Here is a 56540-nt window from a genome sequence, read left to right on the forward strand (position 1 = left end):
CCAAAACTTCCACCCCTCCACCCCTCACCCCTCCGTCCTCATCATCGGCGGCGGAGCCGCCGGAATGACAGCCGCAATACAAGCATCCCAGTCCGGTGCGCAGGTCACTGTTATAGAACACAAAGACCGAATCGGTAAAAAGATACTCTCCACCGGCAACGGTAAATGTAACTTCACCAATGCCCGCATGGAAGCCGCATGCTACCGAAGCTTAGACCCGGCCTTTCCCATGGAGGTAATCAACCGTTTCGGAGTCAGAGAGACACTGGATTTTTTCCGTTCCCTGGGCATCTATCCGCGTGAACGTTCCGGTTATTATTATCCTGCCTCCAACCAGGCGAGTTCCGTCCTGGACGTCCTGCGCCTTGCGCTTGCTGAGCATAACGTAAATGTCATCTGTGAAGAAGCCCCTGCGCATATTGAGAAAACCTCTAAGGGTTCCTTCCGTATCCGCACGGCCGCACACAGCTATACCGCCGATGCGCTCATACTGGCGACCGGAGGCAGGGCTGCGCCAAAGACCGGCTCGGACGGGAGCGGCTACGTGCTGGCCAAAGCCTTCGGGCACCGAATCATCCGGCCGCTGCCTGCGCTGGTACAGTTAAAATGTGCCGAGCCCTATTTCAAACAGCTGGCGGGCATCCGGACCGAAGCGAACGTGGAGCTTCTGGCAGACAATTCCCCTGTGGCCAGCGATCAGGGAGAGCTTCAGCTGACCGCCTATGGCATATCCGGCATACCGGTATTTCAGGTGAGCCGTTACGCCTCCGAATACCTGGAACGGGGAGCGAAGGTGACGGCCCGCCTGGATCTCCTGCCGGGCATCTCCTCCGGGGATCTGCGCAGCTACCTGGAAGCGCATACGCCTGACCGCTACATAGGCCTCTGCAATAAAAATCTGATGCAGCTTCTCTGGAAGCTGTCCGGCGGTTCGAAAGAGGAATTCGCCCGTCTTTTAAAAGATTTCCGTGTCCGCGTTACAGGAACCAACGGGTTTGACAGCGCCCAGGTAACGGCCGGGGGCGTGGATGTGCGGGAAATCGATCCCGCCACCATGATGTCGCGCCTGGTGGACGGCCTGTATTTTGCCGGAGAACTCATGGATGTGGACGGCATCTGCGGAGGATATAACCTGCAGTGGGCGTGGAGCAGCGGCGCCATAGCCGGCAGATCCGCAGCATCCGTGATATGCAGCCGGCCGCAGACAGAAAAAACGCGAGCAAACGAAAATAAAAAGCCAACGTTTAAATCAAAATCCAACGAAATGGAGCAGACATGTTACAGATACAGCAGTTAAAACTCCCCATAGACCACAGTCCGGAGGACCTTCTGAAAAAGGTGGCCAAAAAGCTGTCCCTTCAGCCAAAGGATCTGCAGCAGTTTACAGTCACAAAGAAATCCCTGGATGCCAGAAAAAAGCCTGAGCTCTGCTACAGCTATACCGTTGCGTTTCAGGTCCCGGATGAATCCGCGCTTCTGCGCAGAAAAAAAGACGGAAATATATCCGCCGTACAGCCCGTTCAATACCGTTTCCCATGCCCCGGCTCCGTACCCATGGGTTTTCGCCCGGTCATCATCGGAACGGGTCCCGCAGGGCTTTTCTGCGGGCTTATGCTGGCCGCACACGGTTACGCCCCGATCCTTTTGGAGCGTGGAAAACGGGTGGAAGAGCGCGTATTGGACGTGGAGAGATATTGGAAAGGCGGCCCTTTAAATGAGAGCTCCAATGTGCAGTTTGGAGAGGGCGGGGCGGGTACTTTTTCCGACGGCAAATTAAATACGCTGGTGAAGGACAAATACGGCCGTAACCGGAAGGTGTTAGAGCTTTTTGTGGAATGCGGGGCGGACCCGGAGATCCTGTATCTGAACAGGCCGCACATCGGCACGGATGTGCTTCGCACCGTTCTGGTCAATATCCGCCGCCGCATTGAGGAGGCGGGCGGGGAATTCCGTTTTCAGAGTGAAGTTACGGATCTGATCACCGAGCGGGGCCGGTTAACCGGAGTGGAGATCAACCGTGAAGAGATCTTGGAGACCGGCATCGCCGTGTTAGCCATCGGGCACAGCGCCAGAAATACCTTTGCCATGCTGCGGGACTGTGGCGTCTTAATGGAACAGAAATCCTTCGCCGTGGGACTTCGAATTGAACATCCTCAGAGCATGATCAATCTGTCGCAGTACGGTGTGGAAGCGTCCGCACATCTTCCTGCCGCCGATTATAAGCTGACACATCAGTGTGTCAATCACAGGGGAATCTATACCTTCTGCATGTGTCCGGGAGGATATGTCGTTAACGCATCGTCTGAGCGGGGCATGCTGGCAGTAAACGGCATGAGCAATCATAAGCGGGATGGCCGCAATGCCAACTCCGCCCTGATCGTGACGGTCACGCCTGACGATTTCGGCGAAAAAGGCGTGCTGGCGGGTGTGGAGTTTCAGCGCAGGCTGGAATCGGCCGCGTACAGGCTGGGAGACGGGAAGATACCGATCCAGATGCTGGGAGACTTTGCCGCCGGCAAAGCGAGCACAACGCTTGGCGATATCTGCCCGGATACCAGGGGCGAAACCTGTCTGACCAATGTAAGGGAACTGCTGCCTGAGCCGATATCCGCCGCCATTTTGGAAGGAACAGAGGCCTTTGAGAAGCGCATACACGGTTTTGCCAGGCCTGATGCGGTGCTATCCGGTGTGGAAAGCCGCACATCATCGCCGGTGCGCATCCTAAGAAATGAACGGTTTGAAAGCGAAACCGCCGGACTTTATCCATGCGGCGAGGGCGCCGGATATGCGGGCGGCATCATGTCGGCCGCGATGGACGGTATGAAAGTCGCAGAACAAATTGCAAAAAAATTCAAAATGTTGTAGGATATAAATATTCAACAGCAGAAAGACACATGAGGGAGGACGGGACAGACAGGCCATGCATCGCGCTGCATCGGAGCCGCCCGTACATAAAAAGAAATGAAAAAGAGAAGAATTGTTATAAAGATCGGATCATCGTCGCTGACCCACAGCGAAACCGGCAATCTGAATCTGCAGAAGGTAGAAAAACTGGTGCGGGCGCTGACGGATCTGCACCATATGGGGCACGATGTGGTTTTGGTATCCTCCGGGGCCATCGCGGTGGGCAGGAAAGCGCTGGGAATCCAGGAAAGGCCCAGAAGCACTTCCGTAAAACAGGCCCTGGCCGCTGTGGGGCAGGCAAGGCTAATGATGACCTATCAGCGCCTGTTCAGCGAATATGACCAGTTCACGGCACAGGTGCTGATCACAAAGGATACGATGATCAATAACCTAAGCCGTTTTAATGCGAGAAATACCTTTGAGGAACTTTTTAGCATGGGCGTGATCCCCATCGTTAATGAAAATGATACAGTGGCCACCCATGAGATCGAATTTGGCGATAATGACCGGCTTTCCGCCATTGTTACAGCGCTGGTGGGAGGGGATCTCTTAATACTGCTTTCGGATATAGACGGCCTGTATACCGATGACCCGAGGAGCAACGTTAATGCAGAGCTGATCCGCGTGGTTCCGGAGATAACGGAGGAACTTTTGTCCATGGGAAAGGATACCAGCAGCAGTGATGTGGGCACGGGAGGCATGTCCGCCAAACTCACAGCCGCCAGGATCGCGACGGATTCCGGGGCGGATATGATCATCGCCAACGGAAATGACATCGACAATATCTACCGCATCATGGAAGGCCGGGAGTGCGGCACCCTGTTTCAGGCGCACAAGAATAAGAATTTTGATCTGCTGGATTATCTGGCGAAGTATTGAATCGGCAAAAGCATGACATAACATTTGCAGGCTTGCAGGAAAGGAGTGGCTGATGAAAGCAGCGGAAACAGCCCTTGTGTTGGAGGGCGGAGCGACGAGAGGAATCTTTACGGCCGGCGTGCTGGACTATATGATGGAACAGGAACTTGAGTTTCCTTACGTGGTGGGGGTATCGGCCGGAGCCTGCAATGCCGTGGATTATGTGTCCGGCCAGATCGGCCGGACCAGGATGTGTATGGTGCAGCAGAAGGAAAAATCTGCCCGCAAAAACATCGAGCGCGTGGTTAAAAAAAGGTGCCTCTATGATATGGACCGGATTTTTGACCGATTTCCTAACGAACTGATTCCCTTTGACTATGACGCGTATTTTGCATCCCCTATCCGCTGTGCGATGGTGGTGACCAACTGTATCACCGGCAGGGCGGAGTATCTGGAGGAACGGTCCGAACGGGAACGGCTGATGAAGATCTGCCGCGCTTCCAGCAGCCTGCCCCTTTTGTCCTCCATGACCTATGTGGACTCAGTGCCTTATCTGGACGGAGGGCTGTCCGATTCCATCCCGATCCGCCGGGCGTTAAAGAGCGGCTGCCGCCGGGCGGTGGTGATACTGACCAGAAATCCGGGTTACCGCAAGCGTCCGTCAATGCTTCAGTATGACCTGTGCTCCAGATTTTACGGAGAATATCCGCAGCTTTTGGAGGCGGTTCGCCGCAGGCCGGCGCACTATAACCGTACCCTGGATCTGATTGAAAAGCTGGAAGAAGAGGGCCGCATCTTTGTGCTGCGCCCTGTCATCCCCCCGGTGAAAAAGACTGAAGGGCACGGGGAGAAGCTTCTGGAATTTTATGAGCACGGATATGAGCTGATGAAAAAGGAATGGCAGAATCTGACGGATTTTCTTGTTCAATAGGGTGTGCCCAAAATGCGTCCTATTGAATAAATAACGCTTTGTGAGCAGATGGTATGCATAACAGAGCGAACTGAAATAAAAAGGTAAAAGAAAGGAACAGGCAAGACATGGATCAAAAGGATATAGACAGGATCAATGAGCTGTACCATAAAGCAAAAAAGGAAGGGCTCACGCCGGAGGAAACCAGAGAGCAGGCAGAGCTTAGAGGCGCGTATATCCGGGCCTTTCGTGAGAATTTAAGAGGGCAGCTGGAAACGATCAAGATACAGAATCCGGATGGCTCAATCATAGATGTAAAAGCGGAGCACGACAAGAAATACAAAAACCGGTATCCGTCATAAATATGGCTGTAAGCTTCCGATAACGGTTGTCCGGCCCGTGTCTGGCAGAAAGTAAAGGGATATGAAAACAAAACAGGAGATCAGAAAAGAAATCAAACTGCTAAGAAGCCGTATGACGGAAACAGAACGGAAGGAAAAGAGCGGCAGGATTGTGAAGCAGATTCGGGAAACGGCCGTATATGCGGGCGCGGACTGCATACTCTGCTATGTTTCCCTCCCCGAAGAGGTACGTACTGAAGTACTGATCCGACAGGCGCTGTCGGACGGAAAACGTGTGGCGGTACCGCGTGTGCTGGGAAGTGAAATGGCGTTTTATTATATAAATGGCAGGGAAGATTTAAGACCGGGCTGTATGGGGATTTTGGAGCCGGCATCTTATTGTGAGCCTGTGCGCGTCAGGTATGGCGCGGCCGGCAGCCGGCCGGTTCCGGTAATTGTTCCGGGGCTTGCATTTACCCGGGACGGCGGCCGCATCGGATACGGAGGTGGCTATTATGACCGGTATTTTGCTGCTAAAGAGGGATTTTATATGATAGGGGCGGCATATGATTTTCAGATATTGGATCAGCTGCCCATAGGTCAACATGACGTCCGTATGGACTGCGTCATAACGGATATGGAAGCGGTCATCAACCTGGCGGTTGGTGACAGTAAAGCGGAAGCACACTGAAGTGTGCGCAGGTCATCAACCTAACGGTTGGTGACAGTAAAGAGGAGGTCTTATATGAGCTGTGATCTGACTGCGATGGGAGAACGGGCAAGAGCCGCCGCAGCGGTGATGAATGTGCTTCGGGCGCCTGAAAAGAACAGGGGTCTTGAGGCGGTGGCGGACGCGCTGCTGAAACGGGAAGCGTTTCTCATGGAGGAAAATGCGAAGGATATGGAGGCCGGCAGGAAGAACGGCATGAAGCAGGGGCTGTTAGACCGGCTCATGCTCACTCATGAGCGGATTGCCAGCATGGCGGAAGGAATCCGCCAGATCGTCGCATTGGAGGACCCGGTCGGTGAGGTGCTGTCCATGAAGGAACGGCCCAACGGCCTTTTGATCGGGCAGAAGAGAGTGCCGCTCGGTGTGATCGGTATCATCTATGAATCCAGGCCTAATGTGACCGCAGATGCCTTTGCGCTCTGCTTTAAAGCCGGAAACGCCGTGATATTAAAGGGCGGCAGCGATGCGCTGGCATCCAATATGGCAATCACCCGGGTGATCCGGGAGGCGTTAAAGGGTGCGGGGCTCCCGGAGGACAGCATCCAGCTGGTGGAGAGCACCGACCGGGAGACCACTGCAAGACTGATGAAAATGAACGGCTACATAGATGTGCTGATTCCCAGGGGCGGCGCGGGACTGATCCGGGCGGTTGTGAACAACAGCACCATACCTGTCATAGAGACCGGCACCGGCAACTGCCATATCTATGTGGATGAAACAGCGGATCTTACGATGGCGGCGGACATCATCTACAATGCAAAGACACAGCGGATCGGTGTCTGCAATGCCTGTGAATCCCTGGTGGTTCATGAGGCGGTGGCAGAACAGTTTCTGCCCTTGCTTCATGAGCGCCTAAAGGAGAAGCAGGTGGAGATGCGCGGGGACGAGCGCGTCTTACAGATCCTAAAGGATGCTGTCAAAGCCACAGAAGAGGACTGGGGAACGGAATATCTGGATTACATCCTCTCCGTCAAAACAGTATCTTCCATAGAAGAGGCCATCGCGCATATCAACCGATACAATACAAAGCATTCGGAAGCGATCGTCACAAAGGATTATGCCAATGCCCAGAAATTCCTCAATGAAATCGATGCGGCGGCGGTGTATGTCAATGCTTCGACCCGCTTTACCGACGGCTTTGAATTCGGCTTTGGCGCGGAAATCGGCATCAGCACGCAGAAGCTGCATGCGAGAGGGCCTATGGGGCTGCTCGCGCTGACCACGACAAAGTATATCATATACGGAAACGGCCAGGTCCGGTGACACGGAAGTGATCACTTCTCAACACGCCTGCCGGACTGCGCCGCCTGCCGGTACCGTCCCGGCGATATGCCGGTCAGACGCGTAAAGGTGCGGATAAAATTAGCATAATCACAGAAACCGGAGAGATCACAGGCCTCCTGCACGTTTCTGCCTTCTGCCAGATGGGATTTGGCCAGGGAGACGCGTTTGAGCAGGATGAAGTTCTGGATCGTGCTTCCGGTTTCTTTTTTAAATTTGCGGCTCAAATAGCTGCTGTTAACGGAAAGCTGTCCGGCCAGGATGGGAAGGGACAGATTTTCGGTGAGATGGGTGTTGATATAGTGAATGGTATTGAGCACCAGGCTGGGCATGAGATTGGGCAGCATCCGGCTGGAATCGCAGAAGATATTATTGATCATGACCAGGATCTGCAGGATATAGGAAAACGCCATCACATCGCTGCCGTATCCGGGGCGGTTTAAAACCTCATGCAGACAGTCAGTGAGGCCAATATAACGGCCCAGTTGTTCTTCACTCATATGTGCGGCATTGTTCCTCCCCGGAGGTCTGTTTTCAAAGCAGGCTAAAAGATCAGTTTCCTGTGTACAGGCGTACTGCACCAGCACCGGATTGAAATGGGTGGTAATTCTCTCATAAGGGGCATCGTCCAGACAGCTGTATCCGTGGGCCTCCCGGTCATTGATCACAAAGATGCTGCCGCGGTCCGGCCGGTAGCAGGTCTGCTCCATATAATAATTGATATTTCCGGACAGCAGCACGTGCACCTCATAGCTGTTGTGCATGTGATAGGTATGGGCCGTCTGACTGGCGGTGATCCGCCGGCTGCTGATGATATTGCGGTTCATTTGTTCGAAAATAAGGGTTCGATCCATGTTGTCTCCTTTTTCACTTCAGGTAAAACAAAGCAATAATTCGGTAAAAAAATGCAAAGAAATTGCATGATATTCATTATATAATAGCTTTTAAAAGAACACAAGGCTGATTATGGAAAGGAAAGGGGATCATATGAAGATGGAAGAACGGCAGGCGTGGCTTGAAGATACTTATCGGAAACTGTGTGTGAAGCTGTCGGCGGAATGCGACAGGATTGGAAGCCGCATACCCATGGAGCCGGATGACGGCGTCTACCGGATGGATATGTCGGAGGGAGACAATATATTTGGCTGGACCAACGGCTTCTGGCCGGGGATACTCTGGCAGATGTACCACGCAAAAGGGGAGGAGAAATATCTTGCGGCCGCCAGGGGTGTGGAAGAAAAGCTGGACCGGGCGCTTCACGGTTTTACGCGGCTGGATCACGACATGGGGTTTATCTGGATGCACAGCGCGGTGGCGGATTACCGGCTGACCGGCAGCGAACAGAGCAGAACCAGGGGACTGATGGCGGCAAATCTGCTGGCCGGCAGATATAACCCGGAGGGCAGATTTATCCGTGTGTGGAATAAGACCAGATTCGCGGAAAACAGCGCCGGACTGATCATCGTGGACTGCCTGATGAATCTGCCGTTACTGTATTGGGCAAGCGGTGTGACCGAGGATCCAAGGTTTGCCTACATTGCGAAACATCATGCCGATACGGCCTTAAGGACGATTCTCCGGGCGGACGGCTCTTGCAACCACATCGCTATGCTGGACCCAGGGACGGGAGAGCTTCTCGATACGCCCGGAGGCCAGGGCTATGAGAGCGGTTCCTCCTGGTCCAGAGGCCAGGCCTGGGCGGTATACGGCATGGCGCTTAGCTACCGCCACACAGGAAACTATGAGTATCTGGACGCGGCAAAGCGCGCGGCCCATTATTTTATCGCAAACGCATCACTTAGCGGCTGGGTGCCTCTCTGCGATTTCCGATCCCCTATGGAACCGGTCTACTGGGATACCTCGGCGGGAACGATTGCGGCCTGCGGCCTGCTGGAGCTGGCTGAACACGTGCCCTCTTATGAGAAAAACCTCTATGAGGAAGGCGCCTGGAACCTTTTGACCCATATAGAGAGCGCCTGGAATAACTGGGATCCGGAGACAGACGCGGTGGTTTACGGCGGTAAGCGCTCTTACCATGATAATCTGGGGCAGCGAGCGTTAATTTATGCCGATTATTTCTTCCTGGAAGGCGTGCTGCGTCTGCTGGGCAGGGAATTCATGATCTGGTAGCCGCCAAACATACGTGAGACTGCAGTTTGAAATGATGAGAGGGGAAGAAGATATATGAAAATATCAATGGAAGAACTGAAGACGAAACAGGATTATCAGCGGCTGTTATTTAGCCTGCTGGACCCTTTGAAGCCTTTTTACAGCGAGGGCAGAGCACAGCTTAATATAGGCCATACAAGCGCCGCCTATGAGAATGCGACCATACCCATGGAGGCCTTTGCCCGGCCCCTATGGGGGCTGGTTCCGTTTTGGGCCGGCGGAGGTGAAAATGCAAAATTCGAGGAGATCTACCGCAGCGGCCTGATCCATGGAACCGATGAATCAGACCCGGAATATTGGGGCAAATGGCGGGATTATGACCAGAAGTTTGTGGAGATGGCGGCAATCGCCTATGGCATGCTGATGGTGCCGGAAAAGTTATGGGATCCTCTTACGGAAAAGGAAAAAGAGAATCTGGTAAACTGGCTGTCCGGAATCAATCAATACGAATGCAATATCAGCAACTGGCAGTATTTCTGCATTCTGGTCAATGTGGCGCTGAAGGTGAGGGGCTGCGCTTACAGCGAAGAGCGGATGCAGCGGGGTCTTAGCCGCATTGAATCCATGTATCAGGATGACGGATGGTATACCGATAAAGTGGGGGGCCATAAGGATTATTATATTGGATTTGCAATTCATTTTTACAGCCTGATCTATGCCATGTTTATGGAAGAATACGATCCTAAGAGGTGCCGGATTTTCAGGGAACGCGCAAAAGCCTTTGGCAAAGAATTCGTATACTGGTTTGCAAAGGATGGCAGCGCACTGCCTTACGGCAGGTCACAGACCTATCGGTTTGCGCAGGTCTCTTTCTTTTCCGTCTGTGCGATGGCGAAGATAGACATATTTTCTGTGGATGTGCTGAAAGGAATTATCACCAGAAACCTGGTGCAGTGGCTGAACCGGCCGATTTTTGACAACGCCGGAATACTGACCATCGGATACGGTTATCCCAACCTGCAGATGTCGGAGGACTATAACGCGCCAGGCTCTCCTTACTGGGGAATGAAAGCCTTCGCCTTTCTGGCGCTGCCGGATGAGGATGAGTTCTGGCGGGTGAACGCTGCGCCGCTGCCCGAACTTGAGCAGTTGAAGACCATCTGCTGCGGCGACATGGTGATTCAGAGGGATGGCGACGGCCAGGTGACCGCGCTTATACCGGGGCGGAGCTTTGTAAGCGGCAGCAATCATGTGGCGGAGAAATACGGCAAGTTTGCCTATTCCACCAGATTTGGATTCAGCATAGCACGTGCGCTTACCTCCATGAGGGAAGCGGCTCCTGACAGCATGCTGGCATTTGAGGCTGCCGGCCATGTATTTGTGAAAGAAAAAATCCAAAATTATGAGATTAAGGACAGTCAGATACGGATCGAGTGGTCTCCGATTCCGGGCATTCAGGTCATTACATGGCTGATACCGACAGACACCGGCCATGTGCGCCGCCACAGAATAATCAGCGGCTATGCATGCACCGCTTATGACTGCGGCTTTGCGGTATCGGTGGATGACCGGAGATATTCCGATCGGGGTGAAAACGGGCAGGAAGCCTATGTGAAAAATGAGGATGGCAGCTGCCGTGTGCTCTCGCTTCTGGGAGAGGGCAGCGGCCAGGTACTGATCACCGCGCCGAACACCAATGTGCTGGCATCTAAAACGGCCATCCCCATGATCCGTTATGAAATCGCTCCGGGGACATCTGAGATTTCTACGGAGGTGTTTTACAGAACCATGTAGTTACTAATCACAGTTGCCACAAACTTTCCACGCATGTCGGCAGCCATGGACAGTAACACTCCAGTTATTCATAATGATAAAAAATCCGAAAAGTAGTATCGAAAAAAGGCGGTTTGTAGTATAGTGTTTATATGGGCCTGCGGGGCGGACATATATAGGTCCGGTCTGCGGCCAGAGTCTATTTTAAGGAGCGTAAAAGGTTATGGATAAGGAGCAATTAAAAAATCCGCCCGGAAAATATCGTCCGATTCCCTTCTGGTCCTGGAACGATAAACTGGAAGAGGGGGAGCTAAGGCGTCAGGTCCGGCTGATGGGGGATGCCGGCATGGGAGGCTTTTTTATGCATGCCAGAGGCGGGCTTTCCACAGAGTATATGAGCGAAGAGTGGTTTCACTGTGTGGATGCCAGCGTAGAGGAAGCGGACAGCTGTGGGATGAAGGCATGGGCCTATGATGAAAACGGCTGGCCCAGCGGCTTCGGCAATGGTCTCGTGAACGGGAAAGGACTGAAATACCAGCAGAAATACCTGCGCATGGAGCAGGGGGAGAGGCAGACGGAGCATACGATCTGCAATAAGGGAGGATGGCATTTTTATTACGAGGTGAATCCCTTTTATGTGGATACGCTGGACGCGGAAGTGATCGCAGATTTTTTAAAAGAGATCTACCAGCCTTATTATGAGAGATTCGGCAGCAGGATTGCGGGCTTTTTTACGGATGAACCGCAGATATCCAGAAACGGCATTCCATGGAGCCTGACAATGCCCGGCAAATACGAGGAAGAATATGGTGAGAACCTGCTGGATCATCTGGAGGAGCTGTTTCATCCCCTGCCAGGCTATGAAAAGACCAGACTGCAGTTCTGGCGCCTGGTAACGAAGCTGTTTAACCGGAATTTTGCAAAGCAGATCTATGATTGGTGTGATGAGAGAGGCTTAAGGCTGACCGGACACTATGTGCTGGAAGAGACCCTGGAGTCACAGCTTACCTGCAACGGTGCGGTGATGCCTCATTATGAATATCTGCACATACCGGGAATGGACTGGCTGGGCAGAAATATATTCCCCTGTCTCACCATGCATCAGCTGGCAAGCGCATGCAGACAGACCGGGAAGAAACAGATACTGACGGAGTCCTTTGCGCTGTGCGGTCACAATGTGAGCTTTTCGGAACTCAAAGGGATCGCAGAGTGGCAGATGGTCAGAGGCATTACAACGCTCTGCCAGCATCTGCAGGGATATACGCTGCGGGGGATCCGCAAAAGAGATTATCCGCCTGCGGTCTATTATCAGCAGCCCTGGTGGAAGGATTACCGTGCATTTGTGGATGCGATGTCCAGAATCGGGATGATCCTGACAGAAGGGGAATGCCGGCCGGACATCCTGCTCATGCATCCTCAGACCTCCGCCTGGATCTGCTATGACGGTGGCAGCAATGAGGGGATGGAGGCTCTGGAAAAGGGCATCCTGGATGCGATCCGCCAGCTGGAGGAGAAGCATCTGCAGTTTGATCTGGGCGATGAGACGCTGATGGAAAAGCATGGAAAGGTGGAGGACGGCAGGCTTTATGTGGGGCAGCAGTCCTACAGCACTGTAATCCTTCCTCCCCATATCCGGTTCTTTGACAGCACGAACAAATTGCTGGAGGAGTTTGCCGCTTCCGGAGGGACAGTCATCGGTGCGGAGGAGATCTGTGATCTAAAGGCGGATACCTCTGCGGATAACCCCAACGTGACCTATACATACCGCAGGACGGAGGATGCCCTGTACCACTATGTGGTGAACAGCACCGATCAGGAACAGCGCGTGGTATTTAACCGGGGCGACAGGATACTGGACATACAGACCGGTGAGACATATGAGTTTACGCCTGTACACGATCTGCTGCCTTTTGAGAGTGTGATGGTGGTGGAAGACATTAAAAAGGAGAAGGAACCTATTTCCCTTGACGGCGGCTGGGAGATCGTATCCTTAAGTGAAAACGCCCTGACGCTGGATATCTGTGATTATTACTTTGACGGTGAACTGGAAGAGAAGGACGGCTATGTGCTGAATATCCAGAACCGGGCCTGCGAAAAGAAGCGCCCGATCAATATCCGTCAGGTTTACCGTGTGCAGATAAAGGACGTGCCGAAGAAGCTCACTCTGGTTATGGAAACGCCGGAGTTTTATGACATCCGCATCAACGGCCAGAATGTGCTAAAAAAGGATGAGGGCTATTATATGGATACGGCATTCCGCAGGCTGGATATCACACCGTATATCACCGCAGGCGTGAATGAAATTGAACTTGTGATGGATTATTTCCAGTCTCCGGAGGTTTACGATAATCTGGAGAAGTCGAAGCAGTTTGAAAGCGAGAAGAACAAGCTGTGCTATGACAGAGAGATGGAACCCATGTATCTGGTTGGGGATTTCTCGGTGGAGACGGACGGAGAATATACCGTTCTGGATAAGCATGCGGTCAGATATCAGGGCGGGTTTGCGATAGCACAAAGAAGAGCAGAGATTACCCTAAGCCATATGGAACAGCAGGGCCTGCCGTTTTTTGCCGGAGAGATCGTGCTTAAAAAGGAATTCGATCTGGAAGAGACAAATCTGCGCCTGAAGCAGGAGAATTACGGGTGGAATACGGTGCGCGTAAGCATAAACGGCCAGGAGCCGGTGCGTTTCCTGTGGGGGAGAAAGGATATGGATATCAGTTCTCTCTTAAAGCCCGGGAAGAATACGGTGGAACTGACACTGATCAATAATCTGCGCAACCTGATGGGGCCGCATCATCTGGAAGAAGGGGAGAGTTATCTGGTAAGCCCCGTGTCCTTCTACAAAGAGGAATGTATCTGGAAGCCTTTTGAGGGCGGGTGGAATGACGGATACTGTTTTGCGGAGATGACGGTTAAATAGCAGGCCGAAGCTGTTCACTCGGAGTAATCACAATATCATCTTGAGGGAGGATGGTATGTTATTAAAGCATCGGGCGCATGAATTAGTTTCGCTTGCAGAAAAGACAAAACGGGATTTTCAGCGGTGACTCAAATTTGTTCCCTTATTTCCTCGTATTGAAACAGCTGCATGCCAAGAAGATTGCATTACAATAAAGGTGTTCCTAAGAGGAGCACCTTTATTTTTTGATACACTGGAAAGGAGCAACCATACTGGATGACTGACAGCCGGGAGCGCCCGCAAATTGGTGATTACTATTCGGTTGATTTGTGGTATACTGTGAACAATATGGATTGAGGAAGGAGTGAACAGCTTGGATTATGCAGAATTATTGAAAAAGCGCGACAGATATCAGCAATGCAAGGCATCCATTCCGGAACTGACACTGCAAAGCTATGAGCAGGCGTTTGAAATAGAATACACTCACAACTCCACGGCTATTGAGGGGAATACCCTGACTCTCATAGAAACAAAGCTGGTGCTGGAGGACGGAATTTCGGTTGGAGGTAAAAATCTCCGTGAGATTTATGAATCCGTAAACCATAAAAAGGCATACCGTTATGTGAAGGAATGTATCGTAAAAGGATTGCCGCTTGATGAAAAAATCATCAAGAATATTCATGCAATTCTTATGGAGAATATTATAGTGGGCGGGGTGTACCGGAATGTTGATGTCTACATTTCCGGAGTGCAGCATACGCCGCCGTCACCGGGTGAGATGTATCGGCAGGTTAAGGATTTTTATGCGGATTTAACATGTAAAAGTCAAAGCCTTACTCTGGTGGAACTGGCTGCATGGACACACGCAGAGTTTGTTCGTATCCACCCATTCCCGGATGGGAATGGAAGGACATCCCGGCTGCTTATGAACTACCAGCTTATGATAGCTGGTTTTCCGGCCATTTCCATTGCAAAGGAAAACCGGCTGGAGTATTTTAATACACTGGAAGCCTATGCACTGGAAGGGAACCTTGCCCCGTTTACAGAGATGGTATCAGACCTTGTAGATCAGCAGCTTGACCTTTATATTGGTATGGCTGCAAAGAATCAGGGAATAAATCAGACGACAAGGGGAGAGGTATAACAATCGAATAAAAACTTTAGAAAAGCGTCAGGACAATCTATGTTCTGGCGCTTTTCTGATGGCTTCCGATATTTAATGAATGGCTGGAAGCTGTGGATGATATACAGTACAACGAAAACTAATAGACATTTTCCCCTTCAAAAACCGGGGAATTTCATTATCAGCCTCCGACTAATGAGCCAGGAGTTTTTAAGCTTTCATAGGAAAATACGACCTATGAAATAACCCTGATCGGGATTCTCTTTATATTAATTTTCCTCACGCAGAAGGAGCATAACTTCGTTGCTTCTGGATATGAAATCCGTCATTCTTTCCGGGCTTAGCGTTCCGTGGCTTAAAGCGGCCAGATCGTAGAGCTGTTTGCAGAATACCGGCACATGGCCGCCGTCCTTGTGATCCACAATGTATTTTACCAGAGGATGGTTTGCATTTAACACAAGGGTTTCTCCGGCGCCGCCGAACATGGAAGCGTCCATGCCGCCCATGCCGTACATCTTCATCATATCCTGCATACGTCTGCTTTCCTCTGAAAGAGTAATCATGGAAGCTACGCCTTCATCTTTTAACTTCTCTACCTTGATGTCCAGATGTTCATTGTCCAGTGCCTTTTTAAACACTTCGGTAAGGGAGTCGGAGAGTTCTTTAAAGGCTTCACTGTCTTCTTCGGCAACCTCTTCCTTAAAGGATGCGGTCAGATCCGCATCGATGCGCATGAAGTGCAGTCCCTCGTTTTTCTGTTCGGTATGAGTGATGAAAGGAGCATCGATATTATGGCTTAAGATCACCGCGTCGATTCCTTCCTTGCGGAACATATTGATATACTGGCTCTGCTCTTTTTCGTCCGTCACATAAAATACAGTATTTTCGTGTTTTTCCTTATTCTCTTCCAGACATTCCGGCAGAGTCAGGTATTTGCCGTCGATGTTTTTATAAAGGATGTAATCCTTCATCTTGTCATCGAATTTCTCATCCTTGAGGCAGCCGAATTTGATGAAGGGGCTGATGTCATCCCAGTATTTCTCATAGCTTTCCTTTTCTGTCTTGCACATGCCGCTTAATTTATCGGCAACCTTCTTGGAGATGTAATCTGAGATCTTTTTCACAAAGCCATCGTTCTGAAGGGCGCTTCTGGAAACGTTCAGCGGCAGGTCAGGGCAGTCGATCACACCCTTTAAGAGCATCAGGAACTCTGGAATTACTTCCTTAATATTATCGGCGATGAATACCTGGTTATTGTACAGCTTGATCGTGCCTTCGATGGAATCATATTCGGTGTTGATCTTCGGGAAATAGAGGATGCCCTTTAAATTAAACGGATAGTCCATGTTCAGATGGATCCAGAACAGAGGCTCCTTGTAATCCCTGAATACCTTGCGGTAGAAATCGCGGTACTCTTCATCGCTGCAGTCATTGGGATGCTTGGTCCAAAGCGGATGGATCTCATTGATCGGCACGGGGCGTTTGTTGATCTTAGCCTTTTCCGTCCGGGGTGAGATTTCGACGGTTTCCTTTTCCCCGTTTTCATTCTCTTTTTCTTCCGTCTTGGCCTCTTCCACAATATGTTCAACGACAACGTCATCTTCTCTAACTTCGTCTAAAGCTACGGTCTCGTATTCCTGCTCTTTGCCTTCTACCGTCACATAGATCTCGGTGGGCATGAAGGAGCAGTATTTCTCCAGCACTTCTTTCACTCTGTATTCGTTGCAGAATTCCGCGCTGTCCTCGTTAAAATACAGCGTTACGGTGGTGCCGTGGCCCGCCTTTGCGCCATCGCCCATTTCAAATTCTACACCGCCCTCGGATTCCCAGTGCACAGGAACCGCGTCTTCCTTATAGGAGAGGGTGTCGATGGTCACCTTGTCCGCTACCATGAATGCGGAATAGAAGCCCAGACCGAAATGACCGATGATCTGTTCCTCGTTGGTTTTGTCTTTGTATTTTTCAAGAAAAGCCTGTGCGCCGGAAAAAGCGATCTGATTGATGTATTCATCCACTTCTTCGAAAGTCATACCGATACCGTTGTCGGTGATGGAAGCTGTCTTGGCATTGGGATCTAAATGGATGATGATGGTGGGCTTATATCCTTCCTCGGGTGTAAATTCGCCCATGATTTCCAGCTTCTGCAGCTTTGTGATCGCATCGCAGCCGTTGGATACCAGCTCACGGTAGAAGATATCGTGATCGGAATACAGCCACTTCTTTATAATAGGAAAAATGTTTTCGCTGTTGATGGATAAATTGCCGGCTTTTGTGCTCATGTTTCAACACTCCTTTATTTTTTTCTTTATGAGGCGTCATGTCCTGCGCCGTGTTCTGAGTGATAGTTTAGTACGTTTAAGAAAAAATGTCAATAAAAAATTAGCACTCATTTTGATTGAGTGCTAGTAATTTATGAAAATTTAATAATTACAGATGTTCTGCACAGCGGTCAGGCTTCTTCAAAGATGATTGCATTATGCTTCAGCAGGCGTTTCACCATGCTGTCCCATTCCTGTTCCAGGGATTTATCCATAGTAAAGGTCTTCAGAGAAGTGCCGGTAACAAGGGTCAGCGCTCCCTTATCATAGCGTATGTTAAGAAACAGCCCGTCCACATCTGCCGGCGTAAAGGAGGTGGATGCTGCGGCCAGCATCTTCTCCACATTCTGTGAGGAAAGCCGGAATATGATTTTGAACGACAGCGGCAGCCTGCTTCCCTTTATCAGCTGATAGCACTGCGGCCTTAAGGTTTTCCAGTCCGTCCACACAGGGTCCCGAAGCTGCTCTTTTTCCTCGGAGGAATAGAAGTCGGCTTTGACATGCCCGTCAATCATAAAGGTACAATATGTAGTGAAAGAAGCTTCACTGACCAGAAAATAATCAAAAGCCTCGTGAACAAAAAGCTGTGAAGTCATCGTTTTCACATCCGGCAGCCGTAAAGCGATCATGGTTTTATGCCTCCTGAAGTATTTATATCGAATCTGTCTGATAACTATTCTACCATAGAAATACGGATAAAGCAGTAGTTTTATGGGAAGTTTCATGGTAGAATAACAGAGAATGTGTTACTGTTCAGGGTTGTCGTAAACCTACCGCGAATGACAGGGCAGAGTATGGTCCTCATAGGGACGCGCTCTCGCTCCGTGAAGCGCGCAGATCGTCACCAACCGCCAGGTTGATGACCTGCGCGCACATCAGTGCGCTTCCTTGTGCGGGCTTTGCGGGATCCCTATGAGGACCATACCCTGCCCTCTCATACGCTGCTTTATCGGCAGCCGTGAACAGTAACGGGAATGTTAAAGATAAAACCTGGAGGACATATATAATATGAATAGAGAAATAGAAAATCTGATGCATCTGATCCAAGCTTCCCCTTCCCCGTTTCACACGATTCTGGAGTGCGAAAAACAGCTGCAGGAAGTACATGCTGTGAAACTGGATAAGGCTGCGAAATGGAATTTAAGCTCCGGAAATATCTATTATACGAATCTCTATGACACCACGCTGATTGCATTCCGTGTCAATGCGGGTTATCAGGCGGGCGACGGCGTAAGGATTGCTGCGTCACATACGGACTGGCCCTGCCTGCGGATAAAGCCTTCAGCAGAAACTGTGACCGGCAGCTATGCTAAGCTGAACGTGGAAGTGTACGGCGGTCCGATCCTGAATACCTGGCTGGACCGTCCTCTGTCCGTTGCCGGTAAAGTGGTGCTTAAGGGAGAAAATCCGTTTCGGCCCAGGATTTGCTATGTTGATTTTGCACGTCCAATCCTCACCATTCCCAATCTGGCCATCCATATGAACCGTGAGGTGAATAAAGGGGTGGAGCTGAACCGGCAGACGGATATGCTGCCGCTGGCCGGCATGGTGCAGGAGACTCTGGAAAAAGATCAGTATTTTATGAATGCGCTTGCGGCAGAGCTGTCTGCTGATCCCTCTTCTATATTGGGGTATGATCTCTGTATTTATAATGCGGAGGCTCCCTGCCTTACCGGCTTGAAAGAGGAGTTTTTGTCAGGACCGCGGCTGGATAATCTGACCAGCGTGCAGGCGTGCCTTTCCGGACTGCTCCGCTCCGGGCGGGAGCGTGGGATCGATATCATAGCAATGTTTGATAACGAGGAAGTCGGCAATATGACAAAGCAGGGAGCTCCTGTGTTCAAGCATGTGCTGGAGAGGATCAGCCTGGGGCTTGGATTATCCAGGGAGGAACACCTGCAGGCTATGATGGACAGCTTTATGGTTTCGGCCGATGTGGGGCATGCCGTGCATCCGAATAAGCCGGAACTGAATGATATTACCAATAAGAACTATCTAAACGGCGGATTCCTGATTAAGATGGCATGTTCCCAGAGTTATGCTACTGACTGTGAGGCTGATGGCATTGTGGAAGGCCTGTGCCAAAAATATGAGATTCCTTACGGCAAATTTTTAAACCGCTCGGATCTTAGGGGCGGCAGCACCCTGGGCTCCTTCTCATCCTCTGATTTAAGCATGATGACGGCGGACGTGGGAGTACCTCTTCTGGCCATGCATTCTGCCAGAGAACTGATGGGGGTAAAAGATCAGGAAACGCTGACATGCATGATTGAAAAGGTCTTTTCGGAGTAAACGGCGCCTGGGTAAAATGATTTTTAAAAACTTGTTAAAAGAGGAGAAGGCGTGGAGAGAATATCTTTACGCCTTCTCTTTTGGAGAAATTTCATGTATAATAAATGAGTCAATTGAGAGGATAATCATAGAAATTGAGGTGGGTGTATGGATGAACTGTATTTGGAAGCTGTCAGGAACAGGACAATGGTGCTAATCCAAAAACGATAGCCACGGCTACCGATTTAAAAATGGAAAATCAGGTATTCAAAGCAGCCCTAGTAAATCGATTGCCAGCGGCTGGCGATTTTAAGCCGGACTTCTTTATGGAAATCAGCTTTACCCACCACATGGAGATTCTGCATAAAACAAAAGAGATAGAGGAAAGGCTGTTCTATATTCGGGAATGTGCCTTGGGACACTGGAGTAAATACATGCTACGCAGCCGACTGAAAGAGGATTTTTACCATCGGAAGGGCGCTCTGGTCAATAATTTTGAGGCAACTCTGCCAGATGACATACAGTATATGGAAGTAATCCAAACTTTTAAGGACGAATACTTTCTGGATTTTATCAACACGGAGGAACTGGATTTGACCGACCCTCAGGATATGGACGAGCGGGTTTTGGAAAATCAGATTATCAGCCATATTCGCAATTTTATTCAGTGTCTTGGTTCCGAATTCCGAAGTTGCTGGATAAAGCAATTACAGAAGAAAACGGTGTGGATATAGAGTAGATTTGGTAAAGGCGTCTTATACGATGCACGATGCAAGGCAGATCAGACCGGCCAATATCGGATCCGGAATTAGCTATCTGCTCAGGCGAAGCTGTGTGAATTTTTCTATTTTATTTCGGTAAACGGACGACAGTTGTTTATTGAAACCCACAGCGATCATATTTTTAACGGATTCAGGGCCGGAATTGCCGCAGATGAGATGGAAAAGGAAAAAATAAACATACAGTTTATAAGCCTGAATGAGCAATATGTATCTCAGGCAATGAAGGTACAGATTGGACGGATGGCAGGATAGAGAACCAGACAAAGGACTTATTTGATCAGTTTGATTTGGATTTGAATAAGATGATTGGGTTATGGGGGAAAAAGAATGGAGTTAATCCTGAATGAATTGTCTTTTGACGGACAATTTCAGACTCAAGACGAATTTGTGGATTACGTTTTGGATACTTTGATACCGGTATTAGATATTGTTATAGAAAACAGGATCCCATTACTGAAAAAGTCGGATATCTATAATTGCAAAATCACCAAAGAAGCAACTATGCAGGATTTACTGATGAAGGTAAATGAACCTTCTATGTCCCTGCTAAAAAGTTACATTGTAAATTTAGGTTATTGTGAGCCGTATGGGGATGTTTCTTCGTTAACGGATCCTGCGGCGGAGTATGAATATCCGGCATCGGCAGAGGAGCCTAATTGTTTTACAGAGGTGATTGAGAGGGGCATTGTCGCTACGGCACCGGCTCTATGGCTCTGAAGCATTTCTGTGCAGAAGAAACGGGAAAGAATTAGAAATTCAAAATATAAAAGAAGTAAAAAGATTATTAAGAGAAATTTTGCAGGAAGATAAGAGGAAAATCCGCTACATAATAGAAAAATATCCATATGAACGCTTGGTCGAATGCGTGGAACTAAACGGAAGATGCTTTACTGAAGAAGCATTACTAGAAAATAATCTGGAGATTAGCGATTTGCTGCATATTGTCGAGTTGATTCCACAGTTAATTGAAGATCTAGAGCAGGGAAGAAAAAGCAAATTATGGGATAAATTGCAGGAAGATGTTTTTGAACTTCTACTGCATGTAAGCGCAAATCGTATTTTCAGATTACTTTTTGTTCAATTTGGCGGGATTCAATTTCTAAACGGTTTTATAAAAAAGACTCCAAAAACGCCTGCCGCTGAGATTGCGAAAGCGGTGGAGATAAAAAAACAGTTGCTATAAGGTGTGAGGAACCAAAGCAGATGAAATTATTTATGGATGAGTTAAATTTGGAAATCTTTAAAGAACAGGCAATGAGGATACTAAATCACCGGCGTATAGAAGCTCCGCGCAGCACGCAGCGGTTCTAATGCTGCAAACTACGCAGCGAAAGAACGCCATACTCTGCCTCCGTCATACGCTGCTTTATCGTTAATTCTAATCAATAACCGCTTGATTTTCGTCTTTTCCTGCGGCCTTTTCCTGTGCGGGGGTTTGACTTGACTTGCCATATAAAATCTACTATAATTGAGCATGTCAGTAAACTGCCATGCCCTTCCAGGAGGATGCGCATGATTTTTTAGGGGAAATTGTCTGCTGCGCAGACAAAAAATCAGCGCGGTATAATGTCTTCGACATTATACCATGTCAGTAAACTGCCATGCCCTTCCAGGAGGATGCGCATGATTTTTAGAGGAAATTGCCTGCGGGGCAGACAAAAATCAGACGCATAAATACAGTAGCAGGCGGCTGAAATGCCGCTGTAGAGTGATGCAGAAATGAGGAACACATGTTGTTAAAGAGTATGACAGGCTTTGGCAGATGCGAAGCTGTGAACGAAGAGTGCAAGATCACTGTGGAAATGAAGTCCGTGAACCACAGGTATCTGGACTTAAGCATCAAAATGCCTAAAAAATTTAATGTGTACGAAGCAGGCATCCGCATGATCCTGAAGGAATATATTCAAAGAGGTAAAGTGGATATTTTCATCAGCTATGAGGATTATACGCAGGAGCGGGTCTGCCTTAAGTACAATGAAGCCCTTGCAAAAGAGTATATGGACATATTTGCCAGAATGCACAATCAGTTTGGTATCGCCAATGACATTTCCGTATCCGGTCTGTCCAGATTTCCGGAAGTGATTACAATGGAACAGGCCGAAGAGGATCAGGAGTCTTTGTATAAGCTTCTGGAAGAGGCCGTAAGAGGCGCTGCCGCCAATTTTGTGGAGACCAGGCTGAAGGAGGGCGAACAGCTCAAAGCCGACCTTTGCGCCAAGCTGGACGCCATGCTGGAATGGGTGAACTATATCGAGGAGCGTTCTCCGAGGATTCTTTCGGAATACAGGATGAGGCTGGAGGATAAGGTCAAAGAGCTGCTGGGTGACAGCAGCATTGAGGAAAGCCGGATCGCATCGGAAGTGATCCTCTATGCGGATAAAATCTGTGTGGATGAGGAGACCGTAAGGCTGCGCAGCCACATTGTAAGCATGAAGGACGCGCTGACGGCAGGGGGCGGCATCGGCCGCAAGCTGGATTTCATCGCTCAGGAGATGAACCGGGAGGCTAACACCATTCTGTCCAAGGCCAATGACCTGGAGATATCCTCCAAGGCCATTGAATTAAAGACGGAGATAGAGAAAGTCAGAGAACAGATCCAGAATATTGAGTAATGATTTGGAGAGGATTATGGGCAGACTGATAAATGTAGGATATGGAAACGTGGTGAATGTGGATAAAATCGTATCCATTGTCAGCCCGGATTCCGCACCGATCAAACGTATGGTGCAAAACGCCAAGGATGAGGGCACCGCGGTGGACGCGACGCAGGGAAGAAAAACTCAGGGCGTCATCGTCACGGACAGCGGTTACCTGATATTATCGGCGCTCCTGCCGGAGACCATTGCCGGCAGGTGCCAGAGCAGCGAGGATGAAAGCGATGTATAAAGAAGGGATACTGGTGGTGGTTTCCGGCTTTTCAGGAGCTGGAAAAGGCACGATCATGAAGCAGTTGATGAAAACTTATGATAATTACGCGCTGTCGGTTTCCGCGACGACCAGAAAGCCCCGCGAGGGCGAGGTCCATGGAAGAGAGTATTTCTTTGTGACTGTGGAAGAGTTCGAAAAGAAAATTGCAGAGGGCGAATTGATTGAATACGCAAAATATGTGGATAATTATTATGGGACCCCCACAGATTTTGTAATGGAACAGCGCCGTATGGGTAAAGATGTGATTCTGGAGATTGAGATCCAGGGCGCGTTAAAGGTAAAGGAAAAATATCCTGACACGCTGCTGCTGTTTGTGCTGCCTCCAAGCGCTGCCACCCTGAAAGAGCGGCTGATTGGCAGAGGCACCGAGGAGCTTTCCGTGATCGAGGCCAGATTAAAGCGGGCGGAAAAAGAGGCGGAGGGTGTGGAAGCCTATGATTATGTACTGGTCAATGACGACCTGGACAAATGCGTGCGTGAGATGCACGAAACGATCCAGGCTCAGCATAGAAAAACATCCAATTACCTGCCCTTAATCGAGCAGATCCGGGCAGAATTAAAAGAGCAGAAGGGAGAACTGTAATGTTACATCCGTCATACACAGATTTGATTAATGTGGTAAATAAAGAAGTAGAGGAAGGCGAGGAGCCTGTGGTTAACAGCCGTTATTCCATCGTGATCGCGACAGCCAAGCGGGCGAGACAGATCATCGGCGGAGAAGAGTCTCTGGTGGAGAGCGAGGGACGCAAACCGCTGTCCGTGGCGATTGATGAACTCTATCAGTCCAAGGTTAAGATTGTCAGCGAGGACGACATTTCAGAAGACGAAATTGATATTCAGTAAAGGTTGGGACAGATCCCTTGCGCCAGTCTGGCGCCTGCTGGGGCCTGTCCCTGTTTTCCAGTAGGCAAAAGGGTAATATTTGGAGGATACTTTATGAAATTAATGTTTGTCTCATTGGGCTGTGATAAAAATCTCGTGGACACCGAAGTGATGCTTGGTCTGCTGAAAGAAGGCGGGTTTGAATTCACAGACGATGAAACGGAAGCGGAGGTGATTGTGATCAACACCTGCTGTTTCATCGGCGACGCCAAGGAGGAGAGCATCAATACCATACTTGAGATGGCCCAGTTAAAAGAAAACGGCAAGTGCCGGGTGCTGCTGGCAGCCGGCTGTCTGGTACAGCGCTACAGAGAAGAGGTGCTTGAAGAGATACCGGAACTGGACGGGATTCTTGGCACCACTTCCTATGACGATATCGTTGCCGCAGTAAACGGAGCCCTCTCCGGCCAAAAAATCTGCGATCTCAAGGACTGCAACAAATCGCCGGAGGTACACAGCCGCAGAGTTGTGACCACGGGCGGACATTATGCTTTCTTAAAGATCGCGGAAGGCTGCGACAAACACTGCACTTACTGCGTCATTCCCAGCGTGCGGGGGAGCTACCGGAGCGTGCCTATGGAGATATTGCTGGAGGATGCGGCCAGCCTGGCAGAACAGGGCGTGAAGGAACTGATCCTGGTAGCTCAGGAGACCACACTCTACGGAATTGACTTGTATGGGGAGAAGCGCCTGCCCATGCTTCTTAGAAAATTGGCCGGGATTCCCGGCATATGCTGGATACGTCTGCAGTACTGCTATCCGGAGGAGATTACGGATGAATTGATCCGGGCTATCAAAGAGGAATCGAAGGTCTGTCATTATCTGGATATCCCGATACAGCACGGCAGCGATCCGATTTTAAAAGCGATGGGCCGCAGGACCAGCCAGGCCCAGTTAAGAGAGCTGATTGAGAAGCTTAGGAGAGAAATACCGGATATCGCGCTGCGCACAACACTGATAACCGGATTTCCCGGCGAGACACAGCAAGACCATGAGGAAAATATGAGGTTTGTGGACCAAATGGAATTCGAACGCCTCGGCGTATTTACCTACTCCATGGAAGAAGATACTCCGGCGGCCCGCATGGAGCACCAGATAGAGGAAGAGGTGAAGGAGCAGCGCAGAGATGAGATCATGGAGCTGCAGCAGGAGATATCAATTGAGAAATCGGCATCCATGGTCGGCAGAATACTGGATGTGATGATTGAGGGGAAAGTCGCGGATGAGAATGCATATGTGAGCCGTACCTATATGGACGCACCCAATGTGGACGGATATCTGTTCGTTCAGACAGCAGAACCGCTGATGACCGGCGATTTTGCCAGAGTCAGAGTTACAGGAGCACTGGAATATGATTTGATAGGAGAATTGTGCGATGAATACACCGAATAAACTTACAATTTTAAGAGTCATCCTGATCCCGTTTTTCGTTCTGTTTCTGTTGACCGATCTGGGCGGTGAATACAGCAATTATATTGCGCTTGCCATTTTCGCTGCGGCCAGCCTGACTGATCTTCTGGACGGCAAGATCGCGAGAAAATACCATCTGGTAACTAATTTCGGCAAGTTTATGGACCCATTGGCGGATAAGCTATTGGTGTGTTCGGCGCTGATCTGCTTTGTGGAGATGGGCGTGCTTCCCGCATGGATGGTGATTGTCATCATCAGCCGTGAATTCATTATCAGCGGATTTCGGCTTGTCGCTTCGGACAATGGCGTTGTGATCGCCGCGAGCTACTGGGGTAAGTTCAAGACTGTGTCACAGATGGCGATGACACTGCTTTTAATTGCAGATATACCGTACAGACCTTTTGAAATCCTGGAACAGGTGCTCATATGGCTGGCGCTGGCTCTGACTGTGATATCGCTGATCGATTACATGAGAAAAAATATTGATGTGCTGAAAGAGGGGAACAGATAATGGTTGTAGAGCTGATATCCGTAGGAACAGAGATTCTGCTTGGAAATATTGTGAATACAAACGCGCAGTACCTGTCGGAGAAATGTGCGCTTCTGGGACTTTCCGTTTATTATCAGACCGTTGTAGGGGACAACGAACAGCGGCTGACGGATGCGGTGACCACCGCATTCGGCCGCAGTGATGTGGTAATCCTGACCGGGGGACTTGGGCCTACCGAAGACGATCTGACAAAGGAAGTCTGTGCGAAAGTGATGGATCTGCCTCTTTCGGAGGATGCGCATACGCGCCGCCGCATTGAAACGTACTTAAACAACAGCGTCTATAAGGTGATTCCGGATAATAACTGGAAGCAGGCCATGGTCCCGGAAGGGGCGAAGGTGCTGGATAACGGCAACGGGACGGCGCCCGGCCTGATCATGGAGAAAAACGGTAAAATAGCAGTTCTGCTTTCCGGACCGCCAAACGAGCTGTATCCGCTGTTTGAAGAGCAGGTCGCGCCGTATTTAAACAGCCTGCAGCCGGAAACGATCTATTCGCAGATGGTCAAGATCTGCGGGATTGGCGAAAGCCAGGTGGAGACGATGATCAAAGATATGGTGGACGCACAGACCAATCCTACCATCGCGCCCTACGCCAAGACCGGCGAGGTACACCTTAGGATTACTGCAAAAGCGAAGGATGAGGAAGAAGCCGTAAAGCTCATGAAACCTGTGGTGAAAGAGCTGAAAAAGCGTTTTGGCATGAATATCTACACCACGAAAGCCGAGGATACTCTGGAGGATGTGGTGGTCCGCCTGCTTAAAAAATATGACCTGACCGTAGCCACTGCAGAGTCCTGTACCGGAGGGCTTCTTTCGGGCAGACTGATCAACGTGCCCGGGGCTTCCGATGTCTTTAAGGAAGGCTTTGTAACCTATTCCAATAAAGCAAAGAGAAAATATCTGGATGTGAGCAAACCGACGCTGAAGAAATATGGGGCTGTGAGCGAGGAAACAGCCAAAGAGATGGCCAAAGGCGGAGTATTCGCTTCCGACAGCGACGCATGCATCGCCGTTACCGGGATCGCAGGTCCTGACGGAGGCACGGAAGAAAAACCGGTGGGTACGGTATACATCGGCTGTTATATCAACAATACGGTTAAGGTTGAGAAATTCCGTTTTAAAGGCAATCGCGCCAAGGTGCGGGAACAGGCTGTAACAAAGGGACTGGATCTTCTGCGCCGCTGTATTCTGGAAAATTATAAATAGAACACAGAAGGGATAAATCAACATGGCAGATATCAACAAAACGATAAAAGAACTGGAACATAAAAAGGATGTGGACAGCAACCTGGCGTTTTACGGCAATTACATGATGTCCTTATCCAACCGGCTTGCTTATATCAAAGCCGCCATGAACGCGGGCACGCTGTTTGAAATGAATATGGATATCGGGGAAGACTGCCCGGAGCTTAACGCTATGCTGGAAGGCATATGGCAGTGTCTAAGCCAGGATGTTCTGGGAGAATTTTCAGGACAGCAGTTCGAGCAGGCGGTGGAACACGCGGATACGCTGCGTAAAAGTATGATCAGTGATGTGAAAAAGCTGACCGCCTATGCGGATCGCCTGCAGATCTACGAATATGTATTAAACAGGATGGAATACCGCTTTAAAGAAGATGCGCAGCAGGAAGTGAATACAGAGCTTTTCTCCAGAAGGCTGCTTACCCATGTGCTTGGGGATTCGGACAGACAGCTGGTTAACCTGCAGATTCAGGAGATGGTCGGCCAGCTTCCGCTTAGGATGACGAAGGCCAGATTTTACAACTATCTTCAGGATGCGCTGTCTCTGTACAACGGCGCGGATTCGGACAGCCTGGATGACTTTTTGTATATGCTGGAAAGCAAATGCATGCTGTCTGTGCCGGAAGGGTTCGGAGAGGGTTTTGAGGCATTAAACGGGATTCTGGATCAGCTTGAAAAGGCATCTTACAAAGAGCTGGATCAGCAGACTTTTGTAAGACTGCAGGGCATACTCAACAGAGGTGTGAGCACCGTCACCGATCTGATCAGCATCTATATGCTGGCGGCAGAGGTGATCAATCAGCTGTATGCGATCATCCTTTCCACCCCCTATGCGATGACCGATGTGGAGGAAAGGGATCTGTGCCGCAATATATTGAGCGGGATAGTAAAAGAGCGGACAGAAGGTGTTTATAAAAGCCTGCCGGATGAAATTACGGAGCTCTACTATGAGCTGGAAGGACGGCAGGAAAACCTCATGGAACGTTATGACCATGCGGAATACATGCTGGATGAGATCAGGAGCAGCTTTCAGGATCTCCTTTCAGGTCTGATGCTGGATAAGATTTATGAGTCACTGTACCGGATTCAAAAACTTCTGTCCACCAGCCTGTTTGTGGAGTTTTCAGAGGATGGAAATGAGTCTTTTCATGCCGGCCATGTGGATTCCGACCGTCTGGAGGAATGCTTTGTGAGGCTGACGGGACAGTTTGACAGCCTGTTTTCCAGCCTTGAAAAGCCGGTTATGCGAGCGGTTATGGCCTATGCCCTGTCCTCATTTCCGGTGTTTTTCCAGTCGGCCGATGAAATTGAGCAGTATATCAGGGACAGCCTGGACGGCTGCCGTGATTCGGCGGAGCGCGCCGCCTGTATGGAGATACTGAATCAGATGATGAATGAGGCCTGACAGTATACTCCCGGGTAGTGGCTGTGAAGCAGGGTTTAACAGAGGAAATAAATGTGAATAATATGACATGGTATGAAAATCTGTATATAGGTGAAAATGTAAAGAAGAGAGCGCCGCGCGTGATCAGGGCTCTGAAGCGGGGGAAATTTGCCGCGCGCGCCTATGTGATCGCGCTGGCATCCAATCCTGCAAATCTTCTGGATCTTTACCCGGCTTTTGTCTTAAGGCAGGAGCATTTTCAGACAGAACGCCTGTCGATTGTAGGGCTTGCCGCTGACAAGGAAGAGGCCATGGAGGTGGCGGCAGTCATTGTAGAGGAGACGCTTAGCCATACCGGCAGTACGGATGTGCGAAAGTATCTTAAAGTAGAAGAAGAGCGCTGAAATGCACATGGGTCATCGGCAGCTGACGATGAGCGTATTCGAGACATGAGGAAGGATGTGGTGCGTTGCTTGCTATTTTACTGGGAGTGCTGAAAGTCATCGGCATCCTGCTTCTGATTTTGCTTTGCCTGATCCTGCTCGTTGTCAGTACGGTATTAGTTGTACCTGTACGCTATGAGGGGAAGGCGTCCTGGCTTGGCAGACCGGAGGGCAGCCTTCGGATTTCCTGGCTTATGAGAGCGCTGTCGGTCCGGCTGACTTATGACGGAGATAAAAGCGGGACGGTGATCCGTGTCTTCGGTATCCGGCTTGGAAAGCGCCGGTCTTCTAAAAAGAAACGGACCCGTGCCAGGAAGAAAGCAGGAAAAGCAGTAAGTGAAACAGAAGAAAAGCCGGTTTCATCGGATGCTGTCTCAAATGAGTCTGTTGATGCGCAGGCCGAGAATAAAACTGTAAATGAAACTGCTGTTAAAGAAACTGCCATAAATGAATCTGCCATTAAAGAAACTGCTGTAAAAGAAACCGCCGATGATAAAAACGCAGGGGAGTTAAAGACAGTCCCTGACGGGAAGACATGTGAAGATGATGCGGTAAAAATCGGTTCCCCGTCTCCTTCTGTGCATATAAGCTTTTTTGCGAAATTCAAAAACGTTTTTCAAAGAATAAAAAATGCGATACAAAACTTTAAATTTACGGTTAACAGTATTTGTGATAAACTGGTAGCAGCTAAAGATAAAGCAGCTTGGTTCTGGCAATTCCTCAATGAAGAACCGGCAAAAAAGGCGCTTGCTTTTATAAAACTTCAGTGCGGTGGCCTGTTTCGGCATTTAAAACCTAAAAAATTCCAGCTGACGCTGCGCTTCGGTTTTGAAGATCCGGCGATGACCGGTCAGGTCTTAGCAGCGGTCTCGATGTTCTACGGCTGGTATTGTGAACATGTGGATCTTTATGCCGATTTTGAGCAAGCGGTGCTGGAAGGAAATATATACATCAAAGGAAGAATAAGAGCCTTTTCTCTGCTGATAATAGGAGTAAAGCTTTTGTTGAATAGGAACCTAAGAAAAGTCTATAAGGGCTTTAGACAACAGGAAGCACACTAAAAGTGTGCGCAGGTCATCCGCCTAGGCGGGTGACAGTATAAGGAGGAAAATTCATGGCAGAAAACAACTTTAATTCCACAGTAGAGACACTGTTTAAGGGAATGGACAATTTTATTACCACAAAGACGGTGGTGGGGGATGCGATCCATCTGGATAATACGATCATTCTTCCGTTAGTGGATGTGACATTCGGCTGCGGTGCGGGTGCAGGCATGAAGGAAGGAAAGAACAGCGCGGGCGGCGGTCTCACCGGCAAGATTTCTCCCAGCGCGATCCTGGTGATTCAGAACGGCTGCACCAAACTTGTCAATGTTAAAAATCAGGACAGCATAACCAAGATTCTTGACATGGTTCCGGATATCATCAATAAATTCACCTCTAAAGAAAACGTGGACATTTCCGACGATGAAGTGAAGAAGGCTGTGGATGAGTCCGGTCAGGAGGAGTAAAGGGCCCACTTGTGATTAAAAAACATAAAACCGTCTGAAATTGCGCACATTTCTGGCATGAATCCGCATAGGATATAATAAGCAATCTGGTGATACAGTGTCATCTGTCATGCGGGAGGTTGGTATGAGACGGTTGATTGGCCTTATTCTGTTCTGGGTCGGTGTGGGCATGGCGCTTGTGCTGATCTTTCCTAAAAGCTTTTTGCTGGTATGCATTGCGGCCGGCCTGATTATAGCGGGATACAATCTGTTCTGCAGCTGCTAGAGCGTGTTTGAAAATTGTGTTCCGTAAGATGTGTGTCACACATTGTGGAAATGAATTTTAAAACACGTTCTAGGGGGACGGGTTCGTGTATATTGAAAGGGGCATGACAGAGCGGGACACCGTCTGCATGTTCCTTTTTTTGATTTATAAAGCGACCCGCCGCAGGCGAAAACCCCCATAAGCGGGATTCTTCGCTGCATTCTTATTTGTTTTAGAATTGACAGAGGATATAATTGATGTTAAAATAGTTAGCATGCTAATTAATGACATCTGTGTTAAGATGCGCTTTGCCTTCGGCCTGACGGCCGGCGGCGGGAGGGAGACACGATATGGTAGAGAATCATCAGCTAGGCCGGTTGATTAAAATGATCAGCAATAACTTTGATAAGCTGCTGAATCATCGGATCACGGATATCCAGCTCACATCCGCACAGTGTGATGTGCTCGCCTACCTGCATCATCATCAGGATTCGGAAGTGAATCCGGTGGATCTGGAGAGAGCCTTTCATATGCAGAAACCCACGGTATCCGGCATATTAAAAAGGCTGGAGGAGAAGCAGTTCATCCGCATGCTGCCTGGCAGCACAGACAGCAGGTATAAAAGGATCGTGCTCACCGCCAAGGCTATGGAGCATCACCAGATGGTGATTAAAAATATCGATGAATTGAACCTGGTTATGTTTGACGGCATCAGCGATGAAGAAAAAGAAGAGCTGTGGAGGCTGTTAAGCAGGATGCTGAATAACATTACAGACTGACGGCTGACGGCACACCGTGAAAGAGTGCCGAGGCTCATCCAGTTTTGTTCTTTTGATGATTAGCATGCTAACATAACGGCGGCTGTGAAGCCTGTTCCGTTAGAAAAATAATATGAAAATGAAAGAGAGGAAAACCATATGCTACAAACACTGCTTGCACAGGTCAGGGAATTTAAGAAACCGTCCCTCATAACCCCTGTGTTCGTGATTCTGGAAGTGATCATGGAAATCATTATTCCGTACCTGATGGCATCCATCATTGATTCCGGCGTAAATCAGGGCAGCATCCAAAATGTCTGCCTGATAGGGCTCTGTATGCTGGCGGCAGCCATGCTGTCGCTGATCTTCGGGGTGCTGGCCGGAAAATATGCGGCCAGGGCTTCGACAGGTTTTTCGAGAAATCTAAGAAAGGCCATGTTTGACAATATTCAGAACTATTCCTTCAGCAATATCGATAAATTTTCCACGGCCGGACTGGTGACCAGGCTGACTACGGATGTCACCAATGTGCAGAACGCCTATCAGATGATCTTAAGGCTCTGCATACGGGCTCCCTTCATGCTGATCTGTGCGATGTTTATGGCTTCCAGGATCAGTTTAAGCCTGTCCGGCATATTCTGGGGAGCCATCTTATTTCTGGGCATCGCCCTTTTCCTGATCACTTCCCATGTGCATCCCCTGTTTATGAAGGTGTTTCAGAAATACGATGACTTAAATTCCAGCGTACAGGAAAATGTAGGAGCCATCCGTGTGGTAAAGGCCTATGTGAGAGAAGATTATGAGGTGAATAAGTTTAAAAAGGCCAGCGGAAATATCTATAGTATGTTTATAAAGGCAGAGAGGCTGCTTGTGTTTAATACGCCGTTAATGCAGTTTGCGATGTATGCCTGCATTCTATTGATTTCCTGGCTGGGAGCGCAGATGATCGTATCCGACAGCCTGACCACGGGACAGCTGATGTCGCTATTCACCTATGTGATGAACATATTGATGAGTCTGATGATGATTTCCATGATCTTTGTCATGATCACCATGGCGAAGGCATCCGCAGAACGTATAGCCGAAGTCATAGATGAACAGCCGGATATACTAAACCCGGCCTGCGCCGTGCGCGAAGTAAAGGACGGCGCTGTTGAATTTGATCATGTGAACTTCAAATATAAGGCGGACGGTGAGAATAATGTGCTCGAAGACATCTGCCTCACCATCCGTTCCGGAGAAACAGTGGGCATCATCGGGGGTACGGGCAGCGCGAAATCCACATTGGTGCAGCTGATTCCCAGGCTGTATGATGTGAAGGAAGGCAGCGTCCGCGTGGGCGGCGTGGATGTGCGGGAATATGATCTGGAGACGCTGCGTGATGAGGTAGCCATGGTGCTCCAGAAAAACGTGCTCTTTTCCGGCACGATCGAGGAAAACTTAAGATGGGGCAAAAAGAATGCCACCAGGGAAGAATTGGAGAGAGCCTGCAGATTGGCCCAGGCAGATGAATTTATACGCGCTCTTCCCGAAGGTTACAAAACCTATATTGAACAGGGCGGCACAAATGTATCCGGCGGCCAGAAACAGAGGCTGTGTATCGCCCGCGCGCTTCTGAAAAAACCCAGGATACTGATCCTGGACGATTCCACCAGCGCGGTGGATACAAGGACCGATGCCCTGATTCGAAAGGCCTTCAGGGAAGAAATACCGGATACCACAAAGATTATCATCGCACAGCGTATTTCCTCCGTACAGGATGCGGATAAGATCATCGTCTTAAATGAAGGACGGGTCGAGAACATAGGAACTCATGAAGAACTTCTAAAGTCCAGTCCCATCTATCGGGATGTGTATGAATCACAGACGACTAAAAGCCAGAGTACAGAGGAAGGGGGTGTAGTCCGTGAATAAGAAAAAAGGTGCAGGGACAATCTTAAAAAGGCTGTTTTCCTATGTGCTGCGTTATTATAAGCTGCAGTGCTTATCCGTACTTTTTCTCATCATCGTGAGCACAATGGCAAGTGTGGCAGGAACACTGTTTATGAAAAACCTGATCGATGACTATATTCTTCCTTTTATCGGGAGCAGCAATTCGGATTTCGGTCCGCTGTTTCGGGTGCTTGTGAAGATGGCTTTCATTTATGCTGCGGGCGTGCTGTCCGTGTGGGCGTACAACCGGATCATGGTCAATGTCACTCAGGGAACAATGCGCAATATCAGAAATGACCTGTTTTCCCATATGGAAACCCTGCCGATCCGATATTTTGATACACACCCCCATGGCGATATCATGAGCATTTATACCAACGATACGGATACGCTCAGGCAGATGATCAGCCAGAGCATGCCACAGCTTGTGTCCTGTGTGATCACTGTGGTCAGCGTGTTTGTTTCGATGCTCACCTTAAGCGCACCTTTAACAGGTGTCACCATACTTATGGTGGCCGTCATGGTGATGGTATCCAGGAATGTGGCTTCCAAAAGCGGTTCTCATTTTATAGCGCAGCAGGTGCGGCTGGGCAAAGTGAATGCATATATCGAAGAGATGATGGAAGGGCAGAAGGTGGTGAAGGTATTCTGCTACGAAGATGAGAGCAGAGAAAAATTCGGAAAGCTCAATGACGAACTGTTTGAAAGCGCGGATAACGCCAATAAATATGCCAATATACTGATGCCCGTCATGGGCAATCTCTCCAATATCAATTACGTAGTCACAGCGATCGCCGGATCTGTGCTGGCAATCACCGGCATAGGAGGGCTTACGCTTGGAGGGCTTGCCTCGTTTCTTCAGTTTAACCGCAGCTTCAGCCAGCCGATATCACAGATATCACAGCAGCTCAATTCCATCATCATGGCTTTAGCCGGAGCGGAAAGAGTATTTCAGCTGATGGATGAGGCGCCTGAGGTGGACGGCGGATATGTGGAACTCACCAATGCGAGGGTGGAGGCCGGCCGGCTGGTTGAAATGAAGGAACGCACCGGCATATGGGCGTGGAAACATTACCACAGGGAAGACAATACGACAACCTATGAACAGCTGAAGGGCGATGTGGTGTTCGATCATGTGGATTTCGGCTACAGCGACGAGAAGATCGTGCTGCATGACATCGAGCTGTATGCGAAGCCCGGTGAGAAGATCGCGTTTGTGGGAGCGACCGGCGCCGGGAAAACAACGATTACCAACCTGATAAACCGTTTTTACGATATTCAGGACGGAAAAATCCGCTATGACGGCATCAACATCAACAAGATCAAAAAGGCGGATTTAAGAAGGTCTCTGGGAATTGTGCTGCAGGATACCCATCTGTTTACCGGAACCGTGATGGAGAACATAAGATATGGCAAGCTCGAAGCCACAGAAGAAGAGGTGATTGCGGCAGCCAGACTGGCCAATGCCCATTCCTTCATCACGCATCTGCCGAAAGGGTATCAGACCGTCCTGACCGGCGACGGTGCAAATCTCTCTTCCGGTCAGCGCCAGCTTTTGGCCATTGCCCGTGCGGCGGTAGCGGATCCTCCGGTGCTGATCCTGGACGAAGCTACCTCCAGCATAGATACGCGCACGGAGAAAATCGTACAGGAAGGCATGGACCGCCTGATGGAGGGCCGGACGGTATTTGTGATCGCTCACCGACTCTCCACAATTAAAAACTCCAATGTGATCATGGTGATGGATCATGGCCGGATTATAGAGCGCGGCGATCATGAAAGCCTGCTTGCGAAAAAGGGGATTTACTATCAGCTGTACACCGGACTGCTGGAGCAGGAGTAGCAGATCCTCCTATTTTCTGATAGACGGTATCTCTTAAATCTATTATAATGAAGTCAGATAAAAGAATATAGAGATCGAGGTGGAAGTTCAAACGTTTATTCAGGAGGTATCATGAAAGGATTTATCCGACAAAATCAATTATTCGCCCTCTGTGGTTTGAACTGTGGGCTTTGCCCCATGTTTTTAAGTAAACATTGCCCCGGATGCGGTGGTGGTGAAGGGAATCAGACCTGTAGAATCGCAAGATGCAGTATGGAGCATGATGGAGTAGAATACTGTTTTCAGTGCGGTGTATACCCATGTTTAAAATATGAACATATTGACGACTTTGATTCTTTTATAACCCACCGAAACCGAAGGTCGGATATGAAAAAGGCCCAGCAGATCGGAATGGAAGCCTACAACGCAGAGCAGGCAGAAAAGGCACACATCCTGGAAGTCCTCCTCGCCAACTACAATGACGGGAGGAGAAAGACGCTGTTCTGTGTGGCAGTCAACCTGATGGAACTGCAGGAGCTGCAGGAGGTACTTAGGCAAATGGAATGCAGAGCCGATTTGGAAACGCTCACGCTCAAAGAAAGAAGCGCTTTAGCAGCAGGATTGCTGCAGACAGCGGCGGCAAAGAACAATATTGACTTGAAACTGCGAAAGAAAAAGTGAGGGTTTGTATGGAGAAATCAATAAATATGGGAAGTTATATTGCGCTATTGCGCGGCATCAACATAAGCGGTAAAAATAAGGTCCCAATGGCTGAACTAAAGAAAACTTTTGAAGAGCTTGGGTTCGGAGCAGTTAAGACATATTTAAACAGCGGCAATGTGGTTTTTTTAAGTGCAAAAGACAGTATAGGGAACCTTACAAGCCGGATTGAAGCAGGGATAAAAGAACAGTTTGGTCTGGATATTCCGGTTTTCGTCATATCAAAAGAGGATCTCGAAGATATTTTGCAGCACGCGCCGGACTGGTGGGGAGACAACGATAAGGAAATCTATGATAATCTGATTTTTATTCTGCCCCCGGCTACCTTTGCCGAGGTGTGGGACGAGATTGGGGAACCAAGGGAGGGCTTAGAAAAGATTAAAGATTATAAGAAAGCGGTATTCTGGTCTTTCAGCAGGAAGGATTATCAAAAGACCAACTGGTGGCCAAAGACCGCGAGTGCGAATATCAGTGGCAAACTGACAATCAGAACGGCAAACACCGTAAGAAAAATAGTTGGAATGTAGTGATTTCCCCCATTCCATTGTCTCCGTTAAGGTTAATTAAGGCTGGCACACTATTATTTTTATGATAGGTGCCAGCCTTTGATAGTTTTGGAAATCCTACAAAACTGTAGCCTTACAGTAATATTGCAGTAAGGTATAGATGGCATACTTACCCTTAGAAGTATGTGGCCTATTAACCGATTGGAGGAGGAACTGCTATGTTGCGCAAACGGATTTCTATCTTGTTACTCCTGATGGGCTTGATGACAAGCCTTGCAGGATGCGGTATGAATTGGACGGATGATATTGTTAGAGAGTATGAAGAAATGAAAGACGGTATTATAAGTGAACTTCATGAAATGAAAGACGGTATTAAGAAGGAATTCGGGGACTGGATAGATTCTATGAGTCAATACGGATGCTAATTATTTGGATAATTTGTTACTGTTCACGGCTGCCGATCAAGCAGCGTATAGCGGGGCAGAGTATAGTCCCCATAGGGATCCCGCAAAGCCCGCACAAGGAAGCGCACTGATGTGCGCGCAGGTCATCAACCTGGCGGCTGGTGACAGTTGCTGCGCGCTTCACGGAGCGAGAGCGCGTCCCTATGAGGACTATACTCTGCCCCGCTATACGCGGGATATTTATGACAGCTGTGAACAGGCTCTTTTGTGCTGTCGATGATAAAATTGTGTAAGATTCCATAATACGAGGAGGGTAATGACGAATGAAGCGGATATTTTTAGTTGAGGATGATCTAAGCTTAATCAACGGATTGTCCTTTGCCATTAAAAAGCAGGGATATGTGCTGGATGTTGCCCGTACTTACAGTGAGGCGGAGCAGGTATGGGCGGAAGGAAAATACAATCTGGTGGTTCTGGATGTGTCATTGCCGGATGGCTCCGGATTTGATCTGTGCGGAAAAATACGCCGGACATCAAAAGTGCCTATAATGTTTCTGACTGCAGCTGATGAGGAAACGGATGTAATCATGGGGCTTGATATGGGTGGCGATGACTATATCACGAAGCCATTCAAACTGGCAATTTTCATGTCGCGGATCAATGCCCTGCTTCGGAGGAGTGATAATTTCAGCGAAGCAGATGCAGAATTAAATTCCAACGGAATTACAGTTCATCTTTTGAAAAGCGAAGTCTATAAAAACAGTCAGCCGATTGAACTTACAGCAAGTGAATATAAGCTGCTGTGCCTGTTTATGGAAAATCCCGACCGGACACTTTCGCAGGAGCAGATTTTAAACAGGCTGTGGGATTGTGATGAAAACTATATTGATAATAATTCTCTTTCCGTGTATATCCGCAGACTGCGGAAAAAGATTGAGGAAGATCCTGGAAATCCAACCCGTATTATAACGGTCCGGCGTATGGGCTATAAATGGAATACAGATCGTTCAGGTGTCAAATGAGAATATTTGCAGATCGAAAAATCAAAGCCTTATTTAATAAAATTTTAATCTGTATACTGGCTCTGCCCTCGCTGTCTGTGGCTTTCCTGATTCTAAAACCGGAAAATGCGGCGCTTTTTATATTGCTCTCTTCTCTGGTTATGGGAATTGTTATATTGGCTGTCTGCTATGGATATTTCATAAAACAGAATGAAATTATGGAAAATGCCGTGGAGCAGATTACAGACTATATTGCCGGCAGCCGTGAGACTCGGATTGCATGCGATGAAGAAGGAGAAATATACAGATTGTTCCATGAAGTGAACTCTTTGGCGTCCATTTTGAATGCGAGTGCAGAAAATGAGAGAAGATCAAAACTCTTTCTGAAAAATACAATATCGGATATTTCCCACCAATTGAAAACACCCCTCGCAGCGTTGAATATTTATAATGGTCTCCTAAAGGAAGAAACGGCAGAACTGCCGGAGCTTCAGGAGTTTGTACTGCTCTCAGAGAAGGAGCTTGACCGGATCGAAATGCTGGTGCAGAATCTATTAAAGATCACGAAGCTGGATGCCGGGTCCATCGTGTTTGAAAAAGCTTTTGAGAATGTTGCGGATATGATGGGAGAGGTGGAGCTGCATTTTGCATACCGCGCGAAGCAGGAAGAAAAGAAGCTGATTTTATCAGGGGAAGAACAAATTTTATTATTTTGTGACCGTGACTGGATGATAGAAGCGCTAGAAAATATTGTGAAAAATGCCTTTGACCATACAGGCAGCGGGGATTTCATCCGAATCGAGTGGAAACAGTCCGTATCTATGATTCAGATTGTCATTAAGGACAACGGAAGCGGAATCCATCAGGAGGATCTGCATCATATCTTTAAGCGGTTTTACCGCAGCCGTTTTTCCAAAGACAAGCAGGGAGCAGGTCTTGGGCTTCCTCTCTCCAAAATGATAGTTGAGGCACATAAAGGGACAATAGAAGTACAAAGCGAACTGGGAATGGGCACAACCTTTATCCTGAACTTTCTGATTCCTACAAAATTGTAGACTTACTGTAAGAAGACCGTAGGATTTTCATGTTATCCTTTCAAGTACGGTGAGGCATGTGAAAGACAAACCGGTATGCGGATCCGAAATATTTTGAAAGAGGTGCTTACCTATGAATTTGTTAGAAGTCAATCATATTTGCAAGACTTATGGCAGCGGAGAAACCGCTGTAAAAGCGCTGAAGGATGTCAGCTTTTCCGTTCCTAAAGGGGAATATGTAGCGATTGTGGGTGAATCCGGATCCGGCAAAAGTACACTTTTAAATATGCTGGGAGCGCTTGATACGCCTACATCCGGCACGGTGCAGATCGACGGCAAGGATATTTTTTCAATGAAAGATAAGGCGCTGACAGTTTTCCGCCGCCGGAATATCGGTTTTATTTTTCAGGGGTTTAATCTGATTCCGGAGTTGACGGTTGAGCAGAATATAATTTTTCCTATGCTGCTGGACTACCAGAAACCAAATAAAAAATATCTGGAAGAACTGCTTGAGGTGCTGAATCTGAAGGGACGCAGGGATCATCTGCCAAGCCAGTTATCCGGGGGGCAGCAACAGAGAGCAGCCATCGGCCGCGCACTCATCATGCGCCCGTCTCTGATCCTTGCGGATGAGCCGACCGGCAATCTGGATTCCCAAAACAGCAGGGAGGTCATTACGCTTCTGAAAGAAGCTTCCAAGATGTATGAGCAGACAATCATCATGATTACACATAACAACGGTATTGCGCAGTCCGCGGATCGGGTATTGCAGGTGATGGATGGTGTATTGACTGATCTGGGGAGGTGCAGGGAATGAAGAGTTATCTAAGCCTTATTCCAATCTCCGCCAAAGTTCGCAGAAGGCAGAACCGTATGACGCTGCTATGCATTATCTTTGCTGTGTTTATGGTCACGGCTGTATTTAGTATGGCTGAGATGGGCGCCAGAATGGAGCAGTCAAGGCTGCTTCATAAACATGGCAGCCTGTCATTTCAAGAATTGTTCAGCAGTGAAATGGGGCAGTCACTGATCCTGATAGCGGGGATATTGTTCTTGTTAATTTTGATTGCCGGAGTATTGATGATTTCAAGCAGCATGAACAGCCTTGTTGCTCAAAGAACGAGATTCTTTGGAATGATGCGCTGCATCGGAATGAGCAGGCAGCAAATTATTCGTTTTGTGAGACTGGAAGCTTTGAATTGGTGTAAAACAGCGGTTCCCATAGGCCTGGGACTTGGAATTATAACTACCTGGGGACTGTGCGCAGCTTTGAGGTTTCTTGTTGGTGAAGAGTTTTCCGAGATCCCTCTTTTCAGAGTCAGCATCATTGGGATTGTCAGCGGCATTATCGTTGGTGTTGTTACGGTACTATTTGCGGCGGGTTCTCCGTCCAAACGGGCCGCAAAGGTGTCTCCTATTACAGCAGTTACAGGCAATTCAGAAAACGGTAATAAAGTGCGCCATTCCGTGAATATCCGGCTCGCCAAAATCGAGACTGCGTTGGGGATTCACCATGCTGTTTCCGTGAAGAAAAATCTCATCCTGATGACGGGCTCCTTTGCCCTAAGCATTATCCTGTTTTTAAGTTTTTCTGTACTGATCGAGTTTGTCAACTATTTGATGCCCCAATCTGCCGCTGCTTCTGATATAAGCATTTCAAGCAGTGATGGTATAAATTCTATCAGTACCAATCTGGCGGAAACGATCGGCAGCATGGAAGGTGTGAAACAGGTTTATGGCCGCAGAAGCGCCTTTGATATTCCGGCAGGACTAAACGGTGACAAAACGCTTTCCACAACAGTGGACATGATTTCTTTTGATGAGTTTGATTTAGACTGTCTGGAAAAAGACGGCATGCTGCAGCGGGGCAGCAATTTGTCAAAGGTTTATGAGGACAGCCATTATGCCCTTGCAACATGGGACCGAAGCTGTTCCTGGAAAATTGGAGATAAAATTCTGGTTGGGGATGAAGAACTCGAAATCGCTGGTTTGTTAAAATATGATTTATTTAGCAGTGACGGTCTGACGGATGGAAAGATGACCCTCATAATCTCCGGTGAAACATTTACCCGTTTGACGGGTGTGACCGACTATACACTTCTCATGGTACAAATGGAGCAGAATGCAGCTGACGAGGATGTGCAGGCAATTTCTGATACAGTAGGAAGCAATTATAATTTCAGTGATAATCGCGGTGAACGGACTGGCGGAACATATCTTGCATTTGTTGCCTGTGTCTATGGCTTTTTAGTAATTATCACATTAGTTACGGTGCTGAACATAGTCAACAGCATTTCCATGAGCGTGTCGGCAAGGATGAAGCAATATGGGGCAATGCGTGCGGTGGGAATGGATGAGCGTCAAATCACAAAGATGATTGCTGCAGAGGCATTTACCTATGCTTTCTGGGGATGCGCAGCCGGGTGCGGGATTGGATTGCTTTTTAGCAAACTGTTATACGATTTCCTCATTACAGAGCATTTTACTTATGCAGTGTGGAATTTTCCGGCATCTCTGGTGGCAGTTATTATTTTATTTGTTATGCTTGCAGCAATTCTGGCGGTGTATGCTCCAACAAAAAGGATACGCAGTATGGAAATCACAGAAACGATAAACGATCTGTAAGGGGGCTATTCACAGATGCCGTAAACTTCCCATACTCTGCCCTGTCATTCGCGGTAGGTTTACGACAACCGAGAATAGTAACCACTGTATCAAAAATTCATCGAAAAATGCTATTTTGTGCTTGCTTTTTTTGATATCATCTGGTATTATATAGTTTGTTGTGGGTCAGCGCTATGGTTGACCTAATAGATTTAAGGAGGTGCAATCATGGCTAAATGTGCTATTTGTCAAAAGGGCGCTCATTTTGGTAACGCAGTGAGCCACTCCCATAGAAGATCCAACAAAATGTGGAAAGCAAATGTAAAATCTGTAAAGGTTAAAGTGAACGGAGCTGCTAAGAAGATGTACGTTTGTACTTCTTGTCTGAAGTCCGGCTTAGTTGAAAGAGCTTAATCTGCAGATGACCCGTATGAATACGTATACGCAAAGGTGACCGCCTGTCAGTGTAAATACCGACAGGCGGTTTTTTGTTCAACAGGGGTAACTATTAAATGTAAAAATATCTTTCCTTTTCCATTAAAAGAGGGTATAATATGTAAGATAGAATTTCTGTGTTCAATAAAAAGCCGGTTTCATACATCAAAAAAAGAATGAGCAGCAGAGAATATAGTAACGGAGGTAAAAAGATGAAGTGTCGAATCAGCAACCAGATAGGCGAGATTGTGATAGATACGGAAGTAATCGCCCGTTTTGCAGGAACAATTGCGATTGAATGCTTCGGCATCGTGGGCATGGCGGCGATCAGCATGAAGGACGGCCTTGTAAGGCTCTTAAAGCGGGACAGCTTAACTCATGGCATCAATGTGTCTGTGGAAGACAACAGGCTGACGATAGATTTTCACGTGATCGTTGTATACGGTGTCAGCATTTCCGCGGTATCGGATAACCTGATCGAAACTGTGAAGTATAAAGTCGAGCAGTTTACCGGTATTGAAGTGGAGAAAATCAACATCTTCGTTGAAGGTGTGAGAGTAATAGATTGATGAGATTAGGAGGAGCAGTCACGTGGCGGTAAGCACAATAGATGCCAAAATGCTGAAGAAGATGTTTTTGGCAGGCGCAAAGAGTTTAGAGGCAAGAAAAGAATGGATTAATGAGCTGAATGTATTTCCGGTTCCGGACGGAGACACAGGGACCAATATGACTCTGACCATCATGTCAGCAGCCAAAGAAGTGCAGAATATAAAGGAGCCCACTCTGGAAAACCTGGCAAAAGCCATTTCTTCCGGTTCCCTTAGAGGGGCCAGAGGCAATTCCGGGGTTATCCTTTCCCAGCTTCTTAGAGGTTTTACCAAGGAGATTAAATCAGTGGATGAGATCAATGCGGGCGTTATGGCCAATGCGTTTCAGCGGGCGACGGAGACCGCCTATAAGGCTGTTATGAAGCCAAAGGAGGGCACTATACTGACTGTGGCGCGCGGGATGGCGGATAAGGCATCCCAGCTGGCAGAAGAAACCGAAGATCTGGAAGAGATGTTAAAAGCAGTTCTGGAGCACGGGGATTATGTGTTAAGCCAGACTCCGGAGATGCTGCCGGTTTTAAAACAGGCAGGTGTTGTGGATTCCGGCGGACAGGGCCTCATGCAGGCGCTTAAGGGCGCATATGACGCATTTCTGGGAAAAGAGATCGATCTTTCTTCCTTTGAGACTACAGGTACCAGTGCCTTTGTATCCAATGTGTCCACAGAAGAAGTGGAAACCGCGGATATTAAATTCGGTTACTGCACCGAATTTATTGTAAACATTGAAAAAGCGTTTGATTTTGCGAAGGAAAATTCTTTCAAGAAATATTTGGAATCCATCGGAGATTCCATCGTAGTGGTATCGGACGAGGACCTGATCAAGGTGCACGTACATACCAACGACCCGGGGTTGGCACTCCAGAAGGCGTTGACGTACGGTTCCTTATCCAGGATCAAGATCGATAACATGAGAGAAGAGCATCAGGAGAAACTGTTCAAAGAAGCCGAAAAGAAAGCGCTGGAAGAGCAGCAGAAGGATAAGGGGCCGAGAAAGCCCTATGGGTTTATCTCCATTTCTGTCGGAGATGGGCTCAATGAGATCTTCGACGGCCTGAATGTGGATTACCTGGTAGAAGGCGGGCAGACAATGAATCCCAGCACAGAGGATATGCTGAATGCCATTGATCAGGTAAATGCGGATGTGATTTACATCTTCCCTAATAACAAAAATATTATCCTGGCGGCAGAACAGGCGAAAAACCTGGAAAAGGATAAAAAGATTATCGTGATCCCTTCGAAGACGGTTCCGCAGGGCATCACCGCAATCATCAACTTTGCTCCGGATAAAACTCCGGAAGAAAACGCGGAACTGATGACCGCAGAGATGGCCAGAGTAAAGACCGGACAGGTGACCTATGCGGTGCGCAACACTTCCATAGACGGCAAGGATATTGAGGCCGGAGATATCATGGGAATCGGTGATACAGGCATCCTGGCGGTGGGCAAAGAAGTGGCGGAGACCGCGCTTATGATGCTGGATTCCATGGTGGATGAGGATTCCGAGCTGATCAGTATTTACTATGGCGAAGATATCAAGCAGGAGTCCGCAGAGGCGCTTAATGCGAAGGTGGCGGAGGCTTATCCGGACTGTGACATTGAATTCCATCGGGGAGGCCAGCCGGTTTATTATTATATTATGTCTGTGGAATAAGCCATCAGTGCGTTGCCATACAAACGGATAATTGGGGGACATGCTCTCTGCGGATGCTGAATGCCTGCAGGGAGATGTTCCCTTTTCCTGTTTTACCGGAACCGATCGGATGTCTGAACTGTTAAAATGAATGGGAAATGAGTCGCAGAAAGGCAGAAAAAGTTATGAATCAGAGCATCACTACCCTGAAAGGAATCGGCGAAAAGACAGAAAAGATTTTTCATAAGGCAGGTATCGAAACAATCGATGACCTGCTGCATTATTATCCGCGCTCTTACGTTAAATTCCAGGCACCGGTACCGATTGCTAATCTGGAAGCCGGAAAGATCCAGGCAGTCTGCGGCATGCTGACAAAGGATGCAACGGTGAAGCGGGTGCGTAATCTTCAGATCATAAATGCTGTGATCCGGGATGAAACCGGTATTCTGCAGCTGACCTGGTTTAATATGCCTTATATGCGCAGCACGCTGAAGGCCGGCAGCCGATTTGTATTTCGCGGGAAGGCGGTGAAGCATCAGGCGGGCCTTGCCATGGAACAGCCCATTATCTACCGCCTGAATCATTATGAGGAGCAGATGGATACCCTGCGTCCGATCTATCCGTTGGTGAACGGTCTGACCAACAAGCTGGTGACAGGTGCGGTGAAACAGGCGTTGGAGAAATATCCCATGCAGAAGGAATATCTGCCGGAGCCTGTCCGTAAGGAGTATCGGCTGGCCGAGTATAATTTTGCAGTGCAGAATATCCATTTTCCCAAATCGGAAGAGGATCTGCTCTATGCCAGACGCCGTCTGGTGTTTGATGAATTCCTGGTCTTCATCCTCACTGTACGCCGGATGAAGGATCAGCAGGACGGGGTGCGCAACGGTTATGTCATGAAGGAGTGCTCTTCCGCGTCACAGCTTCTGGAAAAACTGCCGTATCAGCTGACGAATGCACAGAAAAAAGTCTGGGATGAAATCCGAAAGGATCTGGCCGGAGAGTATCTGATGAACCGGCTGATCCAGGGCGACGTGGGATCCGGCAAGACAATTATCGCCGTACTGGCCATGCTTACGGTTGCAGATTACGGATATCAGTCCGCGATGATGGCCCCTACCGAAGTGCTGGCCAGACAGCATTATGAATCCGTCAATGAAATGATGGAGAAATACGGAATTGCTAGAAAGGCTGTGCTGCTCACAGGATCCATGACTGCCAAAGAAAAGAAGCTGGCCTATACCGAGATCGCTGAGCATAGGGCGGATATCGTCATCGGCACCCATGCGCTGATTCAGGAAAAGGTTGTCTATGATAAGCTTGCGCTGGTGATCACGGACGAGCAGCACCGTTTTGGCGTGCATCAGAGAGAGGTCTTCTCGGAAAAGGGGCTTGAAAGTGAGAAGACGCCCCATGTCCTGGTTATGAGCGCGACTCCGATCCCGCGCACCCTGGCGATCATCCTGTACGGGGATCTGGACATCTCGATCATTGATGAGCTGCCCGCCAACCGGCTGCCGATCAAAAACTGCGTGGTGGGAACAGATTATCGAGATCGGGCGTACCGCTTTATTGAAAATGAGATTCAGGCCGGCCGCCAGGCGTATGTCATCTGCCCTATGGTAGAAGAGAGCGATATGGTGGAAGCGGAGAATGTGATTGAATATACGGAAAAGCTCCGCCGGGTGCTTCCCCCTGCCATCCGGGTGGAATACCTGCACGGCAAGATGAGGCCGAAAGAAAAGAATGAAGTGATGGAGCGGTTTGCCGCCAATGAGATACAGGTTCTGGTCTCCACTACCGTGGTGGAGGTGGGGGTCAATGTACCTAATGCCACCGTTATGATGGTGGAAAACGCAGAGCGGTTCGGCCTGGCACAGCTGCATCAGTTAAGAGGCCGGGTGGGCAGAGGAGAACACCAGTCCTATTGCATCTTTGTCAATGGGAACGGAGGAGAGGACACCGGCAGGCGGCTGGAGATATTAAATAAATCCAACGACGGATTTTTCATCGCTTCGGAGGACTTAAAACTGCGGGGGCCCGGTGACTTTTTCGGCATCAGACAGAGCGGCATGATGGAATTTGCGATCGGTGATATCTTTACCGATGCCAATATACTGAAGGAAACTGCGGAAGCGGCTGAACGGATACTTAAGGCTGATCCTGATCTTGAGTCAGAGGAAAACGCAGAGCTTGGAAGGCGCCTTAGGGAATACTGGACAGAAAGCATGGATAAGCTCGCTCTTTGATATAAAATAGAAATCGGAAAGTTAAAATAAATGAGGAAGATTCTAAGATGATAACAAATTCTTTCGATAATCAAACGGCAGCTATCATAGAGCCGAAAAGAAAAGCAGGTGTCCCTTTGGTTGATGTGATGATTATTACATTTTCGTATATCATCGAGGAATACATAAAGAATCATTTCAACTGCACGCAGATTGCAACACTATACTCGGCTGCCGGGCTAACACCTGTTTATCAGATAGAGTATAAGGGCAAAAAGATTGGCTTTTACAAGACATGTATAGGAGCCCCCTGTACGGTAGGTCTTGTTGAGGATGTTCTGTCGGTGGTTGATACGGACAAAATCATTATGTTCGGCGGTGCAGGGTGTCTTGACAAGGAGATTGCAAGAGGAAAAATTGTAATACCGACAGAGGCTTATCGTGACGAAGGAACCTCCTACCATTATGCTCCTGCCGCTGATTATATTACTCTCAAAAATTCTTATATTGTTGCTGATTTTATGAAACAAGCAAATATTCCGTATGTTCTTGGAAAAACATGGACGACCGATGCCATTTACCGAGAAACAAGAGGCAATTTTGAAAAGCGTAAACAAGACGGTTGTATCGCTGTGGAAATGGAATGTGCGTCTGTTCAGGCGGTTTGTGATTTTCGGGGCGTGAAGTTTTACAATTTTTTGAAAAGTGGCGACCTTTTAGATGCCCCTGAATGGGATCCGCGGTCTGAACTTGGTAATAAAGGCTCACAACACGACCCCCGATATTTTATGATGGCACTTGAACTTGCCTGCTTTGTTTCCAATAGCCATATCCGTAGGCAGCTCTAAATATAGGCTTTTCTACTTTAACAGAGTCCCCATGATTTATGAACAGACAAGGGGGATATTGTATGAGCTGGAATTATACCAATGAGAAAAACGGAGGTACTATACATGTTGTTTAACAAGATGAAGGAACCGGGATTTCTGAAAGAGGACAGCGATGCGCTCCGACAGCTGGAGCAGTTGAAACAGCTCGAACCCAGGCTGAACAAGGAGGGGCAAGCCAGGCTCAGCCAGGATATAAAATGTCTCGAATATGGGATCGCAGGTGAAAACAACATAATCTATGAGCTGAAAAACAGCCATATGCCTATGTATGTACTTCATGATATCTACCTGGAGGATGGGGATCTGAACGCCCAGATTGATTTTCTGGTATTTACGAGAAAGATCTGCTTTGTGATCGAATGCAAGAATCTGTATGGAGATATAGAAATCAACAGCTCAGGAGATTTTATACGTACTGTGAATTATAACGGGCATAAAAAGAAGGAAGGAATTTACTCTCCGCTCACACAGAATCAACGCCACCTGGAATTGATGAAAAAGATCCGTATGGACAGAAAAAAGAATTTCCTTGGAAGGCTTATGCTGGACAGCAGTTTTGAAAGTTTTTATAAAAGCATTGTAGTTCTGTCCAATCCAAAGACTGTTCTGTATGACCGCTATGCCAGGAAAGAAGTGAAGGACAAGGTCATACGTGCCGATCAGCTGATTGATTATATCCGGAAACAGTGCAGCCAGTCAAAGGAAATGGAAAGTTCGGACAAGGAGCTGTTTGCATGGGCGAATTCCTATTTGGAGCTTCATAAGCCCAAAGAGAGGGATTATACGGATAGATATATGTCTTATATGCAGGAGACCGTTTTGCAGCCGGATTCGCAGAAAGATTTACAGCCGGAACCAGAACCGGAACATCCTTTGCCGCCGCCCGCAGAGGCGGATGCTAAGCTTATATCGGAACTGAAGGCCTACCGCCTTGCAAAAAGCAGAGAAGAAGGCCTAAAGCCATATTACATATTCAATGACCTTCAGATGGAGGATTTAATCGCAAAAATGCCAGCGGATAAGGAATGCCTGCTGGGTGTCAACGGATTTGGATCGGTGAAGACGGAAAAATATGGAAAAGATCTCATAGAGATCCTGGATAAATACCGGAATGCGTAATGTATCCGGCTCATAAAGTATGGATTGAAACACTTTAGGGATTATGATAAGATTAGTTCAGCAAACCGGCTGAAATCCACGGTTTTCGGCCGGAAAAGTACTGGAGGATAACATGCCATCACCTTATAAGAACCTGTTTCTTAGACAGTCCTATCTGGACTGCTATACGGAATACGAGAAATCTCTGTGCCAGAACGCTTATGCTCATTGGGATTATATTGTGCTCACCGCCTCAAATGAGGCGCAGGCGCAGGCTTATGAACAGCAGATCCGCCATCGGCTAAAGCACGGAAAACTGCCGAAGGAAACGCATTATGCGGTGCTGCCCGATCCGGACGGAAAACGTGTGGGTTCCGGGGGAGCCACGCTGAATGTGATGAGGTATATTGCCGGAAGGGAAAATACCACGGACTTTACAGGAAGGAAGATACTGGTGATCCATTCCGGAGGTGACTCCAAGCGGGTGCCGCAGTATTCCGCCTGCGGCAAACTGTTCAGCCCGGTGCCGCGCACGCTGCCGGACGGGCGGCGTTCCACGCTGTTTGACGAATACATCATCTGCATGTCCAGCGTTCCGTCGCGCATGACGGACGGCATGCTGGTATGCTCCGGAGATGTGCTCCTTCTGTTTAACCCTCTGCAGATCGACTGCTATTGTGATGGGGCGGTAGCGCTTTCTATTAAGGAAGACGTGGAAACTGGCAAGGACCACGGGGTATTTTTAGGCGATGCGGACGGAAATGTGGGGCGTTTCCTGCATAAGCAGACGGTGGAGAAGCTGACGCAGATGGGCGCGGTGGATGCCCATCACAATGTCAACATCGACATCGGCGCGGTCATATTAAACAGCCGCATGCTCAACGGTCTGTATGAGCTGATCCGCACGCCAGAGCAGTTTAGAGACCTTGTGAACGAACATGTCAGACTTTCTTTTTATGCCGATTTTCTGTATCCGCTGGCCTCTGAATCCACGCTGGAGGAATATTATAAAGAGATTCCGGAAGGGGAGTTTTCGGATGAGCTTACCGCTGCGCGCACGAGATTATGGGAGATTCTGCATCCTTACCGCATGAAGCTGATCCGCTTTTCTCCCGCGGCATTTATCCATTTCGGGACGACCAGGGAGCTGCTTTCACTGGTGACAGAGGAAATGGATGCCTATAAATTCCTGGACTGGTCCGGCAGGGTCAATACCAACAGCATGAGTACGCGGTATGCGGCCAGCAACAGCTATATCTGTAAGGACGCCGCAATCGGAGACGGCAGCTATATTGAGGACAGCTGGATTGACGAGAAAACGGTGATCGGAAAAAGGTGTGTGATCTCCGGCGTCACGTTGAAAAATGCTGTTGTTAAGGATAACACGGTGCTGCACGGATTGAAGCTTGCGGATGGAAGATTTGCGGTTCGGATGTACGGTGTAGATGATAATCCGAAAGAATGCCGGCTGTTTGGCCGCGAGCTTTCAGAGCCTCTGTGGACAGCTCCTCTGTATCCGGTCTGCGATACCATGGAGGAGGCGGTAACAAAGACGCTTAAAGGCGGAATGTCTGCGGAGATGATCAGCCTGAAGGACAGCTTCAACCGGGCGGATGTGACGGCGATCCTGCCTTGGCAGAGCAAGCTGGATGATAAGGTGAGAGTGGAATCCCTGCTGTGCGCCATCGACAGCCGCGTGCCTGTCAAAGAAGCTGTGAAAGTGTTCCACAGAGGCATCTCAGAGCGCGCAAAGGCGGAACTGCTGCAGGAGGCAGAACGCCTGTCTGTGGATGAGCTGGAACAGTTTTCCAGAAAAATCCGCATCTATTATTATCTGTCCAGATTGGTGGATCGGGACAGAATGTCCGATCTCTGCTTTGGAACCATCTGTGATGCTATACTTGGCGCGGCGGTCAGGGGGACCGTTTATAACCCTGAATACCGCATTGAAAAGGATGAGGTGGTTACAAGGCTGCCTGTCCGTGTAAATTGGGGCGGCGGCTGGTCGGATACCCCTCCCTACTGTATGGAACACGGCGGCATGGTATTGAATGCGGCGATCACGCTGGATGGGCGTTTTCCCATTGAGGTGGTGCTGCGCAGAGTGCCGGGCAGCAGGATTGTGCTGGCCAGCGCGGACAACGGTTCTTACAAAGAGTTTACCGAGATTGCCCAGCTTCAGGACTGCCGCAATCCAAGCGATGTCTTCGCGCTGCACAAAGCGGCTCTGATTGCCTGCGGCGTTATTCCCTATAAGGATGCAATCAGCGTGGAGGAGATCACCGGACGCCTGGGCGGCGGCCTGTATCTGTCCACACAGGTGATTAACATACCAAGAGGCAGCGGTCTGGGTACCAGCTCGATTCTGGCGGGGGCCTGTGTGAAGGGAATTTATGAATTTTTGGGTGTGCAGATCAGCGAAAACGATCTCTATAACCGGGTGCTGTGCATGGAGCAGATCATGTCGACCGGAGGCGGCTGGCAGGATCAGGTGGGCGGACTGGCCCGGGGAATCAAGATGGTCACCGCCGAGCCCGGACTGAAGCAGAAGGTAACCTGCACACCTGTCAATATCAGCGAGGCAGCTCTTAAAGAACTGGATGAACGATTTGCGGTCATTTATACCGGCCAGAGGAGGCTGGCGCGCAACCTGCTAAGAGAGGTGGTCGGCAGATATATCGGAGCAAACCCTACGTCCCTGGAAGTGCTCTATGAGATTCAGCGGATCGCGGTACTGATGCGCTTTGAGCTGGAGAAGGGCAATGTGGACGGCTTTGCAAAACTGCTAAGCGAGCATTGGGAGCTTTCCAAAAAGCTGGACAGCGGTTGTACCAATACCTGTATCGATCAGATATTCCTGGCAATCGACGATCTGATTGACGGCAAGATGATCTGTGGGGCCGGCGGAGGCGGGTTTCTCCAGGTGATATTGAAAAAGGGAATCGGTATAGAGGAATTAAAAGAACGGCTCAATGAAGTGTTTGCGGATTCCGGTGTAGGAGCCTGGAACTGCAGCTTCTGGTGCTGAATCAGGGAGGCTTTATCGTATGAACATCCATCATCTGGACTATTTGAGACATGTTCTGGATCAGGAAGTGGAGAGGGACGAAGTGAAGGGCGCTGCTGCAAGCGTGATATATAAGGGCAGGGAAGTGTACCGTTACAGTGCCGGCTGTGCGGATACGAAGAAGGGGACGCCGATGAAGGAAGATACTATCATACGGTTGTTTTCCATGAGCAAGCCCGTCACGTCGGCAGCCGCGATGATTTTATATGAGCGCGGAATGCTGGATCTGTTTACGCCTGTGAGCGAATATCTGGAGGATTTCGAAGACCAGAAAGTATATACAATAGACGGACTTGTGGACGCAGACCGGCCGATCCTTGTCCGGGACCTGCTCAATATGACTTCACCGATTCCATATCCGGACGCTAGCGAAGGCAATTGGACGGGAAACCGTGTCCACGAGTATTTTGAACAGATCAAGGCGGAAATGAGAGAGGGAAAGGAAACCTCCACAAGAGATTTCGTTGTCGGCTTAAGCCATATTCCGATGGCGTTTCAGCCGGGAGACCATTGGATGTACAGCGTGTCCGCCGATATCCTGGGCGCGGTGATCGAAGCGATTGCGGGACAGAGCTTCGGAAGCTTTCTGAAGCAGGAAATATTTGATCCCCTGGGAATGGTGGATACCGGGTTTTATGTGCCTCCGGAAAAAACAGACCGGTTTGCGGAGGCATTCCGCTACGATCAGCAGCAGGGGAAGCTGGTGCATTATGAGGATCTGCATCTGTGCGTAGGGGACTGGCTGTCTGCGCCTGCCTTTGAGTCCGGCGGGGCGGGACTGGTCTCCACCATGTGTGATATGACAAAGTTTGCGCTGATGCTTTTGGGCGGCGGCAGCTATGAGGGAAGAAGAATTCTGGGCCCGAGGACGGTCAGATTCATGCGGACCGGACAGCTGACTAAAGAGCAGAGTGTTACCACTAACTGGGAAAGCTGCTGGGGTTATGGCTACGGCAATCTGATGAGAACAATGGAAGATCCGGCACAGGCCGGCTCGAACTGCAGTGTCGGAGAATTTGGCTGGGACGGCTGGATGGGCAATTATTTCTTTATGGATCCGGCGGATGACCTGGTATTCTTTCATTTTATTCAGGCAGCGGACAGCCCCGTCATACAGAGAAACCGCAGGAAGATGCGTCAGATTGTATACGGAGCTCTGGAATAATATAAGGTGCAGCAATTTTTAGATAAGGAACGGTAAGGTATGACAGAAAAATTATATTACGCGGACAGCCACTTAGACTCCATGGAGGCTGTTGTCCTTAGGTGTGAAGAGGCAGAAAACAGGTTTGCGGTAATACTGGACAGAACCGTATTTTTTCCGGAAGGAGGGGGACAGCCGGCCGACACCGGTACAATAGACGGTATAAGAGTGACCGATGTGCAAGAACAGGATGGGTTGATCCGCCACATGCTGACAGATCCGGTCGCTGTGGGCAGTCAGGTGATCGGCCGCCTGGACTGGGGCCGGAGATTTTCATGCATGCAGAATCACAGCGGTGAGCACATTGTTTCAGGACTGGTACACAGCCGCTTTGGTTACAGCAATGTGGGCTTCCATATGGGAAGCGAGGCAATCACGATGGATTTTAACGGCGCAATAACGGCAGAGGAGCTTAGGGAAATCGAACTGCAGGCGAACCGTACCGTCACGGCTAATCTTCGTATAACCGCCGCTTTTCCCGAACCGGATGAACTGGCATCTATGGAATACCGCAGTAAAATTGAAATTGACGGTCCGGTCAGAATCGTAACGATACCGGGAATCGACCGGTGTGCCTGCTGCGCCCCCCATGTCAGTTGTACAGGTGAAATCGGCATCATAAAGATAACCGGAAGCGAGAGATACAAGGGCGGAACCAGAGTGAGCATGCTCTGCGGATTCAGAGCGCTTAAGGACTATGATAAGCGAAGCGGACAGATCGCCGCGCTGTCCGTCCGTCTTTCTTCAAAGCCGGATTACGTGACAGAAGCGGTGGAGCGCCTCATGGCGGAGATGGAAGTTCTTAAGGAGAAAAAGGACCATCTGCAGAGGGAACTGTATGCTTGCAAGGCTGAGAATGAGACAGCGGGCAGGAAGAACGTACTGGCTATAGAGACAGATCTGACCCCCGCAGAGATTAGATTTCTGGCGAATGCCTATATGGAACGTCTGGAAGGGACTGCCGCTGTCTTTTCCGGCAATGAACAGCAGGGGTACCAGTATGTGATCGGGAGCGGTAATCTGGACTGCCGGGAACTCGGAAAATCTTGTAACAGTGCTTTAAACGGCCGCGGCGGCGGGGCGGCACAGATGGTGCAGGGATCTGTGAAGGCAGGCCGGGAAAAGATAGAACAATGGTTTGCTGATGCAGTGCAGGACAGGCACATGTCAGAATAAAGATGGGGCGGCCGCCCGCTGCGATGTATCACAGCATGCGGCCGCCCCCTTATTCGTTTTGAAAGGTCAAACAAGACAGTAAGCAATGATTTGACAGCCGTCCGGTATATCATAATGCTTCTGCGGCTCGCCGAATATCCATTTCGGTTCGTCAGGGCGTCTCTGGGACAGTACGGCAGCAAAGTTTAACATGACAATTCCCAGATTGAGCCCGGCATTATATTCGTCCGTCATTGCATCCTTTGTTTGAATCAGGACCACGGTCCCCTCGTCCAGGATAAAGCGGTAAGGCTGGCGGTTTAGATAGGTGGGAGACAGACAGGCGGCATAAAAGGCACGGCGCAGTCCGTTGTCCGCTATGTAAACCGTCAGCTCGGCATTTTCTCCCCACTCCTGATAATATACCATGTCATTGACGCTAAGCTTTGGCGCAACATGTTCTTCGCGGACCACGATGTTGACATCGGAAGGGCTTTTAATATCCAGATGACGAAGCTCCTTTTCACGCTTCCCATATCCATAGGCCAGCAGAGCGACCGGACTTAATTCAGAGTCAATGCACAGCGCTTCCTTCATGGCCTGCGCGTCCCTGAATGTGAGCCAGCAGCTGTCCAGCCCCATGTCCGCGAGTTTTAACAGCAGGTCTTCGCAGGCGTATCCGGCATTTTCCACATAATGGCCGGCGGCCTCAGATAGGACCAGGATATAATGAGGAGCTCCGATCACAAAGCCCTTATAGCCGGCGATACCCTCCAGCTTTTTCTGGATAGCGCTGTCATAGAAACGTATATCCATGGAAAGTGCAGGGGCGAGGCGCCTGCATCCCTGAAAATACTCACGGATTTCTTCCAGCTGATCTGCAGAAACATCTCTGTCTTTAAAATCCCGTATTGACCTTCTCTGTTCTACCAAAGTAAAATAATCCATAGCCAACCTCCTCCTGTCACCAGCCGAAGGCTGATGACCTACGCACACTTCAGCGTGCTTCCTATTTTCTCAATGCAGGAACCGAACTTAAATCGCAGAAAATTGTTGTAAAATTTTTAAATACAGTTCTATTGTATCCCAAGTAAAAAACATTGTCAATAAAACACAGAGTTCTTTGGGATTTTATCTGATTATTTGTTGAAAATGGCAGTTTTGAAAAGTATGAAAATATTTTTGAAAAATATGTTGACATTTGAAAAAACATAAGATATAATCATTCAAGTGTTCAGCAGTGATGCAGGACAACAAAATCGAGGCGTGGCTCAGTTTGGTAGAGCGCCGTGTTCGGGACGCGGAGGCCGCAAGTTCGAATCTTGTCGCCTCGATTAAGACAGAAGCAGTTGCATCGCTTTTGCATGGCCCTGCCGGCATACATAGCGCAGGTGTCTATCAGGAGATTATTGTTGTTTCCTGATATATGATATGGCTCGTTGGTCAAGCGGTTAAGACGCCGCCCTCTCACGGCGGAAACAGGGGTTCGATTCCCCTACGGGCTACTAAGACTTCGGAAATTTCGAAGTCTTTTTTTAATTACATAGGAAATTTCTCCGAACTCTCCTATGTAATTAAAAAGCCCTCCGGGCAGGAACGCACTGCGGCGGAATGGAAGGATGTCGCTGAAGCGACCCGCCGCAGGCGGAGAATCCCGCGAGCGGGATTCTTTCTTGTTTCATAGAGAAGTATGGCTATGAAATGAAAAATGCTCCGCCTGGGACCACATACCTCTCCAAGCGTGAAAATGCTAGAAAAATGTCGAAAGAAAAAAATGGACAAGATTTTTATTTTGATGTATGCTTTTAATAGAAATTGAGCTTGAGGAGAGGATGCAAATGAAAGCAATAAAGAAAAATATAAGAACAGTGAAGGTACAGAAGGCGGATCTGACAGCTTTGAAATGGAATAATGAAAGAAAAGAACGTATCTGGAAAAATATAGTTGAAAAACTGGATGGCAGACCGCAATAGAACGATTTCGATAGTTCTTATTTTTTTATACTCAATACTTCGCAGATTAGAAGTATATAGTTCACTAAAAGAGATTAAACATCCAAGCGTTTCTGATTAGAATGTAATTATACAGATTAGAAACGAGGATACCTATGATAAAGGAAGAAACGATCATTCAAAAGATCGAAGAAATTTGCTGTGACCAGGGGATTACGAAGTATGAACTATGTACGAAAGCGGATATGAACCAGTCAACGCTGTCTTCATTCATGAGAAAGAACAGGATGCCGACCATTACAACTCTGGACCGGATCTGCATGGGTTTTGAAATTACTTTATCACAGTTCTTTGCGGGCATGGGAGAATCCGTGGTAACAGGACCGTATCTGGATCTGACCGGTGATCAGATGGAAATAGTGGATGCATGGAACAGACTGAACGAGGATGAGAAGCACTATGTCCGGGCATTTATCCTGTCCCTGTCGCGCGACATGGATAAAGCTGAATGAACAATTGCGGCAAGTGCGATCCAAAGCAGAGCGTTTATTGTTCAACAGGCTGCAATTTCCTATTGAATAAAAAAGTGCTTGCA

53 protein-coding genes and 2 tRNA genes are annotated in these 56540 nt (G+C 48.7%); 51 read left to right on the forward strand and 4 right to left on the reverse strand.

Features of this window, described 5'->3' with window-relative positions; translation table 11 throughout:
• The first annotated feature begins 43 nt into the window (after positions 1–43).
• From DWZ56_RS21110 to DWZ56_RS21140, 7 genes are all read left to right on the forward strand, one after another.
• Positions 44–1297: an NAD(P)/FAD-dependent oxidoreductase gene (locus DWZ56_RS21110; protein ID WP_334294789.1), complete on the forward strand. Its 1254-nt coding sequence runs from the start codon at positions 44–46 to the stop codon at positions 1295–1297.
• Positions 1276–2865, forward strand: coding sequence for an NAD(P)/FAD-dependent oxidoreductase (locus tag DWZ56_RS21115; RefSeq protein WP_118558609.1), 1590 nt, complete (start codon positions 1276–1278; stop codon positions 2863–2865). The genes DWZ56_RS21110 and DWZ56_RS21115 overlap by 22 nt, the downstream gene beginning before the upstream one ends.
• 96 nt (positions 2866–2961) lie before the next feature.
• On the forward strand, positions 2962–3783 hold the full coding sequence (gene proB / locus DWZ56_RS21120) for a glutamate 5-kinase (RefSeq protein WP_118558610.1): 822 nt from the start codon (positions 2962–2964) through the stop codon (positions 3781–3783).
• Between the two features lie 52 nt (positions 3784–3835).
• Positions 3836–4693 carry a patatin-like phospholipase family protein gene (locus DWZ56_RS21125; protein ID WP_118558611.1) on the forward strand — a complete coding sequence of 286 codons (858 nt, stop codon included), beginning with the start codon at positions 3836–3838 and terminating at the stop codon, positions 4691–4693.
• A gap of 107 nt (positions 4694–4800) precedes the next feature.
• Positions 4801–5034, forward strand: a complete 234-nt coding sequence (locus DWZ56_RS21130) for a DUF896 domain-containing protein (RefSeq protein ID WP_118558612.1) — start codon at positions 4801–4803, stop codon at positions 5032–5034.
• 61 nt (positions 5035–5095) lie between these two features.
• Positions 5096–5704: a 5-formyltetrahydrofolate cyclo-ligase gene (locus DWZ56_RS21135; protein WP_118558613.1), complete on the forward strand. Its 609-nt coding sequence runs from the start codon at positions 5096–5098 to the stop codon at positions 5702–5704.
• Between the two features lie 54 nt (positions 5705–5758).
• On the forward strand, positions 5759–7006 hold the full coding sequence (locus DWZ56_RS21140) for a glutamate-5-semialdehyde dehydrogenase (protein ID WP_118558614.1): 1248 nt from the start codon (positions 5759–5761) through the stop codon (positions 7004–7006).
• A gap of 11 nt (positions 7007–7017) precedes the next feature.
• Here the strand turns inward: DWZ56_RS21140 and DWZ56_RS21145 are convergent, their stop codons facing one another.
• Positions 7018–7878, reverse strand: coding sequence for an AraC family transcriptional regulator (locus DWZ56_RS21145; RefSeq protein WP_118558615.1), 861 nt, complete (start codon positions 7876–7878; stop codon positions 7018–7020).
• Positions 7879–8011: 133 nt separating this feature from the next.
• Between DWZ56_RS21145 and DWZ56_RS21150 the strand changes: the two genes are divergently transcribed.
• The 4 genes from DWZ56_RS21150 to DWZ56_RS21170 all read left to right on the forward strand — a co-directional run bounded on the left by DWZ56_RS21150 (position 8012) and on the right by DWZ56_RS21170 (position 14952).
• Positions 8012–9154 carry a glycoside hydrolase family 88 protein gene (locus tag DWZ56_RS21150; protein WP_118558616.1) on the forward strand — a complete coding sequence of 381 codons (1143 nt, stop codon included), beginning with the start codon at positions 8012–8014 and terminating at the stop codon, positions 9152–9154.
• A gap of 54 nt (positions 9155–9208) precedes the next feature.
• A complete protein-coding gene (locus tag DWZ56_RS21155) occupies positions 9209–10927 on the forward strand; it encodes a DUF2264 domain-containing protein (protein ID WP_243095413.1) in 1719 nt (572 codons plus the stop codon).
• Between the two features lie 202 nt (positions 10928–11129).
• Positions 11130–13829, forward strand: coding sequence for a hypothetical protein (locus DWZ56_RS21160; protein WP_118558617.1), 2700 nt, complete (start codon positions 11130–11132; stop codon positions 13827–13829).
• 352 nt (positions 13830–14181) lie between these two features.
• A complete protein-coding gene (locus tag DWZ56_RS21170; protein WP_118558618.1) occupies positions 14182–14952 on the forward strand; it encodes a Fic family protein in 771 nt (256 codons plus the stop codon).
• 248 nt (positions 14953–15200) lie between these two features.
• On the opposite strand, the gene htpG is transcribed toward DWZ56_RS21170, so the two are convergent.
• Entirely contained in the window at positions 15201–17210 is a 2010-nt protein-coding gene (htpG, locus tag DWZ56_RS21175; protein ID WP_118558619.1) for a molecular chaperone HtpG, read from the reverse strand.
• Between the two features lie 170 nt (positions 17211–17380).
• Positions 17381–17878 carry a DUF5721 family protein gene (locus tag DWZ56_RS21180; protein WP_118558620.1) on the reverse strand — a complete coding sequence of 166 codons (498 nt, stop codon included), beginning with the start codon at positions 17876–17878 and terminating at the stop codon, positions 17381–17383.
• A gap of 379 nt (positions 17879–18257) precedes the next feature.
• Between DWZ56_RS21180 and DWZ56_RS21190 the strand changes: the two genes are divergently transcribed.
• The 36 genes from DWZ56_RS21190 to DWZ56_RS21355 all read left to right on the forward strand — a co-directional run bounded on the left by DWZ56_RS21190 (position 18258) and on the right by DWZ56_RS21355 (position 54014).
• Positions 18258–19541, forward strand: a complete 1284-nt coding sequence (locus tag DWZ56_RS21190; protein WP_118558622.1) for a M18 family aminopeptidase — start codon at positions 18258–18260, stop codon at positions 19539–19541.
• A gap of 230 nt (positions 19542–19771) precedes the next feature.
• The gene (locus tag DWZ56_RS21195) at positions 19772–20254 is read left to right on the forward strand and encodes a DUF1016 N-terminal domain-containing protein (protein WP_118558623.1); all 483 of its coding nucleotides are present in this window, start codon (positions 19772–19774) and stop codon (positions 20252–20254) included.
• A gap of 375 nt (positions 20255–20629) precedes the next feature.
• Entirely contained in the window at positions 20630–21019 is a 390-nt protein-coding gene (locus DWZ56_RS21200; RefSeq protein ID WP_118558624.1) for a hypothetical protein, read from the forward strand.
• Positions 20976–21485, forward strand: a complete 510-nt coding sequence (locus tag DWZ56_RS21205; protein ID WP_118558625.1) for a type II toxin-antitoxin system RelE/ParE family toxin — start codon at positions 20976–20978, stop codon at positions 21483–21485. Before DWZ56_RS21200 ends, DWZ56_RS21205 begins: the two co-directional genes overlap by 44 nt.
• Positions 21486–22035: 550 nt before the next feature.
• Positions 22036–22914: a YicC/YloC family endoribonuclease gene (locus DWZ56_RS21210; protein WP_118558656.1), complete on the forward strand. Its 879-nt coding sequence runs from the start codon at positions 22036–22038 to the stop codon at positions 22912–22914.
• 16 nt (positions 22915–22930) lie between these two features.
• Positions 22931–23188 carry a DUF370 domain-containing protein gene (locus DWZ56_RS21215; protein ID WP_118558626.1) on the forward strand — a complete coding sequence of 86 codons (258 nt, stop codon included), beginning with the start codon at positions 22931–22933 and terminating at the stop codon, positions 23186–23188.
• On the forward strand, positions 23181–23813 hold the full coding sequence (gmk, locus tag DWZ56_RS21220; protein WP_118558627.1) for a guanylate kinase: 633 nt from the start codon (positions 23181–23183) through the stop codon (positions 23811–23813). The genes DWZ56_RS21215 and gmk overlap by 8 nt, the downstream gene beginning before the upstream one ends.
• Entirely contained in the window at positions 23813–24073 is a 261-nt protein-coding gene (gene rpoZ, locus DWZ56_RS21225) for a DNA-directed RNA polymerase subunit omega (RefSeq protein ID WP_118558628.1), read from the forward strand. Before gmk ends, rpoZ begins: the two co-directional genes overlap by 1 nt.
• Positions 24074–24166: 93 nt before the next feature.
• Positions 24167–25504, forward strand: a complete 1338-nt coding sequence (gene rimO / locus DWZ56_RS21230) for a 30S ribosomal protein S12 methylthiotransferase RimO (protein WP_118558629.1) — start codon at positions 24167–24169, stop codon at positions 25502–25504.
• Entirely contained in the window at positions 25488–26033 is a 546-nt protein-coding gene (gene pgsA, locus DWZ56_RS21235; protein ID WP_118558630.1) for a CDP-diacylglycerol--glycerol-3-phosphate 3-phosphatidyltransferase, read from the forward strand. Before rimO ends, pgsA begins: the two co-directional genes overlap by 17 nt.
• Complete coding sequence (locus DWZ56_RS21240; protein WP_118558631.1) at positions 26033–27280, forward strand: competence/damage-inducible protein A; 1248 nt, start codon at positions 26033–26035, stop codon at positions 27278–27280. Before pgsA ends, DWZ56_RS21240 begins: the two co-directional genes overlap by 1 nt.
• A 22-nt stretch (positions 27281–27302) precedes the next feature.
• Positions 27303–28721, forward strand: coding sequence for a hypothetical protein (locus tag DWZ56_RS21245; protein ID WP_118558632.1), 1419 nt, complete (start codon positions 27303–27305; stop codon positions 28719–28721).
• Positions 28722–28774: 53 nt separating this feature from the next.
• The gene (locus tag DWZ56_RS21250; RefSeq protein ID WP_147369459.1) at positions 28775–29104 is read left to right on the forward strand and encodes a hypothetical protein; all 330 of its coding nucleotides are present in this window, start codon (positions 28775–28777) and stop codon (positions 29102–29104) included.
• Between the two features lie 233 nt (positions 29105–29337).
• Positions 29338–30204, forward strand: coding sequence for a DUF2953 domain-containing protein (locus tag DWZ56_RS21255; protein WP_147369460.1), 867 nt, complete (start codon positions 29338–29340; stop codon positions 30202–30204).
• 53 nt (positions 30205–30257) lie between these two features.
• Entirely contained in the window at positions 30258–30653 is a 396-nt protein-coding gene (locus DWZ56_RS21260; protein WP_118558635.1) for a GerW family sporulation protein, read from the forward strand.
• A 124-nt stretch (positions 30654–30777) separates the two neighbouring features.
• Positions 30778–30918: a hypothetical protein gene (locus DWZ56_RS22970; protein WP_176927822.1), complete on the forward strand. Its 141-nt coding sequence runs from the start codon at positions 30778–30780 to the stop codon at positions 30916–30918.
• Positions 30919–31247: 329 nt separating this feature from the next.
• Complete coding sequence (locus DWZ56_RS21265) at positions 31248–31676, forward strand: MarR family winged helix-turn-helix transcriptional regulator (RefSeq protein ID WP_118558636.1); 429 nt, start codon at positions 31248–31250, stop codon at positions 31674–31676.
• A gap of 138 nt (positions 31677–31814) precedes the next feature.
• Positions 31815–33569, forward strand: coding sequence for an ABC transporter ATP-binding protein (locus tag DWZ56_RS21270; RefSeq protein WP_118558637.1), 1755 nt, complete (start codon positions 31815–31817; stop codon positions 33567–33569).
• On the forward strand, positions 33562–35430 hold the full coding sequence (locus DWZ56_RS21275; RefSeq protein WP_118558638.1) for an ABC transporter ATP-binding protein: 1869 nt from the start codon (positions 33562–33564) through the stop codon (positions 35428–35430). Before DWZ56_RS21270 ends, DWZ56_RS21275 begins: the two co-directional genes overlap by 8 nt.
• Positions 35431–35541: 111 nt before the next feature.
• A complete protein-coding gene (locus DWZ56_RS23680; RefSeq protein ID WP_118558639.1) occupies positions 35542–36090 on the forward strand; it encodes a DUF3795 domain-containing protein in 549 nt (182 codons plus the stop codon).
• Positions 36091–36116: 26 nt separating this feature from the next.
• The gene (locus tag DWZ56_RS21285) at positions 36117–36656 is read left to right on the forward strand and encodes a DUF1697 domain-containing protein (RefSeq protein ID WP_118558657.1); all 540 of its coding nucleotides are present in this window, start codon (positions 36117–36119) and stop codon (positions 36654–36656) included.
• Positions 36657–36853: 197 nt separating this feature from the next.
• Complete coding sequence (locus DWZ56_RS21290; RefSeq protein WP_118558640.1) at positions 36854–37060, forward strand: hypothetical protein; 207 nt, start codon at positions 36854–36856, stop codon at positions 37058–37060.
• Positions 37061–37169: 109 nt separating this feature from the next.
• Positions 37170–37319: a hypothetical protein gene (locus tag DWZ56_RS22815; RefSeq protein WP_158584686.1), complete on the forward strand. Its 150-nt coding sequence runs from the start codon at positions 37170–37172 to the stop codon at positions 37317–37319.
• Between the two features lie 43 nt (positions 37320–37362).
• Positions 37363–38061 carry a response regulator transcription factor gene (locus DWZ56_RS21295; protein WP_118558641.1) on the forward strand — a complete coding sequence of 233 codons (699 nt, stop codon included), beginning with the start codon at positions 37363–37365 and terminating at the stop codon, positions 38059–38061.
• Positions 38058–39095 (forward strand): sensor histidine kinase, encoded by a 1038-nt coding sequence (locus DWZ56_RS21300; RefSeq protein WP_118558642.1) that lies wholly within the window; start codon positions 38058–38060, stop codon positions 39093–39095. The genes DWZ56_RS21295 and DWZ56_RS21300 overlap by 4 nt, the downstream gene beginning before the upstream one ends.
• 112 nt (positions 39096–39207) lie before the next feature.
• Entirely contained in the window at positions 39208–39891 is a 684-nt protein-coding gene (locus tag DWZ56_RS21305; protein WP_118558643.1) for an ABC transporter ATP-binding protein, read from the forward strand.
• A complete protein-coding gene (locus tag DWZ56_RS21310) occupies positions 39888–41699 on the forward strand; it encodes an ABC transporter permease (RefSeq protein WP_118558644.1) in 1812 nt (603 codons plus the stop codon). Before DWZ56_RS21305 ends, DWZ56_RS21310 begins: the two co-directional genes overlap by 4 nt.
• A gap of 207 nt (positions 41700–41906) precedes the next feature.
• Positions 41907–42092 carry a 50S ribosomal protein L28 gene (rpmB, locus tag DWZ56_RS21315; RefSeq protein ID WP_118558645.1) on the forward strand — a complete coding sequence of 62 codons (186 nt, stop codon included), beginning with the start codon at positions 41907–41909 and terminating at the stop codon, positions 42090–42092.
• Between the two features lie 233 nt (positions 42093–42325).
• Positions 42326–42682 carry an Asp23/Gls24 family envelope stress response protein gene (locus DWZ56_RS21320; protein WP_118558658.1) on the forward strand — a complete coding sequence of 119 codons (357 nt, stop codon included), beginning with the start codon at positions 42326–42328 and terminating at the stop codon, positions 42680–42682.
• Between the two features lie 22 nt (positions 42683–42704).
• Positions 42705–44372, forward strand: coding sequence for a DAK2 domain-containing protein (locus tag DWZ56_RS21325; RefSeq protein ID WP_118558646.1), 1668 nt, complete (start codon positions 42705–42707; stop codon positions 44370–44372).
• Positions 44373–44509: 137 nt separating this feature from the next.
• A complete protein-coding gene (recG, locus tag DWZ56_RS21330; RefSeq protein WP_118558647.1) occupies positions 44510–46600 on the forward strand; it encodes an ATP-dependent DNA helicase RecG in 2091 nt (696 codons plus the stop codon).
• A gap of 47 nt (positions 46601–46647) precedes the next feature.
• On the forward strand, positions 46648–47427 hold the full coding sequence (locus DWZ56_RS21335; protein ID WP_118558648.1) for a nucleoside phosphorylase: 780 nt from the start codon (positions 46648–46650) through the stop codon (positions 47425–47427).
• A gap of 105 nt (positions 47428–47532) precedes the next feature.
• Positions 47533–48588 carry an NERD domain-containing protein gene (locus tag DWZ56_RS21340; RefSeq protein ID WP_118558649.1) on the forward strand — a complete coding sequence of 352 codons (1056 nt, stop codon included), beginning with the start codon at positions 47533–47535 and terminating at the stop codon, positions 48586–48588.
• Positions 48589–48700: 112 nt separating this feature from the next.
• A complete protein-coding gene (locus DWZ56_RS21345) occupies positions 48701–51595 on the forward strand; it encodes a fucose pyrophosphorylase domain-containing protein (RefSeq protein ID WP_118558650.1) in 2895 nt (964 codons plus the stop codon).
• Between the two features lie 19 nt (positions 51596–51614).
• Complete coding sequence (locus tag DWZ56_RS21350; RefSeq protein ID WP_118558651.1) at positions 51615–52799, forward strand: serine hydrolase domain-containing protein; 1185 nt, start codon at positions 51615–51617, stop codon at positions 52797–52799.
• Positions 52800–52838: 39 nt separating this feature from the next.
• Positions 52839–54014: an alanyl-tRNA editing protein gene (locus tag DWZ56_RS21355; protein WP_118558652.1), complete on the forward strand. Its 1176-nt coding sequence runs from the start codon at positions 52839–52841 to the stop codon at positions 54012–54014.
• Positions 54015–54080: 66 nt separating this feature from the next.
• On the opposite strand, the gene DWZ56_RS21360 is transcribed toward DWZ56_RS21355, so the two are convergent.
• Positions 54081–54941 (reverse strand): nitroreductase family protein, encoded by an 861-nt coding sequence (locus tag DWZ56_RS21360; RefSeq protein ID WP_118558653.1) that lies wholly within the window; start codon positions 54939–54941, stop codon positions 54081–54083.
• A 312-nt stretch (positions 54942–55253) separates the two neighbouring features.
• On the opposite strand from DWZ56_RS21360, the gene DWZ56_RS21365 reads away from it, so the two are divergent.
• From DWZ56_RS21365 to DWZ56_RS21375, 4 genes are all read left to right on the forward strand, one after another.
• Positions 55254–55327, forward strand: a tRNA-Pro gene (locus DWZ56_RS21365).
• Positions 55328–55426: 99 nt separating this feature from the next.
• Positions 55427–55498, forward strand: a tRNA-Glu gene (locus tag DWZ56_RS21370).
• A 333-nt stretch (positions 55499–55831) separates the two neighbouring features.
• Complete coding sequence (locus tag DWZ56_RS23385; protein WP_279220329.1) at positions 55832–55966, forward strand: hypothetical protein; 135 nt, start codon at positions 55832–55834, stop codon at positions 55964–55966.
• A gap of 134 nt (positions 55967–56100) precedes the next feature.
• A complete protein-coding gene (locus DWZ56_RS21375) occupies positions 56101–56457 on the forward strand; it encodes a helix-turn-helix domain-containing protein (RefSeq protein WP_118558654.1) in 357 nt (118 codons plus the stop codon).
• The last annotated feature ends 83 nt before the right edge of the window (positions 56458–56540 follow it).

This window comes from Lachnotalea sp. AF33-28, assembly GCF_003477885.1.
Taxonomy (GTDB): domain Bacteria; phylum Bacillota; class Clostridia; order Lachnospirales; family Lachnospiraceae; genus AF33-28.

Excerpts from the sequence above, each read along its gene's own strand:
- DWZ56_RS21200 (WP_118558624.1), top strand. The coding sequence starts at position 20,630 with ATGGAGTTAATCCTGAATGAATTGTCTTTTGACGGACAATTTCAGACT.
- DWZ56_RS21125 (WP_118558611.1), top strand. The coding sequence starts at position 3,836 with ATGAAAGCAGCGGAAACAGCCCTTGTGTTGGAGGGCGGAGCGACGAGA.
- proB (WP_118558610.1), top strand. The coding sequence starts at position 2,962 with ATGAAAAAGAGAAGAATTGTTATAAAGATCGGATCATCGTCGCTGACC.
- DWZ56_RS21265 (WP_118558636.1), top strand. The coding sequence starts at position 31,248 with ATGGTAGAGAATCATCAGCTAGGCCGGTTGATTAAAATGATCAGCAAT.
- DWZ56_RS21295 (WP_118558641.1), top strand. The coding sequence starts at position 37,363 with ATGAAGCGGATATTTTTAGTTGAGGATGATCTAAGCTTAATCAACGGA.
- DWZ56_RS21305 (WP_118558643.1), top strand. The coding sequence starts at position 39,208 with ATGAATTTGTTAGAAGTCAATCATATTTGCAAGACTTATGGCAGCGGA.
- DWZ56_RS21135 (WP_118558613.1), top strand. The coding sequence starts at position 5,096 with ATGAAAACAAAACAGGAGATCAGAAAAGAAATCAAACTGCTAAGAAGC.
- rpoZ (WP_118558628.1), top strand. The coding sequence starts at position 23,813 with ATGTTACATCCGTCATACACAGATTTGATTAATGTGGTAAATAAAGAA.
- DWZ56_RS21260 (WP_118558635.1), top strand. The coding sequence starts at position 30,258 with ATGGCAGAAAACAACTTTAATTCCACAGTAGAGACACTGTTTAAGGGA.
- DWZ56_RS21145 (WP_118558615.1), bottom strand. The coding sequence starts at position 7,878 with ATGGATCGAACCCTTATTTTCGAACAAATGAACCGCAATATCATCAGC.
- rpmB (WP_118558645.1), top strand. The coding sequence starts at position 41,907 with ATGGCTAAATGTGCTATTTGTCAAAAGGGCGCTCATTTTGGTAACGCA.
- DWZ56_RS21240 (WP_118558631.1), top strand. The coding sequence starts at position 26,033 with ATGGTTGTAGAGCTGATATCCGTAGGAACAGAGATTCTGCTTGGAAAT.
- DWZ56_RS21245 (WP_118558632.1), top strand. The coding sequence starts at position 27,303 with ATGGCAGATATCAACAAAACGATAAAAGAACTGGAACATAAAAAGGAT.
- DWZ56_RS21290 (WP_118558640.1), top strand. The coding sequence starts at position 36,854 with ATGTTGCGCAAACGGATTTCTATCTTGTTACTCCTGATGGGCTTGATG.
- DWZ56_RS21215 (WP_118558626.1), top strand. The coding sequence starts at position 22,931 with ATGGGCAGACTGATAAATGTAGGATATGGAAACGTGGTGAATGTGGAT.
- DWZ56_RS21350 (WP_118558651.1), top strand. The coding sequence starts at position 51,615 with ATGAACATCCATCATCTGGACTATTTGAGACATGTTCTGGATCAGGAA.
- recG (WP_118558647.1), top strand. The coding sequence starts at position 44,510 with ATGAGTCGCAGAAAGGCAGAAAAAGTTATGAATCAGAGCATCACTACC.
- DWZ56_RS21310 (WP_118558644.1), top strand. The coding sequence starts at position 39,888 with ATGAAGAGTTATCTAAGCCTTATTCCAATCTCCGCCAAAGTTCGCAGA.
- DWZ56_RS21160 (WP_118558617.1), top strand. The coding sequence starts at position 11,130 with ATGGATAAGGAGCAATTAAAAAATCCGCCCGGAAAATATCGTCCGATT.
- DWZ56_RS21255 (WP_147369460.1), top strand. The coding sequence starts at position 29,338 with ATGAGAGCGCTGTCGGTCCGGCTGACTTATGACGGAGATAAAAGCGGG.
- DWZ56_RS21180 (WP_118558620.1), bottom strand. The coding sequence starts at position 17,878 with ATGATCGCTTTACGGCTGCCGGATGTGAAAACGATGACTTCACAGCTT.
- DWZ56_RS23680 (WP_118558639.1), top strand. The coding sequence starts at position 35,542 with ATGAAAGGATTTATCCGACAAAATCAATTATTCGCCCTCTGTGGTTTG.
- DWZ56_RS21360 (WP_118558653.1), bottom strand. The coding sequence starts at position 54,941 with ATGGATTATTTTACTTTGGTAGAACAGAGAAGGTCAATACGGGATTTT.
- DWZ56_RS21375 (WP_118558654.1), top strand. The coding sequence starts at position 56,101 with ATGATAAAGGAAGAAACGATCATTCAAAAGATCGAAGAAATTTGCTGT.
- DWZ56_RS21340 (WP_118558649.1), top strand. The coding sequence starts at position 47,533 with ATGTTGTTTAACAAGATGAAGGAACCGGGATTTCTGAAAGAGGACAGC.
- gmk (WP_118558627.1), top strand. The coding sequence starts at position 23,181 with ATGTATAAAGAAGGGATACTGGTGGTGGTTTCCGGCTTTTCAGGAGCT.
- DWZ56_RS21345 (WP_118558650.1), top strand. The coding sequence starts at position 48,701 with ATGCCATCACCTTATAAGAACCTGTTTCTTAGACAGTCCTATCTGGAC.
- htpG (WP_118558619.1), bottom strand. The coding sequence starts at position 17,210 with ATGAGCACAAAAGCCGGCAATTTATCCATCAACAGCGAAAACATTTTT.
- DWZ56_RS23385 (WP_279220329.1), top strand. The coding sequence starts at position 55,832 with ATGAAAGCAATAAAGAAAAATATAAGAACAGTGAAGGTACAGAAGGCG.
- DWZ56_RS21355 (WP_118558652.1), top strand. The coding sequence starts at position 52,839 with ATGACAGAAAAATTATATTACGCGGACAGCCACTTAGACTCCATGGAG.
- DWZ56_RS21190 (WP_118558622.1), top strand. The coding sequence starts at position 18,258 with ATGAATAGAGAAATAGAAAATCTGATGCATCTGATCCAAGCTTCCCCT.
- DWZ56_RS21320 (WP_118558658.1), top strand. The coding sequence starts at position 42,326 with ATGAAGTGTCGAATCAGCAACCAGATAGGCGAGATTGTGATAGATACG.
- DWZ56_RS21270 (WP_118558637.1), top strand. The coding sequence starts at position 31,815 with ATGCTACAAACACTGCTTGCACAGGTCAGGGAATTTAAGAAACCGTCC.
- DWZ56_RS21115 (WP_118558609.1), top strand. The coding sequence starts at position 1,276 with ATGTTACAGATACAGCAGTTAAAACTCCCCATAGACCACAGTCCGGAG.
- DWZ56_RS21300 (WP_118558642.1), top strand. The coding sequence starts at position 38,058 with ATGAGAATATTTGCAGATCGAAAAATCAAAGCCTTATTTAATAAAATT.
- rimO (WP_118558629.1), top strand. The coding sequence starts at position 24,167 with ATGAAATTAATGTTTGTCTCATTGGGCTGTGATAAAAATCTCGTGGAC.
- DWZ56_RS21195 (WP_118558623.1), top strand. The coding sequence starts at position 19,772 with ATGGAAAATCAGGTATTCAAAGCAGCCCTAGTAAATCGATTGCCAGCG.
- DWZ56_RS21285 (WP_118558657.1), top strand. The coding sequence starts at position 36,117 with ATGGGAAGTTATATTGCGCTATTGCGCGGCATCAACATAAGCGGTAAA.
- DWZ56_RS21155 (WP_243095413.1), top strand. The coding sequence starts at position 9,209 with ATGAAAATATCAATGGAAGAACTGAAGACGAAACAGGATTATCAGCGG.
- pgsA (WP_118558630.1), top strand. The coding sequence starts at position 25,488 with ATGAATACACCGAATAAACTTACAATTTTAAGAGTCATCCTGATCCCG.
- DWZ56_RS21335 (WP_118558648.1), top strand. The coding sequence starts at position 46,648 with ATGATAACAAATTCTTTCGATAATCAAACGGCAGCTATCATAGAGCCG.
- DWZ56_RS22815 (WP_158584686.1), top strand. The coding sequence starts at position 37,170 with ATGTGCGCGCAGGTCATCAACCTGGCGGCTGGTGACAGTTGCTGCGCG.
- DWZ56_RS21140 (WP_118558614.1), top strand. The coding sequence starts at position 5,759 with ATGAGCTGTGATCTGACTGCGATGGGAGAACGGGCAAGAGCCGCCGCA.
- DWZ56_RS22970 (WP_176927822.1), top strand. The coding sequence starts at position 30,778 with ATGAGACGGTTGATTGGCCTTATTCTGTTCTGGGTCGGTGTGGGCATG.
- DWZ56_RS21130 (WP_118558612.1), top strand. The coding sequence starts at position 4,801 with ATGGATCAAAAGGATATAGACAGGATCAATGAGCTGTACCATAAAGCA.
- DWZ56_RS21150 (WP_118558616.1), top strand. The coding sequence starts at position 8,012 with ATGAAGATGGAAGAACGGCAGGCGTGGCTTGAAGATACTTATCGGAAA.